The 57671-nt window shown below is 45.5% G+C and carries 57 protein-coding genes and 1 other annotated feature (2 of these 58 running past the window's edge); of the genes, 42 read left to right on the top strand and 15 right to left on the bottom strand.

Annotated elements, in window-relative coordinates:
- Positions 1-933, top strand: the 3' portion of a protein-coding gene (locus ACHAL6_RS01210; protein ID WP_395268302.1) for a HelD family protein. Its footprint begins 1185 nt before the window's first position; only the last 933 of its 2118 coding nucleotides appear in the window; the start codon falls outside the window, past its left edge; it ends in the stop codon at positions 931-933.
- Between the two features lie 113 nt (positions 934-1046).
- Here the strand turns inward: ACHAL6_RS01210 and ACHAL6_RS01205 are convergent, their stop codons facing one another.
- Complete coding sequence (locus ACHAL6_RS01205; protein ID WP_395268301.1) at positions 1047-2222, bottom strand: cation diffusion facilitator family transporter; 1176 nt, start codon at positions 2220-2222, stop codon at positions 1047-1049.
- A 240-nt stretch (positions 2223-2462) separates the two neighbouring features.
- On the opposite strand from ACHAL6_RS01205, the gene ACHAL6_RS01200 reads away from it, so the two are divergent.
- The gene (locus ACHAL6_RS01200; RefSeq protein WP_395268300.1) at positions 2463-3758 is read left to right on the top strand and encodes a M18 family aminopeptidase; all 1296 of its coding nucleotides are present in this window, start codon (positions 2463-2465) and stop codon (positions 3756-3758) included.
- An 83-nt stretch (positions 3759-3841) separates the two neighbouring features.
- Complete coding sequence (locus ACHAL6_RS01195; protein ID WP_395268299.1) at positions 3842-4336, top strand: hypothetical protein; 495 nt, start codon at positions 3842-3844, stop codon at positions 4334-4336.
- A gap of 69 nt (positions 4337-4405) precedes the next feature.
- Here ACHAL6_RS01195 and ACHAL6_RS01190 read toward each other — a convergent pair whose 3' ends face one another.
- Both ACHAL6_RS01190 and ACHAL6_RS01185 read right to left on the bottom strand, forming a co-directional pair.
- Positions 4406-5413 carry a rhodanese-related sulfurtransferase gene (locus ACHAL6_RS01190; RefSeq protein WP_395268298.1) on the bottom strand — a complete coding sequence of 336 codons (1008 nt, stop codon included), beginning with the start codon at positions 5411-5413 and terminating at the stop codon, positions 4406-4408.
- A 159-nt stretch (positions 5414-5572) separates the two neighbouring features.
- Complete coding sequence (locus ACHAL6_RS01185; RefSeq protein WP_395268297.1) at positions 5573-7171, bottom strand: peptide chain release factor 3; 1599 nt, start codon at positions 7169-7171, stop codon at positions 5573-5575.
- 284 nt (positions 7172-7455) lie between these two features.
- Between ACHAL6_RS01185 and ACHAL6_RS01180 the strand changes: the two genes are divergently transcribed.
- The 7 genes from ACHAL6_RS01180 (at position 7456) to ACHAL6_RS01150 (ending at position 15635) form a co-directional block, all read left to right on the top strand.
- Positions 7456-8280: a Cof-type HAD-IIB family hydrolase gene (locus ACHAL6_RS01180; RefSeq protein WP_395268296.1), complete on the top strand. Its 825-nt coding sequence runs from the start codon at positions 7456-7458 to the stop codon at positions 8278-8280.
- Positions 8281-8372: 92 nt separating this feature from the next.
- Positions 8373-10271, top strand: a complete 1899-nt coding sequence (locus ACHAL6_RS01175; RefSeq protein WP_395268295.1) for a DUF2207 domain-containing protein — start codon at positions 8373-8375, stop codon at positions 10269-10271.
- A 44-nt stretch (positions 10272-10315) separates the two neighbouring features.
- The gene (locus ACHAL6_RS01170) at positions 10316-10879 is read left to right on the top strand and encodes a LemA family protein (RefSeq protein WP_395268294.1); all 564 of its coding nucleotides are present in this window, start codon (positions 10316-10318) and stop codon (positions 10877-10879) included.
- A 350-nt stretch (positions 10880-11229) separates the two neighbouring features.
- Positions 11230-12669 (top strand): N-acetylglucosamine-specific PTS transporter subunit IIBC, encoded by a 1440-nt coding sequence (nagE, locus tag ACHAL6_RS01165; protein ID WP_395268292.1) that lies wholly within the window; start codon positions 11230-11232, stop codon positions 12667-12669.
- A gap of 178 nt (positions 12670-12847) precedes the next feature.
- On the top strand, positions 12848-13675 hold the full coding sequence (locus ACHAL6_RS01160) for a PRD domain-containing protein (protein ID WP_395268290.1): 828 nt from the start codon (positions 12848-12850) through the stop codon (positions 13673-13675).
- Positions 13676-15139: an N-acetylglucosamine-specific PTS transporter subunit IIBC gene (gene nagE, locus ACHAL6_RS01155; protein WP_395268288.1), complete on the top strand. Its 1464-nt coding sequence runs from the start codon at positions 13676-13678 to the stop codon at positions 15137-15139. It abuts the gene before it with no gap.
- Positions 15140-15170: 31 nt separating this feature from the next.
- Entirely contained in the window at positions 15171-15635 is a 465-nt protein-coding gene (locus ACHAL6_RS01150) for a hypothetical protein (RefSeq protein ID WP_395268287.1), read from the top strand.
- Between the two features lie 67 nt (positions 15636-15702).
- Here ACHAL6_RS01150 and trpS read toward each other — a convergent pair whose 3' ends face one another.
- Together trpS and ACHAL6_RS01140 are read right to left on the bottom strand one after the other, a co-directional pair.
- Positions 15703-16716 (bottom strand): tryptophan--tRNA ligase, encoded by a 1014-nt coding sequence (gene trpS / locus ACHAL6_RS01145; protein ID WP_395268286.1) that lies wholly within the window; start codon positions 16714-16716, stop codon positions 15703-15705.
- 110 nt (positions 16717-16826) lie between these two features.
- The gene (locus ACHAL6_RS01140) at positions 16827-16988 is read right to left on the bottom strand and encodes a zinc-ribbon domain-containing protein (protein WP_207600860.1); all 162 of its coding nucleotides are present in this window, start codon (positions 16986-16988) and stop codon (positions 16827-16829) included.
- 354 nt (positions 16989-17342) lie between these two features.
- Here ACHAL6_RS01140 and ACHAL6_RS01135 point away from each other — a divergent pair, with 354 nt between their 5' ends.
- From ACHAL6_RS01135 to tkt, 5 genes are all read left to right on the top strand, one after another.
- Positions 17343-17759 carry an ATP-binding protein gene (locus tag ACHAL6_RS01135; RefSeq protein WP_207600859.1) on the top strand — a complete coding sequence of 139 codons (417 nt, stop codon included), beginning with the start codon at positions 17343-17345 and terminating at the stop codon, positions 17757-17759.
- 70 nt (positions 17760-17829) lie between these two features.
- On the top strand, positions 17830-18063 hold the full coding sequence (locus ACHAL6_RS01130) for a hypothetical protein (RefSeq protein WP_395268285.1): 234 nt from the start codon (positions 17830-17832) through the stop codon (positions 18061-18063).
- 158 nt (positions 18064-18221) lie between these two features.
- Positions 18222-19442 (top strand): tyrosine--tRNA ligase, encoded by a 1221-nt coding sequence (tyrS, locus tag ACHAL6_RS01125; RefSeq protein WP_395268283.1) that lies wholly within the window; start codon positions 18222-18224, stop codon positions 19440-19442.
- Positions 19442-20131 (top strand): metallophosphoesterase, encoded by a 690-nt coding sequence (locus tag ACHAL6_RS01120; RefSeq protein WP_395268281.1) that lies wholly within the window; start codon positions 19442-19444, stop codon positions 20129-20131. The genes tyrS and ACHAL6_RS01120 overlap by 1 nt, the downstream gene beginning before the upstream one ends.
- 71 nt (positions 20132-20202) lie before the next feature.
- Positions 20203-22200: a transketolase gene (tkt, locus tag ACHAL6_RS01115; protein ID WP_395268280.1), complete on the top strand. Its 1998-nt coding sequence runs from the start codon at positions 20203-20205 to the stop codon at positions 22198-22200.
- A 274-nt stretch (positions 22201-22474) separates the two neighbouring features.
- Here the strand turns inward: tkt and ACHAL6_RS01110 are convergent, their stop codons facing one another.
- Positions 22475-22876: a hypothetical protein gene (locus tag ACHAL6_RS01110; RefSeq protein ID WP_395268279.1), complete on the bottom strand. Its 402-nt coding sequence runs from the start codon at positions 22874-22876 to the stop codon at positions 22475-22477.
- Positions 22877-22924: 48 nt separating this feature from the next.
- Positions 22925-23503 carry an immunoglobulin-like domain-containing protein gene (locus ACHAL6_RS01105; RefSeq protein ID WP_395268278.1) on the bottom strand — a complete coding sequence of 193 codons (579 nt, stop codon included), beginning with the start codon at positions 23501-23503 and terminating at the stop codon, positions 22925-22927.
- Between the two features lie 256 nt (positions 23504-23759).
- Here ACHAL6_RS01105 and ACHAL6_RS01100 point away from each other — a divergent pair, with 256 nt between their 5' ends.
- From ACHAL6_RS01100 to ACHAL6_RS01075, 6 genes are all read left to right on the top strand, one after another.
- A complete protein-coding gene (locus ACHAL6_RS01100) occupies positions 23760-24533 on the top strand; it encodes an SDR family NAD(P)-dependent oxidoreductase (protein ID WP_395268277.1) in 774 nt (257 codons plus the stop codon).
- 71 nt (positions 24534-24604) lie between these two features.
- Positions 24605-25393 carry a GTP pyrophosphokinase family protein gene (locus tag ACHAL6_RS01095; protein ID WP_395268276.1) on the top strand — a complete coding sequence of 263 codons (789 nt, stop codon included), beginning with the start codon at positions 24605-24607 and terminating at the stop codon, positions 25391-25393.
- Between the two features lie 127 nt (positions 25394-25520).
- Positions 25521-26234, top strand: coding sequence for a hypothetical protein (locus ACHAL6_RS01090; protein WP_395268275.1), 714 nt, complete (start codon positions 25521-25523; stop codon positions 26232-26234).
- A 15-nt stretch (positions 26235-26249) separates the two neighbouring features.
- Complete coding sequence (locus tag ACHAL6_RS01085; protein WP_395268274.1) at positions 26250-27326, top strand: ATP-binding protein; 1077 nt, start codon at positions 26250-26252, stop codon at positions 27324-27326.
- Positions 27313-28671, top strand: a complete 1359-nt coding sequence (locus ACHAL6_RS01080) for a VWA-like domain-containing protein (protein WP_395268273.1) — start codon at positions 27313-27315, stop codon at positions 28669-28671. Before ACHAL6_RS01085 ends, ACHAL6_RS01080 begins: the two co-directional genes overlap by 14 nt.
- 26 nt (positions 28672-28697) lie before the next feature.
- The gene (locus tag ACHAL6_RS01075) at positions 28698-28886 is read left to right on the top strand and encodes a hypothetical protein (RefSeq protein WP_395268272.1); all 189 of its coding nucleotides are present in this window, start codon (positions 28698-28700) and stop codon (positions 28884-28886) included.
- 103 nt (positions 28887-28989) lie between these two features.
- On the opposite strand, the gene ACHAL6_RS01070 is transcribed toward ACHAL6_RS01075, so the two are convergent.
- Positions 28990-29331 carry a HesB-like protein gene (locus tag ACHAL6_RS01070; protein WP_395268271.1) on the bottom strand — a complete coding sequence of 114 codons (342 nt, stop codon included), beginning with the start codon at positions 29329-29331 and terminating at the stop codon, positions 28990-28992.
- 24 nt (positions 29332-29355) lie between these two features.
- Entirely contained in the window at positions 29356-29706 is a 351-nt protein-coding gene (locus ACHAL6_RS01065) for a HesB-like protein (RefSeq protein ID WP_242694292.1), read from the bottom strand.
- A gap of 531 nt (positions 29707-30237) precedes the next feature.
- Here ACHAL6_RS01065 and ACHAL6_RS01060 point away from each other — a divergent pair.
- From ACHAL6_RS01060 to ACHAL6_RS01020, 9 genes are all read left to right on the top strand, one after another.
- Positions 30238-30681 (top strand): hypothetical protein, encoded by a 444-nt coding sequence (locus ACHAL6_RS01060; protein ID WP_395268270.1) that lies wholly within the window; start codon positions 30238-30240, stop codon positions 30679-30681.
- Between the two features lie 108 nt (positions 30682-30789).
- Positions 30790-31314, top strand: a complete 525-nt coding sequence (locus ACHAL6_RS01055; RefSeq protein WP_395268269.1) for a type 1 glutamine amidotransferase domain-containing protein — start codon at positions 30790-30792, stop codon at positions 31312-31314.
- Positions 31315-32058: 744 nt separating this feature from the next.
- On the top strand, positions 32059-32925 hold the full coding sequence (locus ACHAL6_RS01050) for a MurR/RpiR family transcriptional regulator (RefSeq protein ID WP_395268268.1): 867 nt from the start codon (positions 32059-32061) through the stop codon (positions 32923-32925).
- Positions 32926-32943: 18 nt separating this feature from the next.
- Positions 32944-33975 (top strand): DctP family TRAP transporter solute-binding subunit, encoded by a 1032-nt coding sequence (locus tag ACHAL6_RS01045; RefSeq protein ID WP_395268267.1) that lies wholly within the window; start codon positions 32944-32946, stop codon positions 33973-33975.
- 12 nt (positions 33976-33987) lie between these two features.
- Positions 33988-34452 carry a TRAP transporter small permease gene (locus tag ACHAL6_RS01040; RefSeq protein WP_395268266.1) on the top strand — a complete coding sequence of 155 codons (465 nt, stop codon included), beginning with the start codon at positions 33988-33990 and terminating at the stop codon, positions 34450-34452.
- A 3-nt stretch (positions 34453-34455) separates the two neighbouring features.
- Positions 34456-35733: a TRAP transporter large permease gene (locus tag ACHAL6_RS01035; RefSeq protein ID WP_395268265.1), complete on the top strand. Its 1278-nt coding sequence runs from the start codon at positions 34456-34458 to the stop codon at positions 35731-35733.
- Between the two features lie 50 nt (positions 35734-35783).
- Positions 35784-36614: a transketolase gene (locus ACHAL6_RS01030; RefSeq protein WP_395268264.1), complete on the top strand. Its 831-nt coding sequence runs from the start codon at positions 35784-35786 to the stop codon at positions 36612-36614.
- Between the two features lies 1 nt (position 36615).
- Entirely contained in the window at positions 36616-37434 is an 819-nt protein-coding gene (locus tag ACHAL6_RS01025; protein WP_395268263.1) for a transketolase family protein, read from the top strand.
- A gap of 128 nt (positions 37435-37562) precedes the next feature.
- Positions 37563-38321, top strand: coding sequence for an SDR family NAD(P)-dependent oxidoreductase (locus ACHAL6_RS01020; protein WP_395268262.1), 759 nt, complete (start codon positions 37563-37565; stop codon positions 38319-38321).
- 156 nt (positions 38322-38477) lie between these two features.
- Here ACHAL6_RS01020 and leuS read toward each other — a convergent pair whose 3' ends face one another.
- Complete coding sequence (gene leuS / locus ACHAL6_RS01015) at positions 38478-40916, bottom strand: leucine--tRNA ligase (RefSeq protein ID WP_395268260.1); 2439 nt, start codon at positions 40914-40916, stop codon at positions 38478-38480.
- Between the two features lie 38 nt (positions 40917-40954).
- Positions 40955-41150, bottom strand: a binding site (T-box leader).
- 49 nt (positions 41151-41199) lie between these two features.
- The gene (locus ACHAL6_RS01010; protein ID WP_395268259.1) at positions 41200-41757 is read right to left on the bottom strand and encodes a class IV adenylate cyclase; all 558 of its coding nucleotides are present in this window, start codon (positions 41755-41757) and stop codon (positions 41200-41202) included.
- A 369-nt stretch (positions 41758-42126) separates the two neighbouring features.
- On the opposite strand from ACHAL6_RS01010, the gene ACHAL6_RS01005 reads away from it, so the two are divergent.
- Together ACHAL6_RS01005 and ACHAL6_RS01000 are read left to right on the top strand one after the other, a co-directional pair.
- Complete coding sequence (locus tag ACHAL6_RS01005) at positions 42127-42321, top strand: hypothetical protein (RefSeq protein ID WP_207600750.1); 195 nt, start codon at positions 42127-42129, stop codon at positions 42319-42321.
- A gap of 313 nt (positions 42322-42634) precedes the next feature.
- Positions 42635-43909 carry an MFS transporter gene (locus tag ACHAL6_RS01000; RefSeq protein WP_395268258.1) on the top strand — a complete coding sequence of 425 codons (1275 nt, stop codon included), beginning with the start codon at positions 42635-42637 and terminating at the stop codon, positions 43907-43909.
- Positions 43910-44139: 230 nt separating this feature from the next.
- On the opposite strand, the gene fba is transcribed toward ACHAL6_RS01000, so the two are convergent.
- A complete protein-coding gene (gene fba / locus ACHAL6_RS00995) occupies positions 44140-45066 on the bottom strand; it encodes a class II fructose-1,6-bisphosphate aldolase (protein WP_395268257.1) in 927 nt (308 codons plus the stop codon).
- A 303-nt stretch (positions 45067-45369) separates the two neighbouring features.
- Here fba and ACHAL6_RS00990 point away from each other — a divergent pair, with 303 nt between their 5' ends.
- The 4 genes from ACHAL6_RS00990 (at position 45370) to ACHAL6_RS00975 (ending at position 49213) form a co-directional block, all read left to right on the top strand.
- Entirely contained in the window at positions 45370-47001 is a 1632-nt protein-coding gene (locus ACHAL6_RS00990; RefSeq protein ID WP_395268256.1) for a nucleoside kinase, read from the top strand.
- Positions 47002-47076: 75 nt separating this feature from the next.
- On the top strand, positions 47077-47775 hold the full coding sequence (gene sdaAB / locus ACHAL6_RS00985) for an L-serine ammonia-lyase, iron-sulfur-dependent subunit beta (protein ID WP_395268255.1): 699 nt from the start codon (positions 47077-47079) through the stop codon (positions 47773-47775).
- Positions 47776-47789: 14 nt separating this feature from the next.
- Positions 47790-48743, top strand: coding sequence for an L-serine ammonia-lyase, iron-sulfur-dependent, subunit alpha (sdaAA, locus tag ACHAL6_RS00980; protein WP_395268254.1), 954 nt, complete (start codon positions 47790-47792; stop codon positions 48741-48743).
- Between the two features lie 113 nt (positions 48744-48856).
- A complete protein-coding gene (locus ACHAL6_RS00975) occupies positions 48857-49213 on the top strand; it encodes a hypothetical protein (protein WP_395268252.1) in 357 nt (118 codons plus the stop codon).
- A gap of 114 nt (positions 49214-49327) precedes the next feature.
- Here the strand turns inward: ACHAL6_RS00975 and ACHAL6_RS00970 are convergent, their stop codons facing one another.
- From ACHAL6_RS00970 to pssA, 3 genes are all read right to left on the bottom strand, one after another.
- On the bottom strand, positions 49328-51787 hold the full coding sequence (locus ACHAL6_RS00970) for a DsrE/DsrF/DrsH-like family protein (protein ID WP_395268251.1): 2460 nt from the start codon (positions 51785-51787) through the stop codon (positions 49328-49330).
- A 2-nt stretch (positions 51788-51789) separates the two neighbouring features.
- Positions 51790-52080 carry an ArsR/SmtB family transcription factor gene (locus tag ACHAL6_RS00965; RefSeq protein ID WP_395268250.1) on the bottom strand — a complete coding sequence of 97 codons (291 nt, stop codon included), beginning with the start codon at positions 52078-52080 and terminating at the stop codon, positions 51790-51792.
- A gap of 199 nt (positions 52081-52279) precedes the next feature.
- Entirely contained in the window at positions 52280-52792 is a 513-nt protein-coding gene (gene pssA / locus ACHAL6_RS00960) for a CDP-diacylglycerol--serine O-phosphatidyltransferase (protein ID WP_395268248.1), read from the bottom strand.
- Between the two features lie 264 nt (positions 52793-53056).
- On the opposite strand from pssA, the gene ACHAL6_RS00955 reads away from it, so the two are divergent.
- From ACHAL6_RS00955 to nth, 6 genes are all read left to right on the top strand, one after another.
- Positions 53057-53950 (top strand): YegS/Rv2252/BmrU family lipid kinase, encoded by an 894-nt coding sequence (locus ACHAL6_RS00955; protein WP_395268247.1) that lies wholly within the window; start codon positions 53057-53059, stop codon positions 53948-53950.
- 158 nt (positions 53951-54108) lie between these two features.
- The gene (cysK, locus tag ACHAL6_RS00950; RefSeq protein ID WP_395268246.1) at positions 54109-55023 is read left to right on the top strand and encodes a cysteine synthase A; all 915 of its coding nucleotides are present in this window, start codon (positions 54109-54111) and stop codon (positions 55021-55023) included.
- Between the two features lie 15 nt (positions 55024-55038).
- Positions 55039-55596: a serine O-acetyltransferase EpsC gene (gene epsC / locus ACHAL6_RS00945; protein WP_395268245.1), complete on the top strand. Its 558-nt coding sequence runs from the start codon at positions 55039-55041 to the stop codon at positions 55594-55596.
- A gap of 114 nt (positions 55597-55710) precedes the next feature.
- Positions 55711-56709 (top strand): tRNA epoxyqueuosine(34) reductase QueG, encoded by a 999-nt coding sequence (queG, locus tag ACHAL6_RS00940; RefSeq protein WP_395268244.1) that lies wholly within the window; start codon positions 55711-55713, stop codon positions 56707-56709.
- A gap of 32 nt (positions 56710-56741) precedes the next feature.
- Positions 56742-57440, top strand: a complete 699-nt coding sequence (locus ACHAL6_RS00935) for a lysophospholipid acyltransferase family protein (RefSeq protein WP_395268242.1) — start codon at positions 56742-56744, stop codon at positions 57438-57440.
- A gap of 28 nt (positions 57441-57468) precedes the next feature.
- A protein-coding gene (nth, locus tag ACHAL6_RS00930; protein WP_395268241.1) for an endonuclease III crosses the window boundary here: on the top strand, positions 57469-57671 show its 5' end (the start). 454 nt of this gene lie beyond the right edge of the window; the window shows 203 of its 657 coding nt (coding positions 1-203); its start codon is at positions 57469-57471; the stop codon falls past the right edge of the window.

The following is a 57671-nucleotide window of genomic DNA, read 5'->3' as shown; positions in this document are numbered from 1 at the left end:
GTGAGAGATGAGAAGCGCTTTGAAATCGACAGAAAATATGAAGAAAAGAAGAAAAAGATGAAGGCGGACGGCAATGACATCAACATGCTGGACGGTATGAGAAAGTCCGAGCTGAGAGATCTTCTGCATCTGGTTTCCGAAAAGAGACAGGAATTCAGAGAGCTCTCCGAAGGGGATTATCTGAGAAGTTATCAGGACCTCAAAAGCTTCGCATTTTATACGGAAGCCGACATTGCGCCTATGCTCTATCTGAAGCATAGACTCCACGGATTGAAGCTTCCATATCAGGTGAACCATATTGTGCTGGATGAGGCGCAGGAATACTCCATGATCCATTTCGAAGCGCTGAAGGAAATCACAGGATGCAGCTCCTTCACCGTGGTAGGAGATACCAACCAGATGATTCTGGAAGGTAGAAGCAGCATGAACGATCTGGGTGAGATCTTCCGGGATGTGAGACATTACGACCTGACCAAGAGCTATCGATCCACCTTCGAAATCATGGATTTCGCCAATCAGTTCCTGAGCGGCCAGAAAATCGTGCCTCTGGTACGAAACGGAAATCCGGTGGAAGAGCACAAGGATATGAACATGGAAGATATGCTGGAGCTCATTGTGAATAAAGTGGGAGAGTACAAGGAAAGCGAACTGGATACCATAGGCATCCTCACAAGAGACATGAACACCACAAAGGAGCTCTATCAGCTTCTGAAGAATAAAATCAACGTGAAGCTCATTGACAGTGAAGATGCTCTGCTTAAGGGAGACCTCTATATCATGCCATCCTATTTTGCAAAGGGACTGGAGTTTGATGGCGTCATCATGGCGGAGAAGGCTGAAGAGGACGGCAAGGACCTCATAAACTACATTATGGCCACCAGAGCGCTGCACAGACTGACCAGAATCACCTTCAGAGAAACCATGATCTATTAAGAATCTTAATCTGAACATACAAGTAATGAAAGCAGCGGCAATGGGCGTATTTACACTCCCCATTGCCGCTGCTTTCATTACTGCTATTCAGCTGTGATGATTCCTTTTTTTACTTAGAGTACTGCAACATCCAGATCCACTGTGATCATGATTCTTGCAGTTTTGAAGCGCTGATGAAGCTTCTCTTCCAGCTCCTTCCTGATCTCACTTCGGTCTTTTTCTGAGGTGTTTCTGCTGTCCACCACCACTTCCAGGATGATGAGTTCATCTTCGCTGTGGCCGGTATATCTGAAATCATGAAAGGAGATGATGTTGTCGATACCCAGAGCGATGTCTCCAACAATCTTCTTTACTTCCATATAGCGTTCATCTTTGTAATTGATGGGGTCCACATGGATCACGAGACTGATGTTCAGATCTTCTCTTATGTGCCTTTCGATTTTATCCACAACATTATGAAGCTCCACCAGGTTCATGTCATGAGGCACTTCCACATCAATGGTGGCCATGGTTTTAGCCGGACCGTAATTGTGAATCTGCAGATCGTGCACACCATGAATATGCTCATAGGAAAGGACTCTTTTTTTGATTTTATCCGCCAGCTCCTTTTCCGGTTTTTCGCCCAGTATGGGATTGATGGTTTCCAGTGAAAGTCTCAGACCGGAGAAAATGATGTAGAGAGCGATGAGGACCCCGATGAATCCGTCCACGGGGAGAGCGGTATACTGACTGAGGATCAGTCCAAGGATCACCACAGAAGTGGTGAGAACGTCACCTATGGCATCCTGTGCAGTGGCAAGAAGGGTGCTTGAATCCACTTTCTTCCCCAGTCTCTTGTTGAAATAGTAGATGAAGAGCTTGAAGCTCAGTGACAGAACGAGAATTGCGATGATCAGTGGGCTGGAGGTCACGGGGCTTGGAGAGAGAATCTTTTTGAAGGAGGAGACCACAAACTGATATCCTACGACAATGATCAGTACAGATATGGTCAGTCCCGTAAGGTATTCGATACGGCCATGGCCGTAAGGGTGTTCCTTATCCGGTTCCTTGCCCGCCATCTTGAATCCGATGATGGTGATGACGGAAGAGGCGGTATCGGTGAGATTATTGAAGGCATCGGCGATGAGCGCGATACTCCCTGTAAAAAGACCCAGAAGGCCCTTTACTGCAAAGAGGATGAAATTAAGAAGAATGCCCAGCATTCCGGATATTCTGCCAATTCTTTCCCTTTCCTTTGCCACCTGAAAATCCCTGCCATCCACCACTTTATCTATCATTTTATTGATCATGATGATTTCCTCACTTTACTGTCAGACTGATAATTTTAGAATTCATTATAACATATAATCAGCTATCCTGAGCATGAATTCTTTTGGGAAAGGAAGGGGATCCGAAGGCGGTTACGGTATCTCCGGCATATGTTTTGTGGTATATTGGAAGAGGAATGTTTAAATCATGAGGCACTTCTGGTCGCAGATGACCACCTCATGATAGAATGGAAATAAAACTTAGAAATACGGAGGAAAACAATGGAAGAAAGAAAACTGGCTTTGGATCTGATCGATTTTCTGCATGACTCATCTACCGCTTTTCAGGCAGTGGACGTTATGAAGAAAGATCTCATGAAGCAGGGATATAAGGAACTGAAAGGGGAAGAGGACTGGACACTTCAGGAAGGCGACAAGGCCTTTTACATCAAGAACAATTCCTCTCTTTTCATGGTTCAGATCGGCAAGGATCCTTTAACAAACGGATTCAAGATGGCGGGAGCCCACACAGACTCCCCGACCTTCAGAATCAAACCAGATGCGGAGATTCTGCAGGACGGGTTTATGAAGCTCAATGTGGAAACCTATGGAGGGCCTATACTGTCCACCTGGTTTGACAGACCGCTTTCTCTTGCAGGACGTGTCATGCTGAAAGGGAAGAGCATCATGAAGCCGCAGACGGCGCTGATCGATTTCGGAAAACCGATTCTATACATTCCTTCTCTGGCCATTCATATGAACAGAAAGGTCAATGAAGGCGTGGAAGTGAACAAGCAGAAGCATGTGCTTCCTGTAATCATGATGGCGGAGAAGGATTTCGAGAAAAAAGGCTTTCTGAAGAATCTTGTGGCCAAGGAGCTTCAGGTGGATGTGAGTGAGATTCTTGATTTCGATCTTTTCGTGTATGAGGTGGAAAAAGGAAGTCTTGTAGGCTTCAATGAAGAATTCATCTCCTCCAAGCGTCAGGACAACCTCTCCAGCGTGCACAGCATCTTCACTGCCATGAAGTCTGTGGAAGAATTTTCAGGAATCAACCTTGGCGCTTTCTTCGACAACGAAGAGTGCGGCAGTGCAACGAAGCAGGGAGCGGACTCCACGCTTTTAAGAGATCTTATGGAGCGAATATTCTACGGACTGGGCGGATCCCGAGAGGATTTCCTGAAGAACCTGGAAAAATCCTTCATGATTTCCGCAGACCTTGCCCACAGCGTGCATCCCAACTATACGGAAATGCATGATCCTACAAGCAGGCCGATCATCAACAAGGGACCCGTGATGAAGATTTCAGCCAACATGAGATACACATCCGATGCGGATTCCATGAGCGTCTTTGCAGGGCTCTGCGAGGAAGCAGGAGTACCTTATCAGTATTTCGTGAACAGAAGCGATCTTGCCGGTGGAAGCACCATAGGACCCATCGGTTCCACCCATCTGCCCATAAGAACGCTGGATATCGGAAATCCGCTCCTTGGCATGCACTCTGCAAGAGAGCTGGGTGGTGTGAAGGATCATCTCCATCTCACGAAGGCGCTTAAAGTCTATTTCAATCTGAAATAAGCGGAGATTGTCTTCATTTTGTAATGGATGCACTGATGGATTGAAATAGAATATCAGTAGGAATAATTTTAGAGGTGAAGCATTTGAAAAAAATTAAAAAGCTGTTTATGACTACCCTCATAGCAGGACTTGCAGTTGCGGTTTCAGGGTGCAGTCTTTTAGGCGTGACACCTGATGTGTCAGAGTACATAGACCCTGCTCAGGAATCCGCTGCAGACAATGAAGAGCTGAGAAGCTATCTGGAAGAGCTAAGACCTGTCCTGGAAGCTTTCTACGGTGAAGGGAAAGCGCTGAAAGAGGCCAGTGTCAAAGGAAATGAAATCATTCTGGAAATCGATCTCGGGAATGATCCCAGCCCCTATGAGGATTTCGAGAAGCTCATGGTCTATGAGACCACCAGGGTGACCCATAGTATCCTGAACTACAGAGACTATGAGGAAATCAGGGAAATCTATAAGATCACCATCAGCTATACCGGTCAGAAGAACGTGACTTTGTACGGAAAACAGGCAGTGGAGACAGAGCAGTCCTATGATTTTGATGCCAAGACTATCCTGGATGCGGTAAAGAGAGGCTGAAACACCTGAAAACAGAAAGATTCTATCCAGGAAAATCCCATGAGGATTTTCCAGATAGAATCTTTTTCTTTATAAGTGAACCTTTTCGTCTTTCAGCTTCTCAAAGGCTTCCCTGGCTTTTCTGTGTTTCTGCCCGTAGGTTTCATATAGCCTTGCTTTTTCCTTCAGACGGACTCTTGCATCCCTGGAAGGGTTCTTCAGGACATAGTCTCTGCATGCTTTGCTGCAGAATCCTTCGTGCTTCTTTTCACAGGATGCGCAGGCGATGTGCTGCAGATGGCAGTCATCGTTGGTGCAGTTGATGTATCTGTCTGTAAGGGCTCCGCAGTGGACACATTTTGAAACGATGACCTCTTCCTCCTGATTGATGGGTACGGAAATCCTGTCATCAAAGACATAGCATTTTCCGTCCCAGAGCCGGCCCTTGGTCTCTTCGTTCTGACCGTAGGTCACTATGCCGCCTTCCAGATGATAGACATCCTGGAAGCCCTGGTTGAGAAGGACTCCGGTGAGTTTCTCGCACCTGATGCCTCCGGTGCAGTAGGCGATGATCTTTTTGTCTTTGTGCGCGGAGAGGTTTTCCTCGATCCACTGGGGGAACTCCTTGAAGTTTGTGATGTCGGGACGGATGGCTCCCCTGAAATGTCCGATGTCATATTCGTATCCGTTTCTGCCGTCCAGGATGATGACATCTTCCTTCTGCAGCATTTCATACCATTCCGTGGGTTTCAGGTAGGTACCCACCTTTTCTCCTGGATTCACATCATCCTCGTCCTTCAGGGTGATGATGCTTTTTTTTGGTTTCACGTAGAGCTTGCGGAAAGCATTTTTTTCTTCTTCATGGATTTTGAAGACCATATCGGAAAATCGGGGATCCGCTTTCATGTGCTGCATGTACCGATCCGTTTCCTCGATGGTTCCGGAAAGGGTTCCGTTGATTCCTTCTTCCGCCACAAGAATCCTTCCCTTGAGATTCAGGGAACGACAAAGGGTTTTATGTTCCATGGCATAGGCATGGGGGTCTTTTATTTCAGTGAATTTATAGTAAAGCAGTACTCTGTATTTATTCTTACTCATTTCTACACTTCTCCATATTTTTGATGGATACAAGTATACCGCAATAATTAGATTTTGTAAATTGCCATAGGATGCAATTTAAATTGACAGAAAAGTAAATATTGAATACATGGTACAAAAAAAGAGCACTGAATTTCTTCAGCACTCTTCTATAGTTCTCTAGTCCACCTTGCCCACATCGGTGAGGGTCAGGTTGTCATTGTGATTAAGTACCCAGGAGATACCCCATTCGTTCTGGAAAAGAAGGATGTTCCTTCCTCTTAAATCCGTGACCAGTCTGGTATCAGAGGTGATGTCGAGGGTATCCAGGTCCACATCTTCTGTCTCGATCCAGCGCACAAAGCGGTAGGGAAGATGATCGATTTTGATATCCACACCATATTCATTCTTCAGACGGAATTCAAGCACTTCCATCTGCAGCGTTCCTACAACGCCGACGATGATCTCTTCCATTCCGATATGATGTTCTTTATAGACCTGTATGGCACCTTCCTGTGCCACCTGAGTGATTCCTTTTACAAACTGCTTTCTCTTGATGGTATCCATAGGTCTCACCCTTGCAAAATGTTCAGGAGCAAAGGCAGGAATCCCTTCGAATTTGAATTTATTCTTTGGCTCTGTGAGGGTGTCTCCTATGGCGTAAATACCTGGGTCAAAGACACCGATGATGTCTCCGGCGTAGGCTTCCTCCACCACTTCTCTGTCCTGAGCCAGAAACTGCTGAGGCTGAGAGAGCTTGATCTTGTTCTTGCCCTGGTAGTGATAGACTTCCATGCCTTTCTTGAACTTGCCGGAGCAGATTCTGATGAAGGCGATACGGTCACGATGCTGCGGATTCATGTTTGCCTGAATCTTGAAGACAAAGGCTGAAAAATCGTCACTGAACACATCGATTTCTTCTCCCTCTGAAGTGGCTCTTGGAAGTGGAGGGGAGGTGAGTTCCAGGAAGGATTTCAGGAAGGGTTCGATTCCGAAGTTCGTCAGTGCGGAAGCAAAGAATACGGGACTCAGATTCCCCTTCAGCACTTCCCCCATATCAAACTCGTTTCCTGCGATATCCAGAAGCTCAATGTTTTCCTTCAGTTCCTCATGAAAGGAATCTCCGATGAGGTCCTTGAAGACCGGATCGTCCACGGAGCCCTTCACGGAAGCTACCGTGCTGGAACCATGGGTACCTGCAGAAGAGAATACCTGAATGCTGCTGGATTCTCTTTCATAGACTCCTCTGAAGTCCTTGCCTGACCCGATGGGCCAGTTCATGGGGTAGGTTTTGATGCCTAGTTCGTTCTCGATGTCTTCCATGAGTTCAAAAGGATCTCTGGCTTCACGGTCCATCTTGTTGACAATGGTGAAGATGGGAATGTTTCTCAGAGAACAGACATGGAAAAGCTTCCTGGTCTGGTCTTCCACACCTTTGGCCGCATCCACCACCATGACCGCTGAGTCAGCCGCCATAAGTGTTCTATAGGTATCTTCCGAGAAGTCCTGATGTCCAGGCGTATCCAGAATGTTTATGACATAGCCGTCATAGTTGAACTGCATGACGGAGGAGGTGACAGAAATTCCTCTCTGCTTCTCGATTTCCATCCAGTCGGACACAGCATAGTTTTTGGATTTTCTTGATTTTACAGAACCTGCCAGGCGGATGGCTCCTCCATAAAGAAGCAGCTTCTCTGTAAGTGTCGTTTTACCGGCATCGGGATGGGAGATGATGGCAAAGGTTCTTCTGCGTTCTATTTCTTTTCTTAAATCTTCCACGGTTTTCCTCCATATACTTTTGAAATCACAATAAACAACTTGTGATAGGGAATTTCTTTTTATGAGTCTTCTCTAGCGATACATCGTATCTTAAGACCAATTATATATTATAATTGATAATCATGGATTATACCACTTTTTTATTCATCATAATTTTACTTATTCCGTCATGGGAGCGGAAATTCCGATGCTCTATCGTATAATTAATGAAAATTTAATGGTCATATTACTTAATTATATATAAACTGGGGTATAATGGTTACAAATCAACACGGAGGAAACAGATGTATAAATTAGTTGCGATCGATATGGATGGAACCCTTTTATCCTCCAGCCATGAGATCAGTGAGAAGAATAGAGAAGCCATAAGAAGAGCCATGGAAAAGGGCGTCAAGATCGTCCTCTGCAGCGGGCGTACCATAAATAACCTGGTGGAATTCACCGAAGGTCTCGGACTCGTCGGTGAGCAAGAGTATGTGGTGGGACACAATGGGGCTGCAGCACTGAGAATCATCGATGATGAATATGTTTATGAGAATTCCCTCACTGGGAAAGAAGCAAAGGAGATTGCAAAGGTGTGCGACAGCGTCGATGCAAACTACACGATCTACACGTTTCATGAGGCCATGACGCCAAGGGACAATGCCCATGGAAGATATGAGGCGGAGCTTAACAGCATGAACCTGAAAGTCTGTCATCCCCAGGTGCTGCGTGATGAGGAGAAGATCACGAAAGTGCTGATTCTCGATGATGAAGAAGTCCTTGATTCCTATATCGGAGAGATTCGAAAGCATTTCGATGACAGGTACAATCTGGTCCGGTCCATGCCGGTTTATCTTGAAATCATGAGAAAGGAAGTCAATAAGATGAGCGGCATCATGGCAGTGGCAAAGCTCCATGGCATACAGGAAAGCGAGATCATGGCCATCGGAGATGCCCCCAATGATCTTGAAATGATACAAGGGGCAGGACTGGGTGTAGCCATGGGCAATGCCCATGAAATCATCAGAGAAGCCAGTGATTACATCACAAAGACCAATGATGAAGACGGAGTAGCCTATGTGCTGAACCGGTATCTGGATCTCGGCATGGATGAGCGTACACTTTAGCAGACGTATGAAAGAGATGCTGAAATGTGAACAAGTATAACAGATAGACAGCTAGAATGGAAGAAAGAGCAGAGAGAACGAGGAGGTGGAGTATGAAACGACATACTACGTTTAAAATCATCATCGGATTTTTCCTCATGATATTCATCCTGCCGGGTCAGATGGCCTTGGGCTCAGAAGGATATTATGATGTAACGGAATTCAATATGGATGTTCAGATTCTGGAAAATGGTGATGCGGTGGTCATGGAAGAGATCACATATGATTTCGACGGAAATTTCGATGGAATTCTGAGAGACATCGACTATACGCGAACCAGTGGTCTGAAAGACCTGACTGTGGGTGTGCTGGAAGGCGGAAATATCACTTATTTCAATGAGAGCACTGGTTCAGGCACCTATGTGTACGAACTGGATGATACAGGAGAGCTGGCAAAGCTTAAAATCTATGAACCATCCGATTACGAGCAGAAGACTTTCTATATCGGCTATACGCTGGTCAATGTGGCAGAGCGATACAATGACATCGGAATCTTCAACAGAAAGATCATCGATAAAAGATGGTCTGTACCCCTCAGTGACATCACCATTACGATCACCATACCGGAAGGCGCAGCCAGGGAAGACCTGAAGGTCTATGCCCATGGTCCTCTGACAGGAGAAAGCACCATTGTGGATGAGCGGACGTTCCGGTTCACGGTGCCAAGTGTGAACAATGAATTTGTGGAAACTCTGGTGATTTTTCCACCGGAGCTGATTCCGGCATCCACCAATGTGTTCCAGAATGATGAGCTACAGAACATACTGGAGAATGAGCAGAGACTGGCGGATGAAGCCAATGAAAGAAGAGAGGAAGCCATCAGAGAGCTGGAGGAACAGGAGAAGAGGGAAGCGCGTGAGAAAGCGTCGAGACCCGTATTTCTGGGAGCCATTGCAGCAGCCATAGGTGCAGTCTTCTTCATGTTCAGGAAGTTCACAAGAGAGCTGAAACCTGAATTCATGGGAGACTACTACAGAGAACTTCCAGAGGACTACACACCGGCAGTGATGACCTATCTGCTGACAAAAGGAAGGACCAAGGATGATGATATCATCGCTACCCTTCTTGACCTTGCCAGAAAGAAAGTGATCAAGCTGACCCCCTTGAAAGTGGAAAGCGGACTGATCTTCAAGAAAGAAGAAGATACCTTCGAAATCACCTGGCTGAATAAAGAGAAACTTTCGAGCCTGATGCCCCATGAACAGTTCCTTGCCACCTGGTTCATCGACGAAATCGGTGGAGGGAGAGGCCTTGTCATGGACGATCTGGAAACCATCGTGAAAAAGCAGAAAGCGGCACTTCAGTTCCAGAAGGACTATGAATACTTCAAGGCGAAAGTGAAAGACACTGCCGAGAAGCAGCAGTTTTTCGCACCCAATACACTTCAGGGCGCCAAAGTCTTTGTGCTGATGGGCATCGCGCTGATTCTTGCAGGACTAGGCGGACTGTTTCTTCTGGGAAGCTTTATTGCCATCGGTCTTATCGTACTCGGCGGAGTAATGATCTTCGGACTGATCTCCCTGAATTTCATCAGAAAGTATTCCAGGCGTGGTGTGGAACATAAGACCATGTGGGAAGCCTTCAGGAAATTCCTTGAGGATTTCTCGAACATGAAGGAAGCGGAGATTCCATCACTTATCATCTGGGAGCATTATCTGGTATATGCAACTTCACTGGGCGTTGCGGAAGATGTGCTGGAACAGCTGCCTAAGGTGTTTACTGATGCGGATCTCAGCAATCCTGATCTTACCTATATGGGCGGATACCGATCCTTCAACAGTTTCTACATCATGAATCACGGTTTCTCCAACACCATGTCTAAAGTAAGCTCCGCTGTGAACACAGCTCAGATTGCCAATTCAGCCAAGTCATCCGGCGGCGGATTCGGAGGAGGTTTCTCCGGAGGAAGCTCTGGCGGTGGCGGCGGCGGTGGCGGAGGCGGTGCCTTCTAGCAATGTAAGTCAATTCAAAATATATATTTGGAAGGAAGATGAATATGAAAGCAGGAACAATAGCACTTATCGTCATTCTCGGACTGGTCGTATTACTGGTGATTTATGGAGTCTCTGTATACAACAGCCTGGTTGTTCTAAAGAACAGGGTGAAGAATGCATGGGCTCAGATCGAGGTCCAGCTGAAAAACAGAGCAGACCTCATTCCCAACCTGGTGGAGACTGTAAAAGGCTATGCCACCCATGAGAAGGAAGTCTTTGAAAATGTCACCAAAGCCAGAAGCCAGGTGCTGAACGCCAAAGGCGTGGAAGAAACGGCTAAGGCCGATGCCGAGCTTTCTTCAGCCATCAGCAGACTCCTTGTGACAGTGGAAGCTTATCCTCAGCTGAAGGCAGACCAGAACTTCCTGTCACTGCAGGCAGAGCTGAAAGATGCGGAAGAGAAGATCAGGTACGCCAGACAGTTCTACAACGATACCACCATGAAGTACAACACAGCCATTCAGGTATTCCCTAAGAATATCTTTGCAGGTATCTTCAACTTCACCCAGGAGCCTCTATTTGAGGCATCCGAAGCAGACAGAGCGGTACCTAAGGTTCAGTTCTAGAACCACATAATATTTATTTGAGAGAGAGCCCTTTAGATGGCTCTTTTTCATTGGTGATCAGTGGAAATGAAAAACATAGCGGGTTGGATGCTTTTGATTCATAAGAGGTATTGTTTACGTATTATTAACTTTTTAAACATGACAACTTGTTGACAAGTGGTGCACAATCACTTAAGATGTAAACAAATACATGGATTGTTACTGGGAACCAGGCAAGACCGAGATGCATGCAACGCTGTTGCTTTGTTTCTTCGGTCTTTTTTTTATAACTGTGGCCACGGTACCTGTCTTTCCGGGGAGAATCTGTGCATTGAACTTATTAATCTATTTTCAAAGGAGGAATTATCATTATGATGAAGTATCTACAGAAACTCGGTAGATCACTCATGCTTCCTGTTGCCGTACTACCTGTCGCATCCATACTCATGGGTATCGGATACTGGATCGACCCAGCTGGCTGGGGTGGCGGAAGTCCGATTGCAGCGTTCCTGATCAGTGCCGGTGGTGCAATCATCGATAACATGTCCATTCTTTTCGCAGTGGGTGTCGCGTTAGGTATGTCAAAGGATAAGGACGGATCGGCTGCACTTGCAGGTCTGGTTGCTTTCCTTGTGGTGACTAAGCTTTTATCCACAGGAACCGTTGCACAGCTTACTTCTGTTGATGTCGGTGAGGTCAATGCGGCGTTTGGTAAAATCAACAACCAGTTTGTGGGTATCATCTCCGGTCTGGTGGCTGCGGGAATGTACAACAGATTCTCCCATGTACAGCTGACGCCGGCGCTGTCGTTCTTCAGCGGTAAGAGACTGGTGCCGATCATGACATCCTTTGCCATGATCCTGGTTTCAGCAGTGCTCTTCTTCGTATGGCCAGTGGTTTATTCAGGACTTGTATCCTTCGGTACAGGAATCTCCGAACTGGGTGCTGTGGGAGCCGGTATTTACGGTTTCTTCAACAGACTGCTCATTCCTACAGGTCTCCATCATGCGCTGAACTCCGTATTCTGGTTTGATGCCATCGGCATCAATGACATCGGAAACTTCTGGGCAAGCACAGGAGAACCTGGTATTGTTGGTAGATATCAGGCAGGATTCTTCCCAGTGATGATGTTCGGTCTTCCAGCAGCAGCACTTGCCATGTATCATACAGCGAAGGATAATAAGAGAAAGGTTGCAGGAGGTCTTCTTCTGGCAGCAGCTATTTCTTCCTTCTTCACTGGTGTAACAGAACCAATGGAATTCGCATTCGTATTCCTTGCTCCTGGACTATACCTGGTACATGCTCTTCTTACTGGTATTTCAGTATTCATCGCAGCGCAGTTCCAGTGGATCGCAGGTTTCGGATTCAGCGCAGGATTTGTTGACTTTTTCCTCAGCCTGAGAATGCCTCTGGCTGTAAATATCTGGATGCTGATTCCACTTGGCCTGGTTATGGGCGCAATCTACTACTTCCTGTTCAGATTCCTCATCGTCAAGATGGATCTCAAGACACCTGGAAGAGAAGATGATGAAGCTGTGGAAGGCGAAGGCGTGAAGCTCGGCAAGGACACAAACTTCAATGCTCTTGCAGCACAGGTTCTTGACGGACTGGGCGGAAAAGAGAATATCGCTTCCCTTGACTACTGCATCACAAGACTGAGAATGGAAGTGAAAGACCATCTCCTAGTTGATGAAGCAAAGATCAAGAAGGCAGGCGTTGCAGGCGTCATCAGACCATCCAAGACAAATGTGCAGGTCGTTATAGGACCACAGGTACAGTTTGTTGCAGATGAGATGAAGAAGCTTCTGTAAACAGATTCCAACAGAAAAAGAAACGGTCATCGAAAGATGGCCGTTTTGTTTGCCGTGGTTTCCAAGCTCTCTGGAAAAACACGACGAAGACTGGAGAATCAGATGGCGTTTCGATAAATCTAGGAAAAATGGAAAATTCAATCTATAATGGATGTAAGAGTTTTTTTGGAGGTTGTAGATGCGAATCATCAAGGTGTTTAATAACAATATCGTTGCAACCCGATCCGATCAAGGGGAAGAAATGATTCTGACTGGCACAGGACTGGGGTTTCAGAAGAAACCAGGAGATCTGGTCAATGAATCGAAAATCGAAAAGGTCTATGAGGTTCTGGATGACAGCAGAGACCGGTTCTACAGGCTTCTTGGGGATACACCCATGAAGCTTATTGATGCTACCCAGAAGATCCGAGACCGAGCCAAGGAAGAACTGGGGATTGAAATGACCGTGAATGCCCTGGTGGGCATGATCGATCATATCACCTATGCGGTGGAGAGGAAGAAGCAGGGGATGGAAATCCCCAATCTGATGCTCCATGAAATCAGAAGTCTTTATGCGGAGGAATTCAAAATCGGACTGAAGGGTCTGGAGTATATCAAGGAGGCTACAGGAGTAAGCCTGTCAGAACATGAGGCGGGCTATATCACCATGCATATGGTCAATGCTTCCCTGGGCGAAAACAAGGAGAGCATTTCCAAGATTTTTCTTTTCACCAGCGGGATCGTGGAGATCATCGAGCAGGTCTTCGACATTGATTTCAGTGAAGATGAGATTTCTCTGGCGCGTCTCAATTCGCACCTGAAGTTTCTGGCCAAAAGAATCCTTCTGAAGCAGCCCAGTACGGAAGATCATGTGGAAGAGTTCTATGGCATGTTTCTGAAGAAGGACAGAAGGTTCAAGACGGTGGAAAAGAAAATAAAGACCTTCGTGAGGAAGAATTTTCAGCATGAACTGAGTCTGCAGGAAATGGTGTACCTCATGGTGCATATGAATAAGGCGATCAGTTAGATGTATAGAATCAGAAAGATCAGAAACAGAATGTTAAGCGCCAGTCAGAGACTGGGTAAATCCCTCATGCTTCCGGTGTCTGTGCTGCCGGCGGCCGCGATCCTTGTGGGGATCGGATACTGGATCGAGTCCACGGGTCTGGGGTACAGCACCCTTCTATCCCGGGTGCTTCTTCAGGTTGGGCTCATCATCATGGATAATGTACCGATTCTTTTTGCGGCTGGCGTAGCCCTTGGCATGGCCAGGGAAAGAGACGGTTCAGCAGCCCTCTCTGGCATACTGTGCTACCTGACCGTAACGAAAATGCTGTCACCGGAATCCGTTTCCATGTATCAGCGTATCCCCCTGGAAGAAGTAAGTGCGGCTTTTTACAGCATCGGAAACCAGTTTACCGGGATTCTATCCGGCCTTGTGGCGGCATACATGTTCAACAGATTCAAGAATCTGAGACTTCCAGAAGGTCTTAATTTTTTCGGTGGGAAGAGATTTGTCCCCATCATTAGTACCTTCACCATGGTTTTCGTCAGTATTCTTCTCTATTTTCTGTGGCCTGTATTGTATGACATGCTCATTATATTTGGTGGCAGGATCAGTTCCCTTGGCGCTTTCGGTGCAGGGATCTACGGTTTTCTCAATAGACTGCTCATTCCACTGGGGCTACATCATCCTCTGAATTCGGTGTTCTGGTTTGATGTCATCGGGATCAATGACATCGGGAATTTCTGGCAGTCCTCTGGAATCCATGGAGTGACGGGTATGTACCTGGCAGGATTTTTTCCAATCATGATGTTCGGTCTTCCAGGAGCGGCCCTGGCCATGGCAAGGGCCGCAACCAAAGGGCAGATCCGTAAAACGAAATCATTCATGGGCACATCGTCCATTGCCTCCTTTCTCACGGGCATCACGGAACCTCTGGAGTTTTCCTTCATGTTTGTGGCACCGCTGCTCTACCTGCTCCATGCGCTCTTCACAGGACTTTCCCTGTATATCGCGGCAGAATTTCAGTGGATTGCAGGATTCAGTTTCAGTGCAGGCTTTACGGATTTTCTATTGAGCATAAGGATGCCCATGGCGAAGAACATGGGGATGCTTCTAGTCATGGGAATCTTCTTCTTTTTCCTTTACTATTCTTCCTTCTCCTTCTGCATCAGAAGATTCAATCTCATGACGCCTGGAAGAGAAGTGAGAAAAGTCCAGAAGGAAGAAGAAAGCAGCCTCTACACTGCAAATTACAAGAAGCTTGCGAAGAATCTCCTGAAAGCCTGCGGAGGACATGACAATGTGCTCACAGCAGATGCCTGCATCACCAGGCTGAGACTGGAAGTGAAACATCCTGATCAGGTGGACAAGGAGAGGCTGAAGGAAATGGGCGTCATGGGCATCGTTCAGCAGGAAGAGGACTTTCAGATCATCATCGGTCCTCAGGTGCATTTTCTGCTGGAAGAGATCCGGAAACTGCTGTAAGGTAAGCGGCTGCACATAATTGGAGGATGGTATGAAGACAAACACAAAAATATGGATCTGGATTCTTGTTCTTGCGCTGCTGGCAGTGTGGGCAGTGCCGAAAATGCCCTTCAATGAAGAAATCGTAAGGAAGATAGAGGCACAGGTGTATGTGGAGGGCGTTCCTGTAAGAACCACGGAAGTGGTCATAGAAGGGGAGAGAAGCCGTTATCTGTTCTCGGACAGGCAGATGTTTTTCGGCGATTTTCAGATGGAAGAGTATCCAAGAACCCAAAGAGAGGACATGATGGCCGAAATCTCCTGGCATGAGCGGTTTGACGTAGAGCAGATTATCTATGCGCAGAACGCCACTTTTCCGGATCTGGAAATGGAGAGAGACCTCATCATGGATGAGGCCATGGAGCATTTCGCTCTGGGGTTTAAAGATGGGCGCATCGTGGCCACTTCTTCCGAGCTCATGGAAGAATATCGGGAGAGATACAGCAAAGAGGACTGATTAAAGGGAACAGGAAAGGCAGCTGAAGAGGATTCAGCTGCCTTTCCTGTTGGATCGGATTCTGTTTCTATTTTCTCACTGGAGGGAGCAGACCCACTTTCTTCTGCATCTTTCTCAGCACTTTCATGGCTGCATAATTGGCCTTCATGGCTCCTTCGGAATAGATTTCCTCGAGTTTTGACTTGTCTGTCAGGAGTTCATTGGCCTTCTTCTGGACAGGTTCCAGTTCTTCGATGATGACCTCCGCCACGTATTCCTTGAACTCCTTGTAGCCTTTTCCTTCAAAGGAAGCCACTACTTCATCCGGTTTCACATTCCTGATGGCGCAGATGATGTTGATGAGATTCTTCACGCCTGGCTGCTCGTCGCTGTAATTGACCACGCCTACGGAGTCAGTGACCGCTCTTGAAATCTTTCTTCGGATCACATCTGGTGGGTCCAGAACGAGGATGTAGGAATTCTGATTGTCATCAGATTTGGACATCTTCTTCGACGGATCCTGAAGATCCATGATCTTGGCAGCATTTTCCGGAATCTTCGCTTCCGGCAGGGTGAAGGTATCGGAATAGCTGGAGTTGAACCTTTGCGCGATGTCACGAGCCAGTTCCACATGCTGCTTCTGGTCGATCCCCACGGGAACGAAGTCCGCGTTGTAGATGAGGATATCTGCTGCCATGAGCACAGGATAATTGAACAGACCTGCGGAGATGGAGGTGTTTTCCTTCAGCTTCGCTGTCTTGTCCTTATACTGGGTCATTCTGGAGAGTTCCCCCATGTTGGCGTTGCAGGTGAGAATCCAGGAAGCCTCGGAGTGCGCGGGCACATGGGACTGCACAAAGAGGGTGCTTTTGGTATAGTCAAGTCCGGATGCGATATAGATCGCAAGGATCTCCAGCACTCTTTTTCTTAAGAGCTTGGGCTCCTGTCTTACGGTGATGGCGTGAAGATCCGCAATGCAGTAAAAGCATTCATATTCATCCTGAAAACCGATCCAGTTCTTGATGGCACCCAGATAATTTCCCAGGGTGATTTCTCCAGACGGTTTGATGGCACTTAATACAATTTTCTTTTTTTCTTCCACAAGTAGATCCTCCATGTCTTCTATATTTTATAAAGTAATGTGACTTATGCACTCTATTATAACTTTTTTCATTGAAAAAAGGTAGCTACAATGTAACTACCTTTAAAGGACTATCTTCTCTGATTGTTTCTTTCAGCCTTTCTTGCTCTTCTGCAGTCTGGGCATCTTACTGGCTCGTTTTCAAATCCTTTTTCTTTGTAGAATTCCTGTTCACCAACTGTGAATGTGAATTCGTTTCCGCAGTCTCTGCAGATGATTTTCTTGTCTTCCATTGTTTTTTCCTCCTTAGCAACAGTATTTTTTTAGGTTTTCTGAGGCTAAGGGCCTGGATAGCTAAGAAAATTACTGTGTCTAAAATAATATTACCTTACGGCAATTTCATTATATCAGATTATTCTCATTATGTGAACAATGAAAGATAAAATAATTGGAAAATAAATTGACTATATTACGAATCTGTCAATGAAAACCAGAATCAGGTTGTGAATCTTTTCGGTGACGGGAAAATTAATTCAATATGTGCCACTAAAAAGGGGTTTATGGTTTGACTAAATTTTCGGATAATTATATAATTAAGACATAGTTTAAAGGTTTTCAAGACCAAATTTACAAAGGGAGTGATTGACATGATACAGGTAATTTATGGCAAGAGGGGATCAGGAAAAAGTAAGAAGATGGTATCTCTTGCCAATGAAAAAGTCAAAACAGCCAAAGGCAATGTTGTTTTTGTCGATGACGATTCTCGTGCAATCCATGAGCTGGATAGAGAAATCCGATTTATCGATGCAGACGAATACGCACTCACAGACTACAGGTCAATCTACGGGTTCCTCTGTGGAATCATATCAACAAACTATGATGTAACTACCATATTTGTGGATGGCCTCTTCAATGGAATGGACAAGAAGAGTGAAACATCCGAGAAGATTTTTGAAAAACTCCAGAATTTCTCCGAGGCCAATGACATTGATCTCTTTATTGCTATGCACGATGAGGGTGAATTGGCTGTATCTGAATTAGAAAAGTACAAGGTTCTCAGTTAACCTTTTTAAAGCTCCGATTTTGATTGGAGCTTTTTGATTTAACTTGGAGCTTTCACAGGAGGGGTTTTGTGTGATCTTTTTTTGGAACAGGAAGGAAGTCTATCGAGGTGTTTCTGTTCAGAAGTTCAATGAAATCCGGAATATGCTTCGTGCTCATGATATCAGGTTCAAAGCAAAGGAGAAGGACTCCGGTGAAGTGAAACAGGAAACAGAAGCAGTGGAGAAATCTCGAAAATACTCAACAATCTACACAGTATACGTGCATAGGAAAGATTATAGACGGGTAAAGCCGTATATTCGATGAACTACTGCACTTAAAGGAAAAGGAACTTTCTGAGATGAAGAGAGTTCCTTTTTCATTTCAGCAAACTCCATAATTCAGGGTTTACCGTTTTTTCATTTCACAAACCGCTGGAAATTAGGTATACTTAGATGTAGTAAAAATCGTCAGGAGTTGTAAAAATGAGTGTATTTGAAGAATTAACCAGAAGGGGATATATCAAGCAGCTGACCCATGAAGAAGAAATCAGGAAAGCCCTTGAAGAAGAAAGAGTAACCTTCTATATCGGCTTCGATCCCACAGCGGACAGTCTTCATGTGGGACATTTCATCGCCATGATGTTCATGTCACATATGCAGAAAGCCGGACACAAGCCCATCGCTTTAGTGGGTGGAGGAACGGCCATGATCGGAGATCCTTCCGGAAAGACCGATATGAGATCCATGCTCACAAGAGAGGATATCGAAAGAAATATCGTGGGCATCAGGAAGCAGATGGAAAGATTCATTGATTTCAGTGAGGACAAAGCGCTGCTTCTGAACAATGCGGACTGGCTGATGAATCTCAACTATGTGGAATTTTTAAGGGACATCGGCGTTCATTTCTCTGTGAACAACATGCTTCGCGCAGAGAGCATCAAGCAGAGGCTGGAAAAGGGATTATCTTTCCTGGAGTTCAACTATATGCTGATGCAGGGGTATGACTTCCTGTACCTGAACCAGAACCATGGCTGCACCATGCAGCTGGGTGGTGATGACCAGTGGTCCAACATGCTGGCAGGAATCGATCTTGTGCGAAGAAAGGAAAGAAAGACTGCCTATGCCATGACCTGTACACTTCTGACCAATTCCCAGGGGCAGAAGATGGGCAAAACCGTAAACGGAGCCCTATGGCTGGATCCCGAGAAGACACCGGTCTATGATTTCTATCAGTACTGGAGAAACGTGGACGATCAGGACGTGGTGAAATGTCTGAAGCTTCTTACCTTCGTGGATATCAACGAAATTGAAAGAATCGAAGCTATGGAAGGTCAGGAAATCAATGAATCCAAAAAGCTCCTGGCTTACGAAGTGACAAAACTCGTACATGGAGAAGAGGAAGCGAATAAGGCTAGAAGTGCTGCAGAAGCGCTCTTCGGTGGTGGAACGGATCTTTCCAACGTGCCAACAGTGGAAATCACAAAGGCAGATCTGGAAAAGCCACTTCTGGAAATTCTCCTGGCAGGTGGAGTATTCCCTTCCAAATCTGAAGGCAGAAGAAATATGCAGCAGGGTGGGGTCAGCATCGAGGATGTGAAGATCATCGATATCGATCATAAATTAAAGGAAGAGGATTTTGCCGAGAACTATCTCCTGGTGAAAAAAGGGAAGAAGAAAATCTACAGAATCCTCATCACAGAGTAATGGCTCTTTTCGCCATTTCCGACCTGCATCTTTCCTTAAGCGGAGACAAACCCATGGATGTCTTTTCCGATGAGTGGAGAGACCATGATGAGAAGATCAGAGAAAACTGGCTCAGTAAGATCACAGAGGAAGACACGGTGCTTCTGGCAGGGGATCTTTCCTGGTCCATGAACATGGCTTCCAGTAAACTGGAGCTGGACTTTGTGGCGAAGCTTCCAGGCAGAAAGATCATGATCAAAGGCAATCATGACTACTGGTGGGGAAGCATTACAAAGCTCAACAGCATGTATGACAATATGGATTTTATTCAGAACAACTTTTTCGCGTATGAAGACTATGCCATCTGCGGCAGTCGCGGATGGGTGCTTCCTGGAAGTGCGTTATACAAGGAAGAGGATGAGAAAATCTACAAGAGAGAACTGCTTCGAATGAGAATGTCTCTGGATAAAGCGAAAAAGGCCGGGTATGAGAAGATCATTGTGATGATTCATTATCCTCCGGTGAATGAAACCTTTAAAGATTCGGAGTTTACTGATATATTTGAAGAGTATGGAGTGGAAAAGGTCATTTATGGACATCTTCACGGCAAATCTCTTCAGAGAGTCATGACGGGATACCGAAGCGGAGTGGAATACATCCTCACTTCATGCGATTACATCAATTTTGATCCGATAAAGATCATGGAATAAATACTGATACTGGTTCATTACAGACTCGTGCCGGAAACTGTTCCGGTGCCAGCAATTTTATGGAGGTAAACATGTATAATAACAATGACGTACTAACCATCAATGCCATCAGAGCATTATCCATTGATGCCGTGGAACAGGCAAATTCAGGTCATCCTGGCCTGCCACTGGGGGCTGCGCCTTTTTCCTATGTATTGTGGGCGAAGAACATGATGCATAACCCCAAGAACCCAAGCTGGTTCAACCGTGACAGATTCGTGCTTTCTGCAGGACACGGATCCGCGCTTCTTTATTCTCTTCTTCATATGTCCGGTTATGACCTGCCTATGGAAGAGATCAAAAATTTCAGACAGTGGGGATCAAAAACACCAGGACATCCTGAATTTGGTCATACTGTCGGCGTAGAAGCGACCACAGGGCCTCTTGGACAGGGAATCGCCATGGCGGTTGGTATGGCCATGGCTGAAAGCCATCTGGCAGCCAAGTACAACAAGGAAGACTATGAAGTTGTTAATCACTACACCTTCGCATTATGCGGAGATGGAGACCTGATGGAAGGCATCTCCCATGAAGCATCCTCACTGGCAGCGCATATGAAGCTGGGCAGACTGATCATGCTTTATGATTCCAATGACATTTCACTGGATGGAGACCTGAACAAAGCCTTCTCCGAAAGCGTGAAGGACAGATACGAGGCATACGGATGGCATTATCTGAGAGTGGATGATGCGAACAACCTGGACGCTGTGGATGAAGCGATCAGAGAAGCGAAGAAAGTCACAGACAGACCTACCCTCATCGAAATCAAATCCATCATCGGTATGGGTTCACCTTCAGCAGGAACTTCAAAAGCCCATGGTGCGCCACTGGGAGCGGAAGGGGTAAAGGCAACAAAGGAATTCTTCCAGTATAACCATGAAGTATTCACGGTTCCGGAAGAAGCCTATGAAACCTTCAGAAACCATGTGGAAGAAAACGGAGTTGCCGCAAACAAGGCCTGGGATGAACTCTTTGCAGCATACAGCAGCAAGTATCCTGAACTGGCTGGAGAACTGGAAGATGCCATAGAAGGAAAGCTGCCTGCAGATCTTGCGGAAGGCATGCCTGTCTATGAAGAAGGAAAGGGCGTTGCCACAAGAAGCGCTTCAGGAGATGCCATCAACTTCTTCGCCAAGAAGCTGCCAACCATCTTCGGAGGATCTGCTGACCTTGCCGGATCCAATAAAACAGAAATCAAGGGAGCCGGAGACTTCTCTCCAGAGAAGAGAGACGGCAGAAACATCTGGTTCGGGGTAAGAGAATTTGCCATGGGTGCCATGATGAACGGCGTACATCTGCATGGTGGGCTGAGGGTGTTCGGAGGAACCTTCTTCGTATTCTCAGACTATGTAAGACCAGCAGTGAGATTATCTGCGCTGATGGGTCTTCCTGTAATCTATGTATTCACCCATGACAGCGTTGCTGTAGGAGAAGATGGACCGACACATGAGCCCATCGAGCATCTGCCTTCTTTCAGAGCCATGCCGAATCTTTCCGTCATCAGACCTGCGGACGGAAATGAAACCATGGCTGCCTGGAAAGTGGCACTGGAATCAGAAAACACACCAACCATACTTGCCCTGTCAAGACAGAACCTGAAGACCCTGCCTTTATCTTCCGCACTGGCTGTGGAAGGCGTGAAGAAGGGTGCCTACATTGTATCTCCTTCCGAGAAGGAAGTCAGTGATGTACTGCTCATCGGTACAGGATCTGAGGTTTCCCTGGCTTACGAAGCCCAGCAGGAACTGAAGAAGGAAGGCATTGACGCTGCAGTCATTTCCATGCCTTCATGGGACCTCTTCGAGAAGCAGACAAAGGAGTACAAGGACAGCGTCCTGAATCCTTCCGTGAAGAAGAGACTGGCTCTTGAGCTTGCCAATCCGCTCGGATGGGAAAGATACACTGGAGACGAAGGAAAGATTCTTGGCATTGATACCTTCGGTGCATCCGCTCCTGGAGAAATCGTCATGGAGAAGTACGGATTCAACGTGCCCAATGTCATCAAGCTTGTCAAGGAACTGATCGGATAAGAATAGGATATTTATCTGCACCGGACAAGGCATACTTGTCCGGTGCTTCTGACTTCTCAGGCAAGCTGCTGCAAAAAGCAGATGGACCTGCTATATAGACAAAGTAAAAAGAGCGTATGACTTCAACTATGAAGCCGTACGCTCTTTTATGAGGACTCTGCATGAAGATGGCGTGGATTCTGGGCGGAATCCGAAGGAACTCGTTGGAAAGTTCTCTAGATACACATCAAGCATGTCCGGTACTAGGATGTTCTATATCATACAGAATATCGTCCTATTCTATTGGTATGTAACCAATAACTTCGTAGGTATCACTATCACAGACAATCCGTGCAAAGTCGTGTCCTGACCGATCACCGATAGTAATAATCCAGTCAGTAGTGTCAACTGCATGTTTATCCACTTGAGCAACCATGGACCATACATTCTCCCATGTTCTTTCATCTGCATTTTGTATTGTTACTATGCTTGTGTCTATACGGTCTTTTGAAGCAAACTCCGAGTTTTCAATAAAGTGGATACTGTTCTTGACAGCCTTTTGCTGTTCAGATGATAATGGAATCTCAATATTTGAATCAGCTGTGACAGCTGGAACGTCGTTGTTGTCAACGGATGAGCAACCCACTGTAAATAACAGCGTACAAAGGCTGAGGGATATAAATTTTTTTATCTGCATTATTTGCCTCCTCGTAGATTATGATTCATGAAGATTTTCGATTATTTCCTAGTCTCTGATTTCAAATTCCGCGCTGAGGTAATAGGCTTTGTCTCCTGGCCTGTCTTTCCCGGTGATGTCCGTTTCAGTGAGATTGAATTCCATGATCACACGATAGCTACCGTCCACCATGTCGACCCGATTGTCTCTGCTGATCCAGAACTTCTCCTCCTGTCCAGGCTCCAGCATGAACCCTATGGCAGGAGCTTCGGCCATGGTCGCGATCCTTTTCCAGCCATCAGAGCTCTTCCTCTCGATTCTGTCATTGGCGCCAAACCAGATGATCTGGTCACTTTCATTTCTGATGAGGTAGCTTTCTGGATTGATCTCTTTCTCCGGAATCAGAGAAATATCAGGAAGGATATTGATGCGGTCTTCAGGAATCACAAAGCCCTCGCCATACCAGACGGGTTCCACATCCGGGCCTTGCTCCTCTGGTGTGGAATCAGGTGAGGGGTCTTGCGTGTCAGGCGCAGTGATGGATGTGTCTGGTTCCGGAACCTTTTCGGTTTCCGGTATGGCTTCACTGCTGCAGGCTGCTGTCAGGGATAGGATCAAGATACTGAGCAGGATATGAATTTTCTTCATTGTGTTCCCCCTTGGCATACATTATTAATGAGTATATTATATGCTATGTACAGTTGAAAATAGTTACAAAAAAAATGATATATTCATCGTCAAGTATTTGATAGATAGAATTAATAATCAGTTCCTTAATCGTGATAATCCTAGAATATTCAGTGGTTTCCGTGATGTCCGAATGAAGCGGAATAGAAGAACAGATAAGATTAAGTTCAGGTGATTGTATTATAATAGAAGAAAACGAAAAACTGGAGGATGTATTATGGAAGGTTACGCATTAGTCACGGGCGCCACATCTGGAATAGGACTCGAAATCGCACTGAATTTCGCAAGGGATGGTATTCATCTCATTCTTGTGGCACGAAGAGAAGAGAAACTCAATGAAATCAGAGAAAGAATTGAAGCCCAGTACGGGGTGAAGGTGCTGGTTCTGGCAAAGGACCTGACCCGAGAAGAAGCACCAGATGAGATCCGTGCGGAAGTGGAAAAAAGAGGCATCCGAGTGGATTACCTCATAAACAATGCAGGATTCGGCAGCTTCGGCAGGCTGAAGGATACAGACTATGAAAAGGAAAAGGATCTGGTGAAGCTCAATGTGCTTTCCCTGCTCCAGATGAACAAACTGTTCATACCCGCCATGGTGGAAAGACACTTCGGCTATGTGATGAATGTAGCCTCTCTTGCGGCGTTCATGCCTGGCCCTGTCATGGCCAACTACTATGCGTCCAAAGCCTATGTGCTGAGCCTCTCAGAAGCCATGCATGAAGAGCTGAAGGAGGAAGGCGTGAAAGTATCCGCCTTATGTCCAGGTCCTGTGAGAACCGAATTCCAGGAACGAGCAGAGATGAAGAAGACGGAAACGGCAAAGGCGTTCATCATGGAAGCGAAGAAAGTGGCAGATGCGGGATACCTTGGGCTCTGGAGAGGAAAAGCTGTGGTGATTCCAGGAACATTTGAAAAGATGGTTCCGGTGCTTACAAAGCTCATGCCCAGATGTCTCGTAAGAAAAGCGGCCTTCCTGTCACAAAAAGAATAACTATTGCTATAAATTTGGTATAATAGAAGAAACAGAGTAATGAACTGATTCGGATGTGAGAGGTGCTGGTTATGGCCAATAAAGACTGGAAAACATTCATGATTCCCTATGAGCAGGCAGTGGAAGAGCTGAAGGTGAAGCTGAGGGCAATCAGAACGGAATATAGAAGGAAAAATGACTATTCTCCCATTGAGTTCATCACGGGCAGAGTGAAGGAAATTTCTTCCATGCTTGAGAAAGCCAACAAGTTTGAGATTCCCCATGATCGTCTGGCTATGGAGCTGGAAGATATTGCAGGGATCCGAATCATGTGTCAGTTCGTAGATGACATTGAAACAGTGGTGAATATTCTAAGAAGCAGACAGGATATGAAGATTCTCTATGAGAAGGATTATATCACCAATGTGAAACCCAGTGGCTATAGAAGCTATCATATGATCATTCAGTATCCTGTGAACATGGCTTCCGGCGTGGTCAACATCATCGCGGAAATTCAGATCAGAACCCTTGCCATGAATTTCTGGGCAGTGACAGAGCACAGCCTGAACTACAAATACAAGCAGAGCATACCAGAAAACATCAAGAGCAAGCTGAAGGAAGCAGCGGAATCCGCTTATCAGCTGGACCAGACCATGCTGGACATCAAGGATGAAATCAAGGATGCCCAGAAGCTCTTTGAAGTGAAATCAGCCATTGTATCATCCATCATGAATGATATCCTCTATCTCATGTCCCTGAACAAGATTCAGGAAGCATCCAGATTTCAGAGTCAGCTGAATAAACTCATAGAGTATGGAGATGTATCGGATCTGAATCAGCTGCATCTTCTTGTGAGAAAGGAAATCAACCGGTTCAGATAGTATTTCAGGCAGTCAGATGAAGGATCTGACTGCCTGTTTAAACGAGGCTTTAGTTTTATCAAATTTAATAGTATAATGGATGATGAAAAAGAGAGAAATAAACTGCAAGAAATGATGTGAGGAAGAAATGGAACAGGAAAAAGAACTGCAACTGGTAAAAAGAAACGGAAATGAAATAAGACATATCGTCAGCCCATCTTTCGATGTGATGATGGAGGCGGTGAAAAAGACACCTTCTTCCATTCAGTATATGAAAAGTCCGCCATTGTCTGTCATGGTGACAGCAGTGACAGGAGGATGGAACAGTCTCAGGTTCATAAAAGACGCACCCTATGAGGTGCAGCTTGCTGCGGTGAAGAACAAGGGCTGGGCGATCCAGTATATCAAGGAGCAGACCCTGGAACTGCAGATGGAAGCGGTGAAGAGAGATTTTGATTCGATTCAGTACATCAGAGACCCGGGCTGTGAAGTGCAGCTTCAGGCTGTGAACAGCTTCTGGAGCGCGCTGAAATATGTGAAAAGTCCATGTCTGGAAGCAAAGGTGGCAGCCATCACCAGAAGCGAGCAGGCCATCACCTATGTGGGAGATTACACCGAAGAAGAGCTGAAGAAGTATCTTCTGGCCAACATAAAAATCGTGAAATACATCTACGACTCCCTGGATATGGACATGCTCTATGAAGTGCTGGAGGAGAAATTCAGAGGTGAGGATGTGACACCGGAGTATATCCGGGATTTCATGGAGCTTCAGATACTGGATATCAACAAAGTGAACTATATCAGAGACCACGGATCAAGAAGCACGAAACAGAAACTCATTGATTACGTGCTGAGCAGATAGGAGAAGAGGACAGAAATGAATTATAAAGAAACATTGGAAGCAGTGGAACTGTCGCTTCTAAGCCGCGCAGTGCCACTGATCATAGGAGAAAGCGGTATCGGAAAGACATCGCTCATCAAGGATTTTGCCAAGAAGAATGACATGTACCTGGTGAATATCGATGCGAATCTTCTGAAGGAAGGAGAAATCGGTGGGCTGCCCATGGTGGTAGGGGGCAAGACCTATTATGCAACCCATCACAAGCTCATGGAGATTGATGCCTGGCTGCAGAACAATCCAGGCATGGTCATGCTGTTCATCGATGAGATCAACCGCTGTGACCACAGCGTGCAGCAGGAGCTCATGAACCTGATACTGAATCGAGAAATCAACGGATACAAGCTTTCCGACAGAGTGCTCGTGGCTGCAGCCATGAATCCCACAAACAAGATGGATTCTTTCCGCGAAACGGATTATCAGGTGGTGGATATGGACCCGGCACAGGAAGACCGTTTCATCTGGTTCAATATGGATTCAGACCCCAAGGAATGGATCCGCTGGGGCATGGAGGAAGGACAGATTCATGAGCAGGTCCTTCAGTTCATCTCGAACTTCAGAGAATACCTGAGCTACACCAGTGAGGACGAGTATATTCAGGCAACCCCCAGAAGCTGGGAGAGGGTGTCAAACGCACTGAAGGTATTCGAGAAAAGAAAATATGAACCAAAGACACTGTATCATCTGGTCAAAGGAAATGTGGGCACGAAGCTGGCCCAGGAATTCACAGCATTTCTGGAAGACAACAGAAATCCCCTCATTTCGCCGGATGATCTTTATGAGATGGATGTGCTGGGACAGTTTGTCCGGGATGAAATCAGTCAGGCAAGCCATTCCAGGCTCTACATCCTGGCAAAGAACATGATTCTGAAATTAAGAGACCGCATGACGGAGAAAAGTGGAGACAGATTTTCAGAAGTGCTCAATCTCATGCCCAAGGACCTGAGAATTTCAGTGATGAAGGAGCTGAAGAGTGACTATCCTGATGTTTATCCGCTGCTGCTCAACTCAGATACATTTATAGAGGGGTTCTTTGATTGTTATGGTAGATCTTAACTTCAATAAGGAATTTCAGGAACAGGATGCGCTGATGAAGAAAAGAAGAGAACTTCTTTTCGACCTTCAGAAGTATATGGAGGGAGGTCTTCTCCGTAAAGGCTTCAACAAGGATTTCTTTGAATATCTCAATGAGATCTCCTTTAAGATGCTCAACGGTGGAGAGGATTACTATGCCCTTTTTCTTGGGGATACCGTTCGTGAGATCGACTTCAACCTGGCTTTTCCCACTGCCAGTGTGCTGAAAGGAAACAAGATACATTTTCTGTTCAATCCCTTCTCCTTTCTGTTTCTTTCAGAAAGAGAAGCTGTGGCGCTGATCAAACATGAGATTCTTCATATCCTTCTGAAGCACCATGCAAGAGAGCGGATTCTGAAAAACAAGTATCGGAAACTGGCCATCAATCTGGCCATGGATGTCTCCGTGAATCAGTACATCAATCATCTTCCGGCTTTTGTGGAGAGAATCAACACCGTGAATATGCGTTTTGATCTCAATCTCAAGACCAATGAGACGCTGGAGTTCTATACGGAAGAGATTCACAAGGCCATACTGGAGCATCCCAAGGAGGCTAAGGAACTTTCTGAATCGGACAATGCCAACTATGAAGAGGTCCACGACAAGTGGGTGGAATCCGAGGATGAAGACACAGACGAGGTGAAGGACAAGCTGAAATCAACGCTCAAGCTTGCCTCGCGAAACGGCATTCCGGACGAGATTCTTCGAATCGTGAAGGATAATCTGAAAGGGGAGCTCCATTGGACACAGATCATCAAAAAAGCCATGAGAACACTGCCCAAAGGCAAAAAGAAAACTGTGACTCGTGTGAACAGAAGACAGCCTGAACGACTGGACCTGAGAGGGGAACTGAAAAATCATATTCCGGATGTCACTGTGGCCATCGACATCTCAGGCAGTATCGATGACAAATCCATGAGAGAGTTTCTGAAAGAGATTGTAACCCTCAGCCACGCGTACAGTGAGTCCATTCGAATCATCGAATGTGATGATTCGGTGCGTAGGGACTATAAGATCAGATCCTACCATGACATCAAGCCGCTTCTGAAAAGAAGGGGAGGAACAAAATTTTCCCCTGTGTTTCAGCATATCAGAGAATTGAATCTGAGAAATACGCTGCTCATCTATTTCACGGACGGCATGGGTGAGGAGAAGCTGGAGACCAGGCCATCCAATTACAGAACCATATGGGTTGTAAAAGGAGAGAAGCTTTCTCTAAAAGATCCTTTTGGAGAAGTGATCTATCTGAAAAACACAGTGAAAGAAAATGAGCCGGCTTATGGAATCCAGGTTATGAGGGCTCTTCTTCATGACTGGGCGAGATAAGACCCGATAGAAGGAAGGAGCACGTGATGAAAAGGAGCAAAGATAATCTGAACAAAGAAGCGAAGCAAAAAGGCGTGTCCTATCTGGCCATCGGCATCGGACTAGGGGTAGCCTTGGGTGCTGCCATGAACAACCTGGCCGTTGGCATTGCATTAGGTGTAGCCATCGGAGCCGGCCTTGACCAGCAAGGCAGAGAGAAGAATAAGGACAAGTAGAAATTCATGGGAAAAAGCCAGACTCCATGGAGATCGGCTTTTTTTGACAAAATGATTGAATTATAAAAGGACGGATGTTTTCATCCGTCCTTTAAAGTCTTTTTTAGCCGCAGCTGCTGCAGGAGCCACAGTCAGATTCAGAGACCTTGTTCGGTCTTAGAACCATTCCTTGTCCCATGTTCTCTTCTGTGGATAGAATCTGGAAACCTTCAAACTCGTTGTAAAGTCCGGATTCCACGTAAAAGGTGAGATCCTTGATGGTTGTTTCCATGTCTCCATCCTTGCGGTCATCTACCAGAAGTCCGAATCTGGGACCGCTGCAGGCGTAACCTGCAAGGCTGATTCTGATGTTGTTTTTATCAACATTATTTGATCTTAGAAAGTTCAGGAATTCATCATATGCAGAATCGCTCATGGTAAGCAGTTCTTTGTTTAGTGTCTCCATGTAATACTCTCCTTATCCGTTATATTATACAGCACAGCCTGTAGCACAGGTTGAACATCCGGCAGCATCATCAACCTTCTTAGGTCTTAATGACATTCCGCCCCCGAAGTTTTCTTCATCAGAAAGGATGACGAATCCTTCGTATTCGTTGTAAAGATCCTTTGAAACGATGAAAGTGATGTCTTTTACGACTTCCACTACGTCGCTGTCTGTTGGATCGTCTACCATAAGACCGAATCTTGGTCCGCTGCATCCGAATCCTGCAAGTGCGAGTCTTACCACCTTAGGTTCGATTTCATTTGCTTCCAATAGATCATTGAATTCCTGGTAGCCTTCCTCTGAGATGTCTATCATTTTGATTTGTGTATCATTCATTTATTCTACTCCCCTTTAATTCATATCATTATACTCTGAATTTCCATTCCATTATATAACATCACAGATGAATCTTCAAATCATTTCTGATTTATTGAAATATCCGGATAGGTTATAGATAAATCTTAACAGAAAAACATTAAATCGAGCTGAAACTGAAAGGTTTTTAATTGTCAGTGGAGCTCATCAGAGATTCTGTTCGGAAACACAGAGGAAGATTAATCTGTGAAAGAATAGGATTCAAACAGTCAATGGTGTAAAATAAGATTAACAAGAAATATCTGAAATTACAGACAGATCACATTTTCCAGCGATAAAAAGGGGAAAACCCTTGAGTCGGGGAAACTCAAGGGTTCATACACTATTGTATACATAATCGTATAAAAGGGGGAAATATGAAATACTTTTACGTTTTTCGTATTTCGAAATATGTTGTGTGTGTTATGAATTCATATTAACATAGATTGTGTAAAATTGAAAGTCATTCTCAATTAATTTATTGAAACAATTTGTAAACAAAGAGGTGTGATTGTGAACAAGGACAAATTCTATGAAAAACAGGAGTTATTGAGAGTCATATTTATGCCTATAAACAATCGCCTGAAATCTGAAGTGGGTTCTTCACTGGTAGAAGTAAAGGAAGGGGAATGGCTCTATGTGACGTTCATAACAGGAAGCGGAGCCATAAGAATAAGGTGCAGCACGAAGAGATTCATGATTACGGAGTTCAGTGTAAATCTGAGTTCCATGACCATTGATTTCATACTACTCAGATTTGCACTGTTTTTAAGAAGAAATGAGATACAGATCATCAGTGTGGTGGTTCGCAGGGAGACGAGGATCCTGCAGGACTTTCTTGAAGATTCCTATAAGGAGAGCATTTTTGAATCCTATGGAGAAGAGAGTTACGTGGAGCTGAAGGTGGCAGATTATATCGATAGATTCTATAAAAAGTACAGAAATGGTTCATTCTAAGAAATCTGAAGATTTGTAACATCTTCATTAACTTTGGCGTTTGAGTCAATAACACCTGTGATTTTAGGGTAAAATAGAAGCAAACGAACAAACAGGAGGAATTGACAAATGAAAATACTGACTTTTGTAGCTGATATTTTTGAAGATCTGGAACTCTGGTATCCCATCATCAGGCTGAAGGAAGAAGGATGGGAAGTGGATGTGGTTGCTCTGGATAAGAACAAGATCTACACTGGAAAATATGGACTGAAGGCGGAAGCCAACAAAACCTATGATGAAGTGAAAGCCGAAGACTATGACGGACTTCTGATTCCTGGAGGATATGCACCGGACATCCTGAGAGTGGAAGAAGGATGCATTCAGCTGACGAAGGACTTCAACGATCAGAATAAACCGATAGGCATGATCTGTCATGCAGGATGGGTACCCGTTACAGCAGGAATTCTCCAAGGGAAGACCGGAACCAGCACAAAGAAAATCAAGGCTGACCTGGAAGGTGCAGGACTTACCTGGGTGGATAAAGAAGTAGTGGTATCCGAAAATATCATTTCGTCCAGATCGCCTAAGGATCTTCATGTCTATATGACATCTTTCATAGATGAAGTGAAGAAATTCAAAGAAAAGAATAAATAGGATTTTGAAGAAAGAACCTGTCATGATGGCAGGTTCTTTTTTTGATGGCAGCTGCAATGCTGTGCATCTGGATAGGGAATGTAAATCCCATGAAATGTTTCATTGAAATAAAGATGAAATATCTCATGGGATTTGTTTTGCAGAAATGACCACCATTTTTGAAAAGGGTGCCATCTGAATCCATTTCATAATTCCGCTGTATGAAACGATCATGAAACGGGATATGTTATATTTTTAACGAGAAGAAAAAGAGAATTCTTCTGAAATCGATAAATCTTAGACAGCATTACCTGGAGGAGCAGGCAAAGCAGGAGAAAAGGATGAAATATTTCATGAAGAAACTGGCGATGCCATAGGGATAATCTGTTAAACAGTGCGATTCCACCAGAATCTGAGACCGCTGGACTTCCTTTTGATGAAACGTTTCATGATGAGGATTATCAATATGAAAACATGGAAATGGTTTTCAGAAACTTTGAGAATCTATTAATATGATCCCGTAAAAAGGGGAAAAGCATATCTGAACCCGTAGAAAATCTGTTTTTATCAAAATAGAAAGTCTGAACATATGTCTTTTAAAAGCAAATATATGAAAATGTTCTCATTGACGACATGTTAAATGTTTGACACTCGTTGACAGTGAATTGGAAACGTTATACAGTATCTGCAGAAATATATTTCAAAAAAATAATAGGTTTTGTGAAACGAATTACATTCATTTCTTTATATATAAAGGAGGCACATATGAACAGATTTGATCCCCGGGGAAAAAATACAGAAACCATCGATCGTATCATTGCTTATTATGATTCCTACAGCGTTGTGGAAAAGAGGATTGCAGATTATATTCTGGAGAATCAGGAAGAGATCTCATCCCTGACCACCATGGAGCTTTCTGAAAGATGCGATACCAGTCCTGCATCCATCATCAGGTTCAGTAAGGCCATCGGCTTTAAAGGGTATAACGAACTGAAGTACTATATGGAAAATCAGATTCTTTCTTCCTATGGAATTGAGCAGGCCATTGATGAAGACGATGATATCGCCAGAATCAAGCAGAAGTTTGCGAAAATCAACCAGATGATCATTGATGACACCATGCAGATGATCGACAATCATGAAATGGATAAAGCCATTGATGAGATCATAAAGGCAAAGAGGATTCTGATCATAGGGGAAGGCGGATCCGGTTCCATCTGTCTCAGCACATACAATCTGTTTCTGCAGCTGGGACTGCCTTGCATGGTGGAAACTGATGCGTTTCTTCAGGTCATGGCAGCCACTCATCTGACAGAAGAGGATGTGGTCATCGCCATCATTCACAGTGGTAGAACAAAGAACACCCTGGATTCCATGAGACAGGCAAGAAGAAACGGTGCGAAGATCATCTGCATCACCGGATATCAGAAGACACCCATGTCGGATGAAGCGGATATTCTATTATATTCCACATCAAGAGATACATTATCCTTAAGTGATGTACCGGCAGCAAGAATCAGTGAACTGTGCGTCATCGGCGTACTTCAGCTTGGAATTCTATCAAGAGATTTTGACAAGTATTCCAGAAACAATGAGAAATCCAAGGAAGCATACAGCTTAAAGAGAGTGTAATCATGGAGGAGACTATACATGAAAAAGAAACTGGCGGCCTTAGCCGCTTCAATCATACTATTGATGCCAGTATTATCCGGGTGCGTCGGCGCTACCGAAAATATAGGTACCGGAGATGAAGAGCTTTATCCGAAGATGACGCTTCGCATGACGGTCAATGGCACGGATATCGCTACAGACACGAAGACGGCAAAGAGATTTGCTGAACTGGTGAAGGAAGCATCTGAGGGAAACATCATCATCAAGGTCTTCACCAATGACCAGCTGGCGGGTGGTAATGGAACAAAAGGGGTCGAAATGGTTGCTCAAGGGGCAACGGAAATCGCCGCCTATGCATCCAGTGCCATGTCTGTACTTGATCAGAGACTGCTTGTAGGAACGATACCATGGATTTTCGACAACTACCAGCAGGCCAGAGACGTCATTGATGCCAGTGGTGGTGCCTACTACGGTGAAGTGCTCAGCGAGAAAGGGCTCACCTATATGGGCTCTGTCCATAACGGATTCAGGCAGATCACCAACAGCAAAAGACCGGTGAAGTCTCCTGAAGATGTGGAAGGACTGAAAATCAGAATTCCAGGTGGAGAAGTATATATGAATTTCTGGAGAGCCTTTGGGGCTGATCCTGTTGCCATGAGCTGGAGCGAAGTGTTCACGGCACTTCAGCAGGGCACCATCGACGGACAGGAAAATGGATTCAGTGTCACAAACTCGGCCAACATGTATGAAATACAGAAATACATGACGGTATGGAACTACACCTATGAAAATTATCTGTTTGTGATGAATACAAAGAAGTTCAATGAACTTCCTGAAGCGACACAGAATCTTCTACATGAAAAATCTCTGGAAGCCTGTGAATGGGGAAGGGATATGGTGGAAGAGGAAGAGAAGCAGCTCATCGAGAGGTTCAGAGACTACGGCATGGAAGTCACGGAGCTGTCCAGCGAAGAACTGAAACCGTTCAAAGCGAAGATCACGGAACTTCAGGCGTATTTCATCGAAAAATATGGATCAGAAGCGGCGGAAGCTTTTGGACTCATGGAATAGGAGGGCGAAGAATTGAAGAAAATATTTAGTAAGATCGAAGAAATCATTGCAGTCATCTGTCTTCTGACCATGACCATCCTCGCTTTTGTCAACGTCATAGCAAGATTTGTATTCAGTGCTTCCCTGTCCTTCACGGATGAAATCACCACAAATCTCTTTGTGCTTCTGACACTGGTCGGTGCATCCATTGCGGCGAAAAGAAATGCGCATCTTGGACTGAGTATCATCACAGACAATCTTTCACTGAAGACCCAGAAAGCACTGAACATTTTCGGGAACGCTTTAGGGGTGCTGTTCACAGCTGTCCTGGTGTATTTCGGAGCGATCATGGCGTACAACGAATATCGACTGGAGCAGCTCACAGCAGGAATGCAGCTGCCTGAATGGATATTTGGATCCTTTGTACCACTTGGTGCACTGCTGCTTCTGATCAGATTCACTGAAAAGACCATCGCAGCTGTAAAGGAGGAGGTATAGGCTATGACGACGATTGTATTATTCCTGACATTTGTCATTCTGCTTCTTCTTAATGTGCCCATAGCCATTACGCTGGGGCTCTCCTCGTTGGCAGCACTCATGGTTGAAAACATCGACTTCATTGTCGTACCGATGAATGTCTATGCCGCCACCAGTAAGTTTGTACTGCTGGCCATACCATTCTTCATACTTGGCGGAAACATCATGGAGAGAGCAGGTATTTCAAGCAGACTGATTCAACTGGCAGAAGCCTTCGTGGGTCACCTGAAAGGTGGCATGGCCATGGTGGTGGTTCTGGTGGCAACATTCTTTGCTGCGATTTCAGGATCTGGTCCTGCAACGGTGGCAGCCCTAGGCATGATACTCATTCCAGCCATGGCGAAAACCGGATACTCCAAAGAGTTTTCATCTGCTCTGATGGCCACATCGGGAGCCATTGGCGTCATCATCCCGCCATCGATCACCTTCGTAGTCTACGGCTCCATTGCTGGCGCATCCATCGGGACTCTTTTTGTAGCCGGGCTTGCACCTGGTATACTCATGGGTCTTGGTATGGCCGTAGTAGCCCTTCTTGTGGGCAGAAAACTTAACCTGAAGACGCTGGAGAAGGCATCGACGAAAATGAGATGGAAGGCTTTCAGAGAAGCTTTCTGGGGACTCCTTATGCCGGTGATCATTCTAGGTGGGATCTATGGCGGAATATTCACTCCGACGGAAGCTGCAGCGGTTTCTGCGGTCTATGGACTGATTGTAGGAATCTTTGTGTATAAAAGCATCACCATGAAGGACCTGTATGGTCTGCTCATCGATTCCACATCGCAGACAGCAGTGGTGATGCTCATCACTGCCACAGCAAGTCTCTTTGCCTGGGTCATTACGGTTTCGGGCATAGGAGAGGCCATCAGCACCATGTTCATCGATGTGACCGGAGGAAGCACCATCATCTTCTTCATCATTGTGAACATCATTCTGATCATTGCAGGAGCATTCCTTGATTCCACTTCAGCGCTGTATATCTTTACACCGCTTTTCCTTCCGGTCGCCATGGCGCTGGGGATTGATCTGGTTCATCTGGGTGTGGTGATGATCGTGAATCTGGCCATTGGACTTGTTACTCCGCCTGTGGGCGTCAACCTCTATGTAGCCTGCGGCATCGGAGAGGTGAATCTCTCTAAAATCTCAAAAGCGGCCATGCCACTGATAATCATGGCGCTGATTGTATTACTGATTGTAACGTATATCCCTGAAGTATCGCTCTTCCTGACGACACTCATGGGTTGATGAAAGCTGTTTTATAGAATGCATATCATATTCCAGAGGAGGAATTTATTGTGAATCATACAAGCATCGAAGAACTGAAAAATATTGCAAAAGACCTGAGAAAAACCAGTCTCACCATGATCTATACAGCTCAGTCAGGACATCCAGGCGGGTCTCTGTCAGCAGCGGATCTTATGGCGGCACTCTATTTCAAGGAGATGAACGTGGATCCGAAGAACCCGAAATGGGAGGATCGTGACCGTTTCGTCCTTTCAAAAGGGCATGTATGCCCCATCCAGTATAGCGCACTTGCACATAAGGGATTCTTCCCCTATGAGGAGATCTACACCTTAAGACAACATGGCTCCATTCTTCAGGGACATCCTGACATGAAGAGAACAAAGGGGATCGACATTTCCACCGGATCACTTGGACAGGGGCTTTCTGCAGGCGTCGGAATGGCTCTTGCAGGGAAGATGGATGAGAAATCCTACAGGACATTTGTACTGGTTGGAGACGGAGAATGTCAGGAAGGACAGATCTGGGAAGCGGCTCAGACTGCAGTGAAATATGAGCTGGATAACCTGGTGGTGTTTGTGGATGACAACAGACTCCAGTGTGACGGCATCTGTGATGAAGTCATGCCTACTCAGGACCTGAAGAAGAAATTTGAAGCATTCGGATTTGATACCAGAAGAATCGACGGGCATGATATGGAGTCCATCGTGAAGACGCTGGATGAAATCAGAGAAGCGAAGAACGGGAAACCTAAGTGCGTCGTTCTGGATACGGTAAAGGGAAAAGGTGTTTCCTACATGGAAGATGTAGTGGGCTGGCACGGGAAAGCGCCAAACAAAGAGCAGTACGAACAGGCCATTTCGGAAATCGAAGGAGGATTTTAAAATGGAAGTGACAAGAAGAGCTACGAGAGAAGGATTTGGAGAAGAAATCCTGAAACTGGGGAAAGCCAATGATAATATCGTCGTGATTGATGCAGACATCGGAAACTCCTGTAAGACCACAGCTTTTGCCAAGGAGCTGCCTAAGCAGCACCTGAATGTGGGTATTGCAGAGCAGAATGCGGCAGGTCTTGCTGCTGGCCTTGCAACTGCAGGGAAGATTCCATTTGTAACCACCTATGCGGTTTTCGGTTCTCTTCGCATGGCGGAGCAGATTCGTCAGACCATCTGCTATCCGAATCTCAATGTGAAGATCGCCTGCTCCCATGGTGGACTGACACCAGCAAATGATGGAGCCAGCCACCAGGCCATCGAAGATATGGGGGTGCTGAGAACATTTCCTAATATGACGGTCATCATGGGTGCAGACTTCAATGCAACCAAAAAGCTTGTGGAACAGGCAGCCAAGGTCTATGGTCCTGTGTACCTGAGATTCACAAGAGATGCCATCCCTGTGATCTATGGGGAAGATGAAACCTTTGAAATCGGCAAGGCCAAGAAACTTATGGATGGTGAGGATGTAGCAATCATCGCTAACGGTGATACGGTTCATCTGGCACTGGATGCGGCCAAGAAGCTTAATGAAGAAGGTGTAAGCGTCAAGCTCTTTGATATGCATACCATAAAACCATTAGACAGAGAAGCGGTGCTGGAGGCTGTGAAGGTCGGAAAGATTGTAACAGTGGAAGACCACAACATCATCAATGGTCTGGGAAGCGCTGTTTCTGGGTCGTCGCGGAAGAAGGCGGAGCCAAGGTCATAAGAATCGGTGTCATGGATCAGTTCGGACAGTCCGCACCTTATGAAGAACTTCTGGCACTAAATGGAATTACTGTGGAGAATATCATGGACAAGGCGAAATCGCTGTTATAGAAGGAGAGGAAGAAGAGTATGTTTGAGTTAAACGGAAAAGTTGCAGTTGTCACTGGTAGTGGTTCCAAAAAAGGAATCGGTAGAGAAATCGCACTTTCACTGTCAAAGCAGGGGGCCTCTGTGGTCATTGCAGATATGGGAAAAGAAGGTGTGGACGAAGTAGTCGCAGAAATCGAAAGCACTGGAGGCAAGGCTCTTGGAGTGGTTCTGAATGTGACCAGCGAAGAATCCGTCAGCAATCTGGTGGAAAAGACACTGGAAACCTTTGGCAGCCTGGATATACTGATCAACAATGCAGGAATATCCCAGAAGGTCACAGTGGAGGATATGACCCTTGAGGACATGAAGAGAATCTTCAATGTGAACATGTTCGGCCTTTTCCTCATAACCAAGGCTGCACTGAAGCCTATGAAGGAAAAAGGATGGGGAAGAATCATCAGCTTATCCTCTGTCTCAGGAAAAAGAGGTGGCGGAGTATTCGGAGGAGCCCATTACTCCGCTTCCAAAGCTGCGGTGCTTGGATTCTCGAAGAATCTGGCAAGAGAAGTGGCGAAGGATGGAATCACTGTAAACTGTGTAGCACCAGGACTTGTAAACACAGACATCTGGAAATCCATGCCTGAAGAACTGGCGCAGAAGGTCATTGATGGAATTCCCATGGGCAGACCAGGTGAAACCGCTGAAATCGCCTCCACCATCACTTTCCTTGCTTCTGAAGAAGCATCCTACATCACAGGGGAAGACATCGACATCAACGGCGGATCCCATATGGACTAAAAGCGCTCTGGAAGGGTTATGGCCTAAAACCTCTGAAAGAATGCTTCTATAAAGAAAGACCACTCAGTATAATCTGAGTGGTCTTTCTTTATAGAAATATAGTTGTTTTATTGTGTAATCTCGTGCTGTCTGGTTCTTGAGAATGAATCGGCTGTATTATCCCTTGACTACGATATTCACAAGCCTTCCCTTGATGACGATGACCTTGACGATATTCTTTCCTTCTGTCTCTTTTCGGATGGTGGCATCGGCAAGAGCCAGTTCTCTGATCTCATCATCGGAAGCGGTAGAAGGAATCATGATTCTTTCCTTGATCTTGCCGTTGATCTGGATGGCGATTTCCACTTCATCCTTAACTAGAGCAGCTTCATCATAACCTGGCCATGCTTCATCGAAGACAGATCCTTCATTTCCGAAGAGATGCCAGATCTCTTCTCCGAAATGAGGTGCAAATGGTGCCAGAATGCGGATGAAATCCGCATTGACCTTTTCCAGGACCTTGTGATTGTGTGCTTTCAGCGGGATGTATTTGGTCAGGGCATTGGTCAGCTCCATCATCCTTGCAATGGCGGTATTAAACTGCATCTTCTCCGCATCTTCGGAGACACCCTTGATGGTGTTGGCGTTCCAGTAAAGAAGATCCTTGTCCTCGCTGCGAAGCTCGTCCGTATTGCTGGAGCTCTGCAGGATATCCTTGATGTTATGGAAGTTTCTTTCCACTCGGTCCACGAATCTCGCCACGGAACGAATGCCTTCATCAGACCAGGCGCCACCCTCTGCGTAGGAGAATCCGAACATGAGATACATTCTGAACACATCAGAGCCGTACTGGTTGATGTATTCATCCGGAGAAATGGTGTTGCCTTTTGATTTACTCATTTTCTGTCCGTCTGGTCCCAGAATCAGTCCCTGATGAGTCAGAGACTTGAAGGGTTCGTCGAAGGACAGGAAGCCCATGTCTCTTAAAGCCTTTGTGACAAATCTTGCATAGAGCAGATGCATCACGGCATGCTCTGGTCCGCCCACATACTTGTCTACAGGAAGCATCTTGTTGATCATGTCCTTATCGAAAGCTTCCTCTTCGTTCTTGTTGTCCACATATCTTAAATAGTACCAGGAGGAGCAGACGAAGGTGTCTAAAGTATCCGCTTCTCTTGTGGCATGCCCGCCGCATTTCGGACAGGTGGTATTTAAGAATTCCTCGCTTTTTGCCAGAGGGCTCTTGCCGTCTGGGGCAAATTCCACATCATAAGGAAGGGTCACAGGAAGATCCTTCTCTTCCACCACCACTTCACCGCAGTGATCGCAGTAGACGATAGGAATCGGTGCTCCCCAGTATCTCTGTCTTGATACCAGCCAGTCTCTCAGTCTGTAGTTGACTTTCATTGCTCCGCTGTTTTTCTCTTCCAGCCACATGGTGACTTTCTCTTTGGCTTCTTCGCCCATGAGTCCGTTGAAATCTCCCGAGTTCATCATTTTTCCGATTTCGGTATAGGGAAGATCCTCTCCACCTTCGATGACTCTTTCGATGGGCAGATCATATTTCTTTGCAAATTCATAGTCTCTTTCATCATGAGCAGGAACGGCCATGACGATTCCGGTGCCATAGGTGTTCAGGACATAGTCACCGACCCAGATGGGAATAATTCTTCCGTTGATGGGATTCACGGCGTAGGAACCTGTGAATACACCGGTCTTTTCCCTGGACAGGGACTGACGGTCGATGTCGCTCTGCATTTTTGCCTGCTCTATATAGGCTTCCACTTCTGCTCTCTGCGCTTCAGTTGTAAGAGCAGGAACCATGGAATTCTCAGGAGCGAATACCACATAGGATGCTCCGTAAAGTGTATCTACACGGGTGGTGAAGACTTCGAATTCCAGATCCTTCTGATCCACCTTGAATTTCACGGAGGAGCCGTAGGATCTGCCGATCCAGTGCCTCTGCATGGATTTGGTCTTTTCCGGCCAGTCCAGACCATCCAGATCTTCCAGAAGCTCATCCGCATACTTGGTGATGCTGAAGAACCACTGGGTCAGGTCTTTCTTGATGACTGGAGTTCCACATCTTTCGCAGGCACCGTCCAGAACCTGCTCATTAGCAAGTACGGTATTACAGCTTGGGCACCAGTTTACAGGGGCATTCTTTCTGTAAGCCAGGCCATTCTTATACAGCTGAACGAAAAGCCATTGTGTCCATTTATAATAGTCCGGTGCACAGGTCACCACTTCGTGGTCCCAGTTGAACATGGCACCCATGGCCTTCAGCTGGACCTCCATGGTTTCGATATTCTTCAGTGTGGAATCCATAGGATGGATGCCTGTCTTGATCGCATAGTTTTCAGCAGGAAGACCGAAGGCATCAAAGCCCATGGGCTGGAACACGTTGTATCCCTGCATTTTCTTCATTCTTGCCCAGGAATCAGTGGGTCCGTAGTTGAACCAGTGTCCTGCATGAAGCTTGCTCCCTGAAGGATAGGAGAACATCTCAAGAACATAGAGTTTTTCTTTGTCCTTGTCTTCTCTGAACTTGAAAACGCCTGAATCTTCCCAGATTTTCTGCCATTTCTCATCTGTGTGTTTGCCGTAAATTGCCATTTTCTTCCTCCTTTAAATAAAAAAACTTCGTCTCTGCACTAAGAGACGAAGTATATCCGTGGTACCACTCTAATTAAGCTTACGCTTCACTTTGGCTGAATGTAACGGTTCATACCGTGGCCTGTTAAGCCAATGCTCCCTAGACGAGTTCACATGATCTCCATATCTCTTCTCACCAGCCAGAGACTCTCTATGATGGTTTCCCATGCTACTACTTCTGTTCATCGCACATATATCGAAATTATACCTAGGGAGAAGATAAAAGTCAACTGTTCTTCCTGAATTACAGACCTTCCGGCGTTTCAGGAGACAAGCCCCTTTCCTTTAGTATTTCATGGATGCTTAAGGAAGAGGTGTCTTCCATGGTGTAGCCGAGAAGTGCAACCACTTCTTCCAGTTCTTCTTCCGTGGGACTCTCCACTTCGAGGTAGGGAAAAGGAACAAATGCCTTGTCGTTGACATCAATCTCCACTAAGGTGTTTTTATACTGATAGCTTTCACGGGATTTTCTGATGTTTTCAATGAGCTGCAGACCTAGGGAACGGAAGATGCCAAGACCGGCTTCCTTGTTTTCGATGACAGTTTCATACTCTTCCATTTTCTTGTAGACTTCCCTTGATAAAAGCTTCTTTGTGGTCATGAATACCGTTTCCTCTCCGGTCTCCTGGTCCTTCACCACACGTATTCTGGCATAGCCTTTCTTGCTAAGCAGTCTTCGGTCAGGAAAATCATGAATGTAGTTCTCCTGCATTTCGTTCTTCACAAGCACTGCACCATTCTCTTTCATGATCTTTCTGATGTTGTCGATACTGATATCGAGAATCTTCACTTCCAGTTCCATATTCCATCTCTCCTTAAATAGATTTTATTGAAATCATTACATAATCTGTGTATCAATTGGTTTCGTATTCCGGATTTCTTTGTTTTTCATGATGTTTCAGGCTTGTGAAATCGAAAAAAACAGGTAAAATGATTACCTTTACTGTAACGATTTCGAAGTATTGAAACAGTTTCATAACCTAATGTCATAAACTTATGTAAACGGCCTTGACTGTTTACATGACCAGGGCTAAAATGCAGTTGTAACAGGAAAAAGATAAACCTGTTGAAGTAATTATACATTTATTCCTTTAAGAGGTACAGGCGTACCGGATCTAAAAAATCTCCCACGGGACCTTAAAAGAAAATGTCATTAAGTGAGGTGTAGAATATGAATGCATATGATGCTACAAAGAGGATTTATGCGATCAGCGAGGAGCTGAGTATATTATCCAAAGAACTTGGTGCTGCAGTTAAGGAAACCAACAGGAATCTGATTGAACAGAAGATCAATATTCTAGAAAATGAGTTTTTTAATATAAAGCACAAATTGGAGAAGATCAGTCTTCCCGCAGGAAGTTTATAGGACTTCGAACAAAAGAGAAGCAGCTTAGGCTGAAGACAGCATAAGATAAGCCACGTTACAGTGGTAAGGAACAAAAGAGAAGGCCATGTACGAACAGTTTAAGGTACCATGGTGAAGAGATGAGAGAAGGAGCTGGATTTCAGCTCTTTTTCTTATGTTCAGAAATAAGCGATACACGGAAGCGTCATCAGATTACAGATTACAGGCCACGAACATTGATGTTCCAGTGCACTTCTGGTAGGATGAACAGTGGATTACTGCAGTATATAGATGCAGCTGATAGAAGGAAACGAAGAGATTGAGGAGAGAAAGCATGAAGAAATCAAAACTGTATTATGGATGGATAATTGTTCTTGTAGGAGCACTGATGCTGCTTTTTTCCTCACCGGGACAGACGTTTTCCGTATCGATTTTCATCGATCATTATATAGAGCAGTTCGGATGGTCCAGATCCCAGATTTCAAGTTTCTATTCCATCGCCACACTGATTTCCGGTTTCTCCATGCCCTTTGTGGGGAAACTCATCGACAGCAGAGGACATAGAAAATCGGCTGTACTCATCAGTTTCTTATTCGGGATCGTTCTTGTCTGGATGAGTGCCATCCGAGCGCCCTGGATGATCTTTTTCGGATTCATCTTCATCAGGATGTTCGGTCAGGGATCCCTGAGTCTCATTCCCTCCGTTCTCATTCCACAGTGGTTCATAAGGAAGAGGGGGAGAGCGCTTTCACTGATTTCCATCGGAGGGGTTCTAGGTTCAGCTCTTGTTCCCCCCCTGAACAATTATCTCATTGAAAACTTCGGCCTTTCAAGAGCCTGGATTTTCTGGGCGGTGGCTATGGTGCTCATTATGCTTCCTGTGGCCTTCTTTTTCGTGAAAAACAGACCAGAAGACATCGGTATGCTTCCAGATGGCATCATCGGAAAGAATACTGAAGATAGGGAGAGGGAAAGCCATGATGCTCTGCCTGAGGAGGAAGTAGAGCGTTCCTGGACGCTCAGTGAAGCAAAAGGAACCCGTGCCTTCTGGCTGATGCTACTGGCCACCATGGTGCCTTCCCTCGTGAACACGGGTATAACCTTCCATATGATCTCCATCATCTCCGGAAAAGGATTTGACTCCGCATTCGGTGCAGTGATTTTATCCATCACCGCTTTCAGTCAGATTCCCATGACTTTTCTTGCAGGATTTCTGCTGGATAAAGTAAAGGTCAATCTGGTGAAGGGATTCAATTTCATCTTCTATGCCATCATCATGCTGACACTGAATTTTGCAGGAGGCACTCTGGTGCTCATGGTCTATGCAGTCATGCATGGAACCTTCATGGCCTTTGACTCGGTGAGCACAGGCATGCTCTGGTCTAACTACTTCGGAAGAAAGCATCTGGGAAAGATCAGGGGCCTTGCGGTTTCATTCATGGTTCTGGGATCAGCCCTAGGACCCCTTCCTTTCGGCGCAGCCTATGACTATTTCGGCGGATACAGGGAAGTGCTCCTTGCCTTCATGATTCTGCCGATCCTTGCAAGCCTCGCTTCCTTCAGTTCTCCAGCACCGGTTTATGCGGAAAAGAATAGGGAAGTGGCCTAAGGATTCAGGGAACGTGTTTGAGTGAGAAAAGATCACCAGATCGAACGAATAATTAATAGAGTCAGGACAAAGCAAGAGATTCATTCGAATCTCTTTTATCATGTCAGAATTTGGGTGTGATCTGGAGACCAGGTTTTCGAAATGAAAATATGCAAGGAAAGTATGCATAAAAATGATGCGCAATGGAAAAGGCACTGCCAGAAGCAGTGCCTTTAAGATGGAAATTCTATCTAGTTCATGGAGTTTTCAGAACCAAGAACTTCTTCGATCTTCTTTTCAACCAGAGTCTGGATTTCATTTCTTGCTGCGCCAAGATATCCTCTTGGGTCGAAAGCTTCAGGCTTGTCAGCGAAAGCTTTTCTGATGGCGGCAGTCATAGCCAGTCTGATGTCTGTGTCCATATTGATCTTGCATACTGCCATAGCAGATGCCTTTCTCAGCATATCCATTGGAATTCCCTGTGCGCCCTTGATGTTTCCACCAAACTCGTTGCACATGGCGATGTGATCCTGGCTTACAGCTGATGCTCCGTGAAGAACAATTGGGAATCCTGGCATTTTCTTTTCGATTTCTTCCAGAATATGGAACTTCAGATCTGGTTCTCCAGCGAACTTGAATGCACCATGGGATGTACCGATGGCGATGGCCAGGGAGTCTACTCCTGTTCTTTCAACGAATTCCACTGCCTGGTCTGGGTCTGTGTATACATGCTCTTCCGCATGAACATCATCTTCCACACCTGCAAGAATTCCAAGTTCCGCTTCAACCACGACACCCTTTGAATGTGCGTATTCTACGACTTCCTTTGTGATCTTCACATTTTCTTCGAATTCAAGATGTGATCCGTCGATCATGACGGAAGTGAATCCGGCATCAATTGCTTCCTTTACAGTAGCAAGGTCTGGACCATGATCCAGATGAAGTGCGATGTCAAGGCCGGTTTCTTCCACTGCCGCCTCTACCATTGCCTTCAGATATCTTGGGCCAGCATATTTCATTGCTCCCTTGGATACCTGAAGAATCACTGCGGAGTTCTTCACCTTACATGCATTGACGATTCCCTGAATGATCTCCATGTTGTTGATGTTGAATGCTCCGATAGCATATTTGCCTTCATAGGCTTTCTTGAACATTTCTGTTGTTGTGACTAATGCCATTAATACAACCACCTTTCAATTTATCTTTTGAAACTTCTGTTTAGCGATTTCCAGATTGAACTCTATAGAACCCACATAAACTCTTCTTTTATTATATAGCATTTCTTTCTATGAAACCATATCATAGAAGACTTTAAATTACGGTTAACAATTGATTTTCATGATGTAATGGGTTTCGGTAAAAGAGGAATCGCTTAATGTGGAACAATCGAGTGCTATTTTTATGGATTCTCGTTATAATATAGAAAAGAACAAAAAATGAATGAATAACAGCTGTTCATCGGGGAGATATGGGGGGATACCATGCAGAGAAATGTGGAACGGAAAAATGAAGAAAGGATTATGAGTTACGAAGAAATCAGTGAACTAAGAAAAGGGAGACTGAAACCCATTCTGGCAAGAGAACAAGGGGAATATTTTGAACTGAATGGGGAATTAAGGGGCAGGAAGAATCTGGTGCCGGTCTATACAGATGATTATGTTGGTCATAAGGCATATGAAAGAACCTTGTCCTTCATTCTCGTCACAGCATTTCACAGGGTTTTTGACGGAATCGATCTGATCATAGACCACTCCATCAGCCGAGGCCTTTACTGCTGGATCAGGGACAGAATCCTCACGGAAGAGGAGCTCCTGAAGCTGGAGGTCGAGATGAGAAGAATCGTGAAGGAAGACTATCCCATCACCAAAGAGTGCATGCTGCTGGAAGATGCCTTAGAGATGTTTCAGAGAAGCGGCAACATGGACAACTATCTTCTTCTGAAAAACATGGAGTACAGTGAAATAAAAATGTACAGACTGCTGGACCAGTATGCTTATTTCTATGGCAAGATGGCGGTTTCCACTGGGGATATCAGCCTGTTTTCTCTGACTTCCTATAAGAGCGGCTTTGTCATCAGCTATCCGACGGTAAGGGAACCGGAGGTTCTTCGGCCCTTTGAGCCTCAGGATAAACTGTTTGAAATATTTGAGGAGACGACAAGATGGGATGAGCTCATCGGTGTGAGCTTCGTGGGAAATCTCAACGAGAAAATCAGAAATCATGAGGGCAGAACGCTCATAAACATCACGGAAGCACTTCATGAGAAGAAAATCGCCTACATTGCCGATGACATCAAAAAGAGAGAAGATGTGAGAATCGTCATGATCGCAGGCCCCAGTTCTTCCGGGAAGACCTCCTTTGCCAACCGTCTGGCGGTTCAGCTTCGAGTCAATGGACTGATCCCTTTTCCTGTCAGTATGGATGATTACTTCGTGCCTAGAAGGCTGACACCGAAGAAAGTGGATGGCAGCTATGATTTTGAAAGTCTGGAAGCGCTGGAACTGGATCTTTTCGAACGGGATATGGCTGCAATTCTCAGCGGACAGGAAGTGATCCTTCCGAAATTCGATTTCAAGACGGGTACAAGAGGCGTATCTGAAACAAGAGTGAAGCTGCCAGAAAATGGCATTATCATCATAGAAGGCATACATGGGCTGAATCCGCGGCTTCTGGCAGGAATCGAAGACAGGTTTAAGTTCAAGATCTACATCAGCGCCCTGACGGTGCTGAATCTGGATAAACATAATCGAATAGCGACCACAGATGTGAGGAAGCTGAGAAGAATGGCCAGGGATCATATCTCCAGAGGATACAGCCCGGAAGAGACCCTTCTTATTTTCCCTTCGGTCAGTGCGGGAGAAAAAATGAATATCTTTCCCTATCAGGAAGAAGCGGACGCCATGTTCAACTCTACGCTCTTTTATGAACTGTCGGTGCTGAAGAAGCATACGCTGCCAGAGCTCATGAAGATCAGCAAGGACAGTCCCACTTATGAAGAAGCCAAGAGACTGATCACGATTCTGAGACTTTTCGAAGATATGCCTGATGAATATGTTCCGACCAATTCTCTTCTTCGGGAATTCATCGGAGGAAGTCAGTACTACGATTATTAGACAGGAAAATGAACAATAGAAACAAAAGACAAACAGAAGGCAGGTGAAAGTTTCCATTAAGGAAACGATGAGAATATGAAAAAGAAATATGGTGTATTTGATATCATAGGACCCATCATGATCGGTCCATCCAGTTCCCATACAGCGGGAGCAGCAAAGCTTGCGAAAATCGCAAGAGGAATCGCAGGGGAGGAACCGGTGGAAGTGAAATTCTACCTTCACGGATCCTTTTCCAAAACCTATAAAGGCCATGGAACAGATCGTGCGCTTGTAGCCGGAATCCTCGGCATGGACCCAGCAGATGAAAACCTCAAGGAATCCCTGAAGCTGGCGAAGATGAAAGGGATGAACGTCTCCTTTGAACCAAAGGATCTGGGAGATGTGCATCCCAACACTGTTCGAGTAAGCATGAAGCTGAAGGACGGAAAGGAAGTCTCCGTCACGGGGTCTTCCATTGGGGGCGGCGCTGTGGAAATTTCTCAGATCGATGGGGAAGACATACAGTTTTCCGGAAATTATCCGACGCTTCTCATCTCCCAGAGGGATGTGCCAGGCGTTGTGGCCAATATTTCAAAGCTTCTCTACGAAAACGGGATCAACATCGCCTACATGTCCTTATTCAGGTCTCAGAAAGGTCGAGACGCCATGATGATCTTTGAACTGGATCAGAACATTGATAGAGACATACTGGAGAAGCTCACAGAGGTGGATTGCGTGGAACACGTGCGCTTTGTGCCGCTCACCAGTGATGTGATCAATTATCCGGTGATTTAGGGAGGAAACAGAAGATGAATATAAAGAACGGTAAGGAACTGCTGAAAAAATGCAGTGAGAACAATATGTCCATTGGGGAATTCATTCTCCAGCAGGAAATGGAAGAAAGCGGAGCAAGCCGGGAAGAAATCTACAATAGAATGGTGGAGAATCTCAGAGTCATGGAATATTCCACTTCCAAAGGGGTCAAGGAAAAGGTGATTTCCGTATCCGGACTCATCGGAGGAGATGCATATCGTCTGGGAAAATATCTCAAGAACGGAAAGAGCGTTGCCGGTAATGTCATGGTGAAAGCCATGAGCTACGCCTTAAGCTGCTCCGAAGTGAACGCCTCCATGGGGAAAATCGTCGCCTGTCCCACAGCGGGTGCCAACGGTATACTACCTGCAGTGATGATGACCATGAAGGAAGAGCATGACATCGAAGAGCATGATCTCATCATGGGTCTCTTCGCCTCTGCAGGTGTGGGTGCCATCATAGCCCAGAATGCCACCATTTCCGGCGCGGAAGGAGGCTGTCAGGCGGAGTGCGGCTCAGCTGCTGCCATGGCTGCCGCTGCTGTGGTGGAAATGATGGGCGGAACACCGGAGATGTGTCTGAACGCAGGAGCCATAGTATTCAAGAACACTCTGGGACTTGTGTGCGACCCCATCGCTGGTCTGGTGGAAGTGCCCTGTGCCAAGAGAAATGCATCAGGTGCAGTCAGTGCCATCACGGCGGCGGATATGGTGCTTGCGGGGGTCACTTCAAGAATTCCCTTCGACGATACCGTAGCCGCCATGTACTCCATCGGAAAGAGCATGCCGGAAGCGCTTAGGGAGACGGGTATCGGGGGTCTTGCCGGCACCAAGACAGGAAAGAAGCTGAAAAAAGAGATTTTCGGCGGCAAGAACGAGAAATCCACCAATAAGATGAATGACGACACCTTTGACACGGACAGCAAAGAGAATGGTGATTCTGAGAACTAGTCTGCATTGAATAGACTCTAAATGAGCATCATGTTGAAAACGGAAGATTTCTTGAAAGGGAATACGATATGGATGCAGAGTGGTTGAACGGATCCATTTGAGGAGGAAGCAAGTTGAACTATAAAACAAATATTGTGCTGTTTTCAGTCATCATCATCCTGATAAGTTTTTCAGGCTGCAGCTATGGAGAGTCCTCGGATAAGTCGCCAGAAGAAATACGATCCCTTGCCTATGAACATGTCAGGGGGAATGGGGACGAGCGTATTTTAAATGAAGATACTGCACAAGTAGTCAGGGTGCTCATTGAAGAAGAACATCAGATCATGGGCAGGGAAGGCGCTATGAATATTCAGGGAAGAGAAGTATTCAAAGTGACTTTCACAACCAGCAACGATGACTTGCTCGGACCCATCCGGGTTTATCTGGATGTCGATACCTATGATGTCATTGGTGTGGATTACAGGTTCTAGAAAAGCGGTGAGAATGTGGAAAGATTTCCTGATCACTGTTTTCATATAAGGCAAGAATAAAGCCTGCAAAGTTTTTTACTTTGCAGGCTTTATCGATTCTATCGGGTTTTATGTTTAGATGAAAAGTGTGGCATTGGATTCGTCTGATTCAGCAAGCATGTAGCCTACACCACCAAACTTCACGCCGTCCAGGAGCTCTTCCTCCTTGATGCCCAGAAGGTCCATACTCATCTGGCATGCGACGATTTCCACGCCGCTGTCCATGGCTGCCTTGATCAGCTCTTCCAGAGACTGGACGTTCTTCTTCTGCATGATGGAACGGATCATCTTCGGTCCCATTCCAGCCATGTTCATGTTGGATAGCCCCAGTTTCTTTGATCCCTTCGGCATCATGAAGCCGAACATCTTCTCGATGAAGTTCTTCTTCACAGGCGCATGGTTTTCCTTACGAAGCACATTGATGCCCCAGAAAGTGAAGAACAGGGTCACCTTTTTATCCATGGATGCCGCACCGTTGGCAATGATGAAGGAGGCGATGGCCTTGTCGAGATCTCCGGAGAAGACCACCATGGTCATGTTCTCTTTCTGGACTGTATTTGCAGGATTTGCACAGGACACAGCCAGGTCATCTTCCTTGACGGTTAAGCCCTTTCTAACAGAAGCTTGGATAAGTCCTTTCTCCTTGTTTACAGACAGAAGCTCGTTTCCGGTTCTTCTTGCCCAGGCTCTGATGTCTTCAAAGAATCCCATGTCGGATGCGGTGATGTTCAGAACATCTCCGGTATTCACGGTGTCCATGGTGCTCTTGACTCTCATGAGCGGTCCGGGACAGCAGAGACCTGTAGCATCAAGTTCCACGACTTCACCGGAGGCGATGATTTCTTCCTTTACAGTAACAGGTTCGGTTGCGGTTTCCTCTTTGTTCACCTGTGGCTTTGTGATGGCATTGTAAAGCTTGTATCCGCCTGTGATGTTCTTTGTCTTATATCCGTACTGGTTCAGAAGTCTTGAGGCGATATAACCTCTTAGCCCTACCTGACAGTAGATGTAGATGAGCTTGTTCTTGTCCAGTTCGTTCATTCTTTCTCTAAGACTGTTCAGCGGAATATGCACTCTACCTTCCATGGAACCGTTGAGGACTTCCACTTCATCACGCACATCCAGCAGGATCATGGATTCCTTGTCGAAATTCTTCTCATAGTCGTCAAAGGTGACATTGTCGACCAGACCGTCCATGGTGTTTTCCGCAACGAATCCTGCCATGTTCACTGGGGATTTACCGCTTGAAAATGGTGGAGCATAGGCCAGTTCCAGTTCTGTCAGATCATCGATGGTTCCTTTGTACTTGATTACTGTAGCAATGACATCGATGAATTTATCGACGCCTTCATAACCCAGCGCCTGGGCGCCCAGGACTTTTCTGTCCTTGTCGAATATCAGCTTGATGGTCATCTGGGTTGCCCCAGGATAGTAGCCTGCATGGTTATTGGGATGGATGAAGATGGATTTGACCTCTAAGCCGTTTCGAAGCGCCATACGTTCATTCATTCCAGTGCTGGAAGCGGTCATATCGAATACCTTCAGTATGGAGGTTCCGATGGCACCTTTATAGATTCTGTCCTTACCGGCAATGTTGTCCGCTATGATTCGTCCCTGTCTGTTGGCTGGTCCGGCCAGCGGAATCGCCGTTCTTCCACCTGTGATGTAATCTGTGATTTCAGCGGCATCTCCAGCTGCGAAGATGTATGGATAGTTGGTTCTCAGGGAACCATCTGTGAGGATATGACCTCTCTGGCCAAGAGCGATGCCTGAATCCTTCAGGAAAGCGGTATCGGGTGTAACGCCGATGGCGGAAACGACGAAATCACCTGTTACGACTCTGCCGGTTCCGAGAACGACCTTGATCTTGTCGCCAACTTCCTTGAACTCACAGACACCGTCTTTCAGGTACAGGGAAATTCCGCGATCAATGAGCTCATTTTCCACAATCATGGACATTTCAGAATCAAATGGTGCCAGGATATGAGGAGCTGCTTCCACAAGGGAGACCTTCAGTCCTCTTTCCAGCAGATTCTCAGCAGTTTCCACTCCAATGAATCCACCACCGATGACGATGGCTTCTCCTTTAAGATCCTCGTCAGCGGCCTTCTTGATTCTGTCCATGTCTTTGATGTCTCTCAGAGACATGACTTTTTCTGAATCGATGCCGATGATGCCAGGCTTTAGTGGTTTTGCACCTGGAGAGATGACCAGGTAGTCGAAGGATTCGTCATAGGTTCCTCTTTCTTTTGATGAAACAGTGACTTTTTTGTTCTCCGCATCCACAGAAGTGACTTCGGAAAAAACACGTACATCAAGATTGAATCTGTCTTTCATGGCCTGTGGGGTCTGAAGGATCAGTGCATCTCTTTCCTTGATGACTTCGCCTATATGATATGGAAGTCCGCAGTTGGCAAAGGAAATGAATTCTCCTTTTTCAAATACCACGATTTCCATGTTCTCGTCCATTCTTCTGAGTCTTGCGGCAACGGATGCGCCTACGGCAACACCACCGATGATGATTGTTTTTGACATAACTATTTTCCCTCCTGTGGATAGAGTGTAGTGATAATATCAAGGACTTTCTGGTTCTTTAATGTATAGGTGATTTCAGTCCCGCTTCGTGTACCTTCAATGATGCCTGCACTGCGAAGTTTCTGAAGATGCTGTGAAATGGTTGACTGAGGAAGTTCCAGACATTCCTGCATGTGGGATACATTGCAGCCTCCAGTCTGTATTATTCCGTTGAGAATGCATAATCTGGCAGGGTGTCCCATGACCTTCAGAATTTCTGCAACCTCATCAAATTTCTTAATATCTTTCTCCATGGATGACCTCCATCTGATCTAATGAATCAATACATCCGTATATTACGATATTACGATTTAATTGTCAAGAATTTATCAATAGTTATTTTCTATCAATCTTTGGGATGGATGATTTAATATGAGGCCCAATGGAAAACGCGGGTTGACAACAATGAAGGCTCCATGCACTGCATGGAGCCTTCATTATATTCGGAACTGTTTATCGCTTCTGAAGTTTTATGGTGCTTACCATCAGGTAGGCAAGGGCGATCATAATGAATATGATGATGAAACTGAGGTTCAGGCTGTTTCTCAGAAGCAGGGTGAAAAGTGCGAGTACGCAGCCTGCGATGGTAATGGGGACACCCATGAATACACCGTTGAAGCTGGATGAATTGTATCTGGCCAATCTGTAAGCGCCCGAGACTGGAAAAAGAATGATGGGAATAAGTCCGAGAAAACTGTATTCTGCAAGATTGAACATGAAATATGCCTGCAGAGCAGGAGCTACGCCAAATGATACAAGGTCTGACAGAGAATCCAGTTCCTTACCCAGAGGGCTTTCCGCATGGAGCAGTCTGGCGATTCTTCCGTCATAGCGGTCCACAAGACCTGCAGCGAGAATGAAAAGACCGGAATTGAGATAATCCCCTTCAACTGTAGCGATAAGGGATAAAATACCTAAGGATAAGTTCAGGAAGGTCAGGATGTTTGGAATAAATCCTCTTTTCATAATAAATGTAGGATAATCTTCATTTTTATCCTTCTCCTTTCTACATAATTATGTCTATTATAAACTAAGTACTCCTTTTGAGACAATGATTATCTCAATCATGAACAGAAGAATGAAAATGCATTCCTATTTCAGGTTCAGATATACAGGAAAATCAGGAGTGAAAAAGGAGTCTGTGATGAAATGGGAGAAATGAAAAGATACTACATAAAAGTGGAGATCTTAGGGTATAATGGGAGTAAGAGTATTACTTGGAGGAAGGTTATGGAAAAGGTTAAGTTCATCTATAATCCCCATGCGGGAGATAATTACATCATTGATAAACTTGATGAAGTCATAGAAGTGCATCAGAAAAACGGGTATTTCATCGTTCCAGCAAGACTGGATGAGAATATGGATATGGCCAGTGCCATGGAGGATATTCACGATCACTACCATCATGTGCTCATTGCCGGTGGAGACGGAACCGTGGATATTCTCATCAACTACATGATGAATAAGGGAATCAGCCTGCCTGTAGGAATCCTTCCCATGGGCACCGCCAATGACTATGCAAGATACATCGGCATTCCGAAGGACATCTCCAAAGCCCTGGATCGTATGTTTTCTCTGGAACCGAAGTGGATGGACCTTGGGAAAATCAACGACAAGTATTTCCTGAATGTGGCAAGCACAGGACTGCTTACGGATGTTTCCCAGAAAACCCACAGCGAGCTGAAAAATGCCATAGGAAAACTGGCCTACTACATCAAAGGCATCGAGCAGATTCCGACCTTTAGAAGAATTCCGGTGAAGATCACTTCTGAAGATGGTAATTACGAAGGGGATATGTATGCGCTGCTGGTATTTAATGGAAGAACCGCAGGGAATCTGGATTTCGCATACAAATCCAAAGCCGATGACGGACTGCTGGATGTGATTCTGATCAAGGCGAATCTTAAAGAGATTCTTCCGCTTCTGGGCAGACTTCTAAGGGGAGATCACCTGGAAGACCCGGTGGGACTTCTCTATTTTCAGACCAAGGAAATCTTTATTGAAACTTCTGATGAACTCATTGTGAGTGACATCGATGGAGAAAGAGGACCTGATTTTCCGCTTCATATTCAGTGTATACCCAAAGGAATCCAGGTCCTTGGTGTAGATAAGACACATCTGTAACTAGAAGAGCTTGCCATCCCGGCAGGCTTTTTATGATGTAAACGGTTGAGAGGCATTGAAAAGAGAGCAGGATATATTGACAAAAGATTGTGCTTGATGTAATATTTACAACAGGAATTCCTAGTGGTTTACTAGGAAATGAAAAGTGAGGTAGAAAAATGATTTATAATAATTCCATTGAAATGGTTGGAAACACACCTCTATTGAAAGTGAACGGATTTGATGCGGAGAATCGCGCAGATGTATATATAAAGCTTGAAAAAATGAATCCTGCAGGTAGCACCAAGGACCGTGCGGCACTAGGTATGCTGGAAGATGCGGAGAAAGCCGGAGCTTTAAAAAAAGATTCAGTGATCATCGAGCCCACCAGCGGAAATACCGGAATCGCGCTGGCTATGCTTGGTAAAGTAAAGGGATACAGAGTGATCATCGTGATGCCTGAATCCATGAGTCAGGAAAGAAGAGCACTGATCAAAGCCTACGGAGCAGAGCTGGTATTGACAGAAGCTGCAGCAGGGATGAAAGGTGCCATTGCGAAAGCCGAGGAGATCCGAAGCGAAATCGGGGAACTTGGCTTCATACCTCAGCAGTTCGTGAATCCTGCGAATCCTTCCAAACATTACCAGACCACAGCGAAGGAAATCTTCGAAGATGTTCCTGAACTGGATGCTTTTGTAGTGGGTGTAGGTACAGGCGGAACCATCACAGGGTTCGGAAATTATGCCAAAGACCATGGAAAGAATGTGAAGATTGTGGCGGTGGAACCCACCACATCAGCAGTTCTATCAGGCGAAAACCCAGGTCCCCATAAGATTCAGGGGATCGGAGCCGGATTCATTCCGGAAAACTACACAGGAGAACATGTGGATGAAATCTTGACGGTGTCCACAGAGGATGCTTTTGCAACAGCCAAAGCATTTGCGCAGTCTGAAGGTGTTCTCATCGGGATCTCTGCAGGGGCCAATCTATGCGGAGCACTTAGAATCGCAGGAACCCTTGGCAAGGGAAAGAAAGTTGTGACAGTAGCACCAGACGGTGGAGAGAAATACATCTCCATGGGTTTATTTGAGTAGAGTTTGAGGTGAATTATGTTCAGAGGGCTACATGAAGATGTGAAAAACGTAATGAATAATGATGTGGCGGCAAAATCCTATCTGGAAGTGCTGCTTCTTTACCCTACAATCCATGCCCTCTTTGCATACAGGATTTCGCATTTCTTTTTCAGAAAGAAGCTGTTTTTTCTGGCCAGGCTCATCAGTCAGCTGTCCAGATGGACCACGGGAATAGAAATTCATCCAGGTGCAAGGATCGGAAGAAGACTGTTCATTGACCATGGCATGGGTGTTGTCATCGGAGAGACAGCAACAATTGGCGACGACTGCACCATTTATCATGGTGTGACATTAGGCGCCACGGACTGTGATGCGCCGAAGAGGCATCCGGATCTTGGCGATCGTGTCATGATCGGTGCCGGCGCGAAAATTCTGGGACCCATACGAATCGGTGATGATGCGAAAATCGGGGCGAATTCCGTAGTTCTTAAAAGTGTACCCAATGGAGCTACAGCGGTGGGTACACCGGCTCGTATCCTGGTTCGTAAAAATGAATCCTCGGATGTCAAGTTCCTCTATTATGACTACATATGATAAGAAAAAGAACGATCTGAATGCCTCGGGAATTTCCCGAGGCATTTTTTCATTTCGTAAAATCCTATCCATCACTTATAATGAATATAAGCAGGGAATGAAAAAGGAAGTGAAATGATGGAAAATCAGATAAAAGAGGAAATAAAGAGAAAACTTGAGGATATGGGACTTACTGCTTACGGATTCATGAAAGTCAGAACCCTTACGGATTCACTGGCCTATTTTGAAGAAAGAAAGAAACTGGATCTCACCACTACATTCGAGGAGAATGATCTTAAGAAGAAAATCGATCTTTCCTGTGAAATGGAGCATGCGAAAACCATCATCAGTATCGCTTTTCCCTACTATTATGATTCCTATATTCATAAGGAAGGATACTTTTCTCTCTATACCTTAGGAAAAGATTATCATCTTGTGGTGAAGGATCATCTGGAGAAGATCGCAGATCTTATTCGAGAAAAGGGATATGAGGCCAAAGTCTTTGCAGACAACAATTCTCTTCCGGAGCGTTATATCGCCCATGTGGCAGGTACTGGAGAAATCGGGAAGAATCACATGGTGATCACAAAGGAGTATGGAAGTTATGTATTTCTGGGGGAGATCATGACGGAACTCGAGATGGAAACAAGTGAAAGAGACTGGAAGGAAATTCCGGAGCATGAAGTCTGCGGGGAATGTGTCCGGTGCATGAAGGCATGTCCGACTCAGATTCTGGGAAGTGAGCTCTACAACACCAGAAGGTGCATGTCCTATATCACCCAGAACAAGGAAATCACTGACGAAGAGATGCTTCTCTTCAGAGGCAGACTTTTCGGATGCGACACCTGTCAGAGAGCATGTCCTCTGAACAGGGATATCAGGATCAGTCCCATGGAAGAGTTCAGACCCAGGGAATATATGAAATACCCCAGTCTTATGGAACTTCTGGCTCTGACCAACAAGGAGTTTGTGAAATACAAGGAGACCAGCTCAGGGTGGAGAGGCAAGAAGCTTCTTCAGAGAAATGCCATGATCGAACTCATGAGAAGAGGAAAAAAACCAGATGAAAAGCATATAAACACAGACTATCTGAAAGAGTATTATAATAGACTTCAGACACTTTTCAACTTATAATGAAAAATATAATATAAAAAGGGGTTATTATTTTGAGAAAATTTTTATTGAAAGCACTGGCCAAGGCGCCGGAAGGTGTTCAGAAATTTGTCGCTCATAGAGGGCTGGACTATATATTCACGAAACTCGTCAAGGTGGAGCTCCAGGGGGAAGAGAATCTGCCAGACAAAGATGAGACGGTGATCTTCATCTGCAATCATCTGAGTAACATTGACGGACCGGCACTGAACAGAGTGATCGGTGACTACAAGCCTACATTCGTTGCAGGTCAGAAGCTGACGGATGACCCGTTCACAGGACTCTTCAAGAAAGTGTTCCGAAGCATCAACATCAAACCCAATTCACCGGACAAGGCGGCCATGAAGGAGATCATAGGTCTTCTCAAGTCCGGCCAGAACGTGATGATTTTCCCGGAAGGCACACGTTCCAGAGTGGGCTCCATGATTGAAGGGAAAAGAGGCATTCTTCTCATTGCAAGACTTGCAAAGGTGAGAATCGTTCCTCTGGCCATGACGGGATCGGAAAAGATTCTGCCCATCGCCAAGGACGGAAATATGACCGGTGAAAAAATACATAAGGGTACAATAAGAGTACAGGCAGGGAAACCATTCAGTGTTCCCGCAAAAACAGAAGAACAGTCGAAGGAAGAATATGATCAGAGCACCATGGATTACATCATGAGAAAAATTTCCGTGATGCTTCCAGAGGAATACAGGGGTGTCTATAAATAGTCTTCTTTCATGATATATGGAGGAATGAATGAATAAAAAGAACAAGGAAGTCATTGAAATTCTCATGGAAACCTATCCGGATGCGAAATGTGAACTGAATCATAGAAATCCGGTGCAGCTTCTGGTGGCCACCATCTTATCTGCTCAGGCCACGGACAAGAAAGTCAATGAAGTGACAGAAGAGCTTTTCAGGAAGTATGAGACGCTGGATGATTTCCTGACCATCACACC

The organism is Proteiniclasticum sp. C24MP (assembly GCF_043951855.1).
GTDB lineage: Bacteria > Bacillota > Clostridia > Clostridiales > Clostridiaceae > Proteiniclasticum.
Note: the sequence above shows the minus strand (reverse complement) of the source record. Positions and strands in the feature narration are given on the sequence as shown.

Bases quoted from the DNA above. Each gene is read 5' to 3' on its own strand.
- ACHAL6_RS01160 (WP_395268290.1), top strand. From the start codon at position 12,848: ATGCGAATCATCAAGGTGTTTAATAACAATATCGTTGCAACCCGATCC.
- ACHAL6_RS01055 (WP_395268269.1), top strand. From the start codon at position 30,790: ATGAAAATACTGACTTTTGTAGCTGATATTTTTGAAGATCTGGAACTC.
- tyrS (WP_395268283.1), top strand. From the start codon at position 18,222: ATGAGTGTATTTGAAGAATTAACCAGAAGGGGATATATCAAGCAGCTG.
- ACHAL6_RS01045 (WP_395268267.1), top strand. From the start codon at position 32,944: ATGAAAAAGAAACTGGCGGCCTTAGCCGCTTCAATCATACTATTGATG.
- ACHAL6_RS01000 (WP_395268258.1), top strand. From the start codon at position 42,635: ATGAAGAAATCAAAACTGTATTATGGATGGATAATTGTTCTTGTAGGA.
- tkt (WP_395268280.1), top strand. From the start codon at position 20,203: ATGTATAATAACAATGACGTACTAACCATCAATGCCATCAGAGCATTA.
- pssA (WP_395268248.1), bottom strand. From the start codon at position 52,792: ATGAAAAGAGGATTTATTCCAAACATCCTGACCTTCCTGAACTTATCC.
- ACHAL6_RS01175 (WP_395268295.1), top strand. From the start codon at position 8,373: ATGAAACGACATACTACGTTTAAAATCATCATCGGATTTTTCCTCATG.
- ACHAL6_RS01070 (WP_395268271.1), bottom strand. From the start codon at position 29,331: ATGGAGACACTAAACAAAGAACTGCTTACCATGAGCGATTCTGCATAT.
- ACHAL6_RS01005 (WP_207600750.1), top strand. From the start codon at position 42,127: ATGAATGCATATGATGCTACAAAGAGGATTTATGCGATCAGCGAGGAG.
- ACHAL6_RS01035 (WP_395268265.1), top strand. From the start codon at position 34,456: ATGACGACGATTGTATTATTCCTGACATTTGTCATTCTGCTTCTTCTT.
- epsC (WP_395268245.1), top strand. From the start codon at position 55,039: ATGTTCAGAGGGCTACATGAAGATGTGAAAAACGTAATGAATAATGAT.
- ACHAL6_RS01065 (WP_242694292.1), bottom strand. From the start codon at position 29,706: ATGAATGATACACAAATCAAAATGATAGACATCTCAGAGGAAGGCTAC.
- ACHAL6_RS01010 (WP_395268259.1), bottom strand. From the start codon at position 41,757: ATGGAACTGGAAGTGAAGATTCTCGATATCAGTATCGACAACATCAGA.
- ACHAL6_RS01090 (WP_395268275.1), top strand. From the start codon at position 25,521: ATGGAACAGGAAAAAGAACTGCAACTGGTAAAAAGAAACGGAAATGAA.
- ACHAL6_RS01095 (WP_395268276.1), top strand. From the start codon at position 24,605: ATGGCCAATAAAGACTGGAAAACATTCATGATTCCCTATGAGCAGGCA.
- ACHAL6_RS01080 (WP_395268273.1), top strand. From the start codon at position 27,313: ATGGTAGATCTTAACTTCAATAAGGAATTTCAGGAACAGGATGCGCTG.
- ACHAL6_RS00965 (WP_395268250.1), bottom strand. From the start codon at position 52,080: ATGGAGAAAGATATTAAGAAATTTGATGAGGTTGCAGAAATTCTGAAG.
- ACHAL6_RS01140 (WP_207600860.1), bottom strand. From the start codon at position 16,988: ATGGAAGACAAGAAAATCATCTGCAGAGACTGCGGAAACGAATTCACA.
- ACHAL6_RS01105 (WP_395268278.1), bottom strand. From the start codon at position 23,503: ATGAAGAAAATTCATATCCTGCTCAGTATCTTGATCCTATCCCTGACA.
- queG (WP_395268244.1), top strand. From the start codon at position 55,711: ATGATGGAAAATCAGATAAAAGAGGAAATAAAGAGAAAACTTGAGGAT.
- ACHAL6_RS01025 (WP_395268263.1), top strand. From the start codon at position 36,616: ATGGAAGTGACAAGAAGAGCTACGAGAGAAGGATTTGGAGAAGAAATC.
- nagE (WP_395268292.1), top strand. From the start codon at position 11,230: ATGATGAAGTATCTACAGAAACTCGGTAGATCACTCATGCTTCCTGTT.
- ACHAL6_RS01050 (WP_395268268.1), top strand. From the start codon at position 32,059: ATGAACAGATTTGATCCCCGGGGAAAAAATACAGAAACCATCGATCGT.
- ACHAL6_RS01085 (WP_395268274.1), top strand. From the start codon at position 26,250: ATGAATTATAAAGAAACATTGGAAGCAGTGGAACTGTCGCTTCTAAGC.
- ACHAL6_RS01100 (WP_395268277.1), top strand. From the start codon at position 23,760: ATGGAAGGTTACGCATTAGTCACGGGCGCCACATCTGGAATAGGACTC.
- ACHAL6_RS01120 (WP_395268281.1), top strand. From the start codon at position 19,442: ATGGCTCTTTTCGCCATTTCCGACCTGCATCTTTCCTTAAGCGGAGAC.
- fba (WP_395268257.1), bottom strand. From the start codon at position 45,066: ATGGCATTAGTCACAACAACAGAAATGTTCAAGAAAGCCTATGAAGGC.
- ACHAL6_RS01135 (WP_207600859.1), top strand. From the start codon at position 17,343: ATGATACAGGTAATTTATGGCAAGAGGGGATCAGGAAAAAGTAAGAAG.
- ACHAL6_RS01190 (WP_395268298.1), bottom strand. From the start codon at position 5,413: ATGAGTAAGAATAAATACAGAGTACTGCTTTACTATAAATTCACTGAA.
- ACHAL6_RS01200 (WP_395268300.1), top strand. From the start codon at position 2,463: ATGGAAGAAAGAAAACTGGCTTTGGATCTGATCGATTTTCTGCATGAC.
- ACHAL6_RS01170 (WP_395268294.1), top strand. From the start codon at position 10,316: ATGAAAGCAGGAACAATAGCACTTATCGTCATTCTCGGACTGGTCGTA.
- sdaAB (WP_395268255.1), top strand. From the start codon at position 47,077: ATGAAAAAGAAATATGGTGTATTTGATATCATAGGACCCATCATGATC.
- ACHAL6_RS00990 (WP_395268256.1), top strand. From the start codon at position 45,370: ATGCAGAGAAATGTGGAACGGAAAAATGAAGAAAGGATTATGAGTTAC.
- sdaAA (WP_395268254.1), top strand. From the start codon at position 47,790: ATGAATATAAAGAACGGTAAGGAACTGCTGAAAAAATGCAGTGAGAAC.
- ACHAL6_RS01150 (WP_395268287.1), top strand. From the start codon at position 15,171: ATGAAGACAAACACAAAAATATGGATCTGGATTCTTGTTCTTGCGCTG.
- ACHAL6_RS01020 (WP_395268262.1), top strand. From the start codon at position 37,563: ATGTTTGAGTTAAACGGAAAAGTTGCAGTTGTCACTGGTAGTGGTTCC.
- ACHAL6_RS01205 (WP_395268301.1), bottom strand. From the start codon at position 2,222: ATGATCAATAAAATGATAGATAAAGTGGTGGATGGCAGGGATTTTCAG.
- ACHAL6_RS01075 (WP_395268272.1), top strand. From the start codon at position 28,698: ATGAAAAGGAGCAAAGATAATCTGAACAAAGAAGCGAAGCAAAAAGGC.
- ACHAL6_RS01180 (WP_395268296.1), top strand. From the start codon at position 7,456: ATGTATAAATTAGTTGCGATCGATATGGATGGAACCCTTTTATCCTCC.
- ACHAL6_RS00955 (WP_395268247.1), top strand. From the start codon at position 53,057: ATGGAAAAGGTTAAGTTCATCTATAATCCCCATGCGGGAGATAATTAC.
- ACHAL6_RS01110 (WP_395268279.1), bottom strand. From the start codon at position 22,876: ATGCAGATAAAAAAATTTATATCCCTCAGCCTTTGTACGCTGTTATTT.
- leuS (WP_395268260.1), bottom strand. From the start codon at position 40,916: ATGGCAATTTACGGCAAACACACAGATGAGAAATGGCAGAAAATCTGG.
- nagE (WP_395268288.1), top strand. From the start codon at position 13,676: ATGTATAGAATCAGAAAGATCAGAAACAGAATGTTAAGCGCCAGTCAG.
- ACHAL6_RS00970 (WP_395268251.1), bottom strand. From the start codon at position 51,787: ATGTCAAAAACAATCATCATCGGTGGTGTTGCCGTAGGCGCATCCGTT.
- cysK (WP_395268246.1), top strand. From the start codon at position 54,109: ATGATTTATAATAATTCCATTGAAATGGTTGGAAACACACCTCTATTG.